The organism is Latilactobacillus sp. VITA-14, assembly GCF_046580785.1.
GTDB lineage: Bacteria > Bacillota > Bacilli > Lactobacillales > Lactobacillaceae > Latilactobacillus > Latilactobacillus curvatus.
Window position 1 is genome coordinate 1,124 of the sequence record NZ_JBJKTM010000012.1, and the last position, 57,671, is coordinate 58,794.

At 42.1% G+C, this 57,671-nt stretch carries 56 protein-coding genes and 1 riboswitch (1 of these 57 cut by a window edge); of the genes, 6 read left to right on the top strand and 50 right to left on the bottom strand.

Going from position 1 to position 57,671, the window contains the following annotated elements; genetic code table 11:
* Nucleotides 1-608 precede the first annotated feature (608 nt).
* From ACF1X7_RS06240 to ACF1X7_RS06260, 5 genes are all read right to left on the bottom strand, one after another.
* A complete protein-coding gene (locus ACF1X7_RS06240; protein WP_411162573.1) occupies nucleotides 609-1,352 on the bottom strand; it encodes an IS3 family transposase in 744 nt (247 codons plus the stop codon).
* Nucleotides 1,353-1,357: 5 nt separating this feature from the next.
* Entirely contained in the window at nucleotides 1,358-1,609 is a 252-nt protein-coding gene (locus tag ACF1X7_RS06245) for an IS3 family transposase (RefSeq protein WP_046041207.1), read from the bottom strand.
* A 177-nt stretch (nucleotides 1,610-1,786) separates the two neighbouring features.
* Nucleotides 1,787-3,565 carry an excinuclease ABC subunit UvrC gene (gene uvrC / locus ACF1X7_RS06250; protein ID WP_254671257.1) on the bottom strand — a complete coding sequence of 593 codons (1,779 nt, stop codon included), beginning with the start codon at nucleotides 3,563-3,565 and terminating at the stop codon, nucleotides 1,787-1,789.
* A 69-nt stretch (nucleotides 3,566-3,634) separates the two neighbouring features.
* On the bottom strand, nucleotides 3,635-4,366 hold the full coding sequence (locus tag ACF1X7_RS06255; protein ID WP_004271219.1) for an amino acid ABC transporter ATP-binding protein: 732 nt from the start codon (nucleotides 4,364-4,366) through the stop codon (nucleotides 3,635-3,637).
* Entirely contained in the window at nucleotides 4,359-5,780 is a 1,422-nt protein-coding gene (locus ACF1X7_RS06260) for an ABC transporter substrate-binding protein/permease (protein ID WP_371857630.1), read from the bottom strand. Before ACF1X7_RS06260 ends, ACF1X7_RS06255 begins: the two co-directional genes overlap by 8 nt.
* A gap of 177 nt (nucleotides 5,781-5,957) precedes the next feature.
* Between ACF1X7_RS06260 and ACF1X7_RS06265 the strand changes: the two genes are divergently transcribed.
* Nucleotides 5,958-6,110, top strand: a complete 153-nt coding sequence (locus ACF1X7_RS06265; protein WP_004271218.1) for an SPJ_0845 family protein — start codon at nucleotides 5,958-5,960, stop codon at nucleotides 6,108-6,110.
* 112 nt (nucleotides 6,111-6,222) lie between these two features.
* Here the strand turns inward: ACF1X7_RS06265 and ACF1X7_RS06270 are convergent, their stop codons facing one another.
* From ACF1X7_RS06270 to rpsO, 8 genes are all read right to left on the bottom strand, one after another.
* A complete protein-coding gene (locus ACF1X7_RS06270) occupies nucleotides 6,223-6,516 on the bottom strand; it encodes a nucleoside triphosphate pyrophosphohydrolase family protein (RefSeq protein ID WP_004271114.1) in 294 nt (97 codons plus the stop codon).
* Nucleotides 6,516-7,115 (bottom strand): ribosome biogenesis GTP-binding protein YihA/YsxC, encoded by a 600-nt coding sequence (gene yihA, locus ACF1X7_RS06275; protein ID WP_004271111.1) that lies wholly within the window; start codon nucleotides 7,113-7,115, stop codon nucleotides 6,516-6,518. Before yihA ends, ACF1X7_RS06270 begins: the two co-directional genes overlap by 1 nt.
* A gap of 197 nt (nucleotides 7,116-7,312) precedes the next feature.
* Complete coding sequence (gene clpX, locus ACF1X7_RS06280) at nucleotides 7,313-8,566, bottom strand: ATP-dependent Clp protease ATP-binding subunit ClpX (protein ID WP_039099649.1); 1,254 nt, start codon at nucleotides 8,564-8,566, stop codon at nucleotides 7,313-7,315.
* Nucleotides 8,567-8,773: 207 nt separating this feature from the next.
* Nucleotides 8,774-10,069 (bottom strand): trigger factor, encoded by a 1,296-nt coding sequence (gene tig / locus ACF1X7_RS06285; RefSeq protein ID WP_004271115.1) that lies wholly within the window; start codon nucleotides 10,067-10,069, stop codon nucleotides 8,774-8,776.
* Nucleotides 10,070-10,277: 208 nt separating this feature from the next.
* Nucleotides 10,278-11,468: an elongation factor Tu gene (tuf, locus tag ACF1X7_RS06290; RefSeq protein ID WP_039099648.1), complete on the bottom strand. Its 1,191-nt coding sequence runs from the start codon at nucleotides 11,466-11,468 to the stop codon at nucleotides 10,278-10,280.
* Nucleotides 11,469-11,687: 219 nt separating this feature from the next.
* Complete coding sequence (locus ACF1X7_RS06295; protein ID WP_136904126.1) at nucleotides 11,688-12,632, bottom strand: hypothetical protein; 945 nt, start codon at nucleotides 12,630-12,632, stop codon at nucleotides 11,688-11,690.
* 82 nt (nucleotides 12,633-12,714) lie between these two features.
* Nucleotides 12,715-14,433, bottom strand: a complete 1,719-nt coding sequence (locus tag ACF1X7_RS06300; protein ID WP_056966011.1) for a ribonuclease J — start codon at nucleotides 14,431-14,433, stop codon at nucleotides 12,715-12,717.
* Nucleotides 14,434-14,635: 202 nt separating this feature from the next.
* Nucleotides 14,636-14,905: a 30S ribosomal protein S15 gene (gene rpsO, locus ACF1X7_RS06305; protein ID WP_004271112.1), complete on the bottom strand. Its 270-nt coding sequence runs from the start codon at nucleotides 14,903-14,905 to the stop codon at nucleotides 14,636-14,638.
* A gap of 276 nt (nucleotides 14,906-15,181) precedes the next feature.
* Here rpsO and rpsT point away from each other — a divergent pair, with 276 nt between their 5' ends.
* On the top strand, nucleotides 15,182-15,436 hold the full coding sequence (gene rpsT / locus ACF1X7_RS06310; RefSeq protein ID WP_004271117.1) for a 30S ribosomal protein S20: 255 nt from the start codon (nucleotides 15,182-15,184) through the stop codon (nucleotides 15,434-15,436).
* A gap of 55 nt (nucleotides 15,437-15,491) precedes the next feature.
* Here rpsT and holA read toward each other — a convergent pair whose 3' ends face one another.
* The 19 genes from holA to ACF1X7_RS06405 form a co-directional block, all read right to left on the bottom strand.
* Nucleotides 15,492-16,520 carry a DNA polymerase III subunit delta gene (gene holA, locus ACF1X7_RS06315; RefSeq protein WP_064777102.1) on the bottom strand — a complete coding sequence of 343 codons (1,029 nt, stop codon included), beginning with the start codon at nucleotides 16,518-16,520 and terminating at the stop codon, nucleotides 15,492-15,494.
* On the bottom strand, nucleotides 16,521-18,635 hold the full coding sequence (locus ACF1X7_RS06320; RefSeq protein ID WP_231118784.1) for a DNA internalization-related competence protein ComEC/Rec2: 2,115 nt from the start codon (nucleotides 18,633-18,635) through the stop codon (nucleotides 16,521-16,523). It lies immediately after the preceding gene.
* Between the two features lie 140 nt (nucleotides 18,636-18,775).
* Entirely contained in the window at nucleotides 18,776-19,264 is a 489-nt protein-coding gene (locus ACF1X7_RS06325; RefSeq protein WP_004270740.1) for a ComE operon protein 2, read from the bottom strand.
* A gap of 58 nt (nucleotides 19,265-19,322) precedes the next feature.
* Nucleotides 19,323-19,994 carry a helix-hairpin-helix domain-containing protein gene (locus tag ACF1X7_RS06330; protein ID WP_004270751.1) on the bottom strand — a complete coding sequence of 224 codons (672 nt, stop codon included), beginning with the start codon at nucleotides 19,992-19,994 and terminating at the stop codon, nucleotides 19,323-19,325.
* Nucleotides 19,995-20,070: 76 nt separating this feature from the next.
* The gene (locus ACF1X7_RS06335; protein WP_080563410.1) at nucleotides 20,071-21,117 is read right to left on the bottom strand and encodes a SepM family pheromone-processing serine protease; all 1,047 of its coding nucleotides are present in this window, start codon (nucleotides 21,115-21,117) and stop codon (nucleotides 20,071-20,073) included.
* 1 nt (nucleotide 21,118) lies between these two features.
* On the bottom strand, nucleotides 21,119-21,613 hold the full coding sequence (gene coaD, locus ACF1X7_RS06340) for a pantetheine-phosphate adenylyltransferase (protein ID WP_039099191.1): 495 nt from the start codon (nucleotides 21,611-21,613) through the stop codon (nucleotides 21,119-21,121).
* A gap of 11 nt (nucleotides 21,614-21,624) precedes the next feature.
* Entirely contained in the window at nucleotides 21,625-22,179 is a 555-nt protein-coding gene (rsmD, locus tag ACF1X7_RS06345; protein WP_039099193.1) for a 16S rRNA (guanine(966)-N(2))-methyltransferase RsmD, read from the bottom strand.
* A 5-nt stretch (nucleotides 22,180-22,184) separates the two neighbouring features.
* Nucleotides 22,185-22,475: a YlbG family protein gene (locus tag ACF1X7_RS06350; RefSeq protein ID WP_064777099.1), complete on the bottom strand. Its 291-nt coding sequence runs from the start codon at nucleotides 22,473-22,475 to the stop codon at nucleotides 22,185-22,187.
* 19 nt (nucleotides 22,476-22,494) lie between these two features.
* Nucleotides 22,495-23,583, bottom strand: a complete 1,089-nt coding sequence (locus ACF1X7_RS06355) for a CAP-associated domain-containing protein (protein WP_411162557.1) — start codon at nucleotides 23,581-23,583, stop codon at nucleotides 22,495-22,497.
* A gap of 12 nt (nucleotides 23,584-23,595) precedes the next feature.
* Complete coding sequence (locus tag ACF1X7_RS06360) at nucleotides 23,596-24,783, bottom strand: FtsW/RodA/SpoVE family cell cycle protein (protein WP_004270744.1); 1,188 nt, start codon at nucleotides 24,781-24,783, stop codon at nucleotides 23,596-23,598.
* 8 nt (nucleotides 24,784-24,791) lie between these two features.
* The gene (locus ACF1X7_RS06365) at nucleotides 24,792-25,085 is read right to left on the bottom strand and encodes a DUF1507 family protein (protein ID WP_004270743.1); all 294 of its coding nucleotides are present in this window, start codon (nucleotides 25,083-25,085) and stop codon (nucleotides 24,792-24,794) included.
* A 109-nt stretch (nucleotides 25,086-25,194) separates the two neighbouring features.
* Complete coding sequence (gene typA, locus ACF1X7_RS06370) at nucleotides 25,195-27,030, bottom strand: translational GTPase TypA (RefSeq protein WP_411162558.1); 1,836 nt, start codon at nucleotides 27,028-27,030, stop codon at nucleotides 25,195-25,197.
* Between the two features lie 151 nt (nucleotides 27,031-27,181).
* Entirely contained in the window at nucleotides 27,182-27,973 is a 792-nt protein-coding gene (locus ACF1X7_RS06375) for an inositol monophosphatase family protein (protein WP_039099196.1), read from the bottom strand.
* Nucleotides 27,974-27,990: 17 nt separating this feature from the next.
* Nucleotides 27,991-28,293, bottom strand: coding sequence for a UPF0223 family protein (locus tag ACF1X7_RS06380; RefSeq protein WP_235601711.1), 303 nt, complete (start codon nucleotides 28,291-28,293; stop codon nucleotides 27,991-27,993).
* A 144-nt stretch (nucleotides 28,294-28,437) separates the two neighbouring features.
* A complete protein-coding gene (gene lpdA / locus ACF1X7_RS06385; RefSeq protein ID WP_411162559.1) occupies nucleotides 28,438-29,844 on the bottom strand; it encodes a dihydrolipoyl dehydrogenase in 1,407 nt (468 codons plus the stop codon).
* 7 nt (nucleotides 29,845-29,851) lie between these two features.
* On the bottom strand, nucleotides 29,852-31,471 hold the full coding sequence (locus tag ACF1X7_RS06390; RefSeq protein ID WP_411162560.1) for a dihydrolipoyllysine-residue acetyltransferase: 1,620 nt from the start codon (nucleotides 31,469-31,471) through the stop codon (nucleotides 29,852-29,854).
* A 29-nt stretch (nucleotides 31,472-31,500) separates the two neighbouring features.
* The gene (locus ACF1X7_RS06395) at nucleotides 31,501-32,478 is read right to left on the bottom strand and encodes an alpha-ketoacid dehydrogenase subunit beta (RefSeq protein WP_411162561.1); all 978 of its coding nucleotides are present in this window, start codon (nucleotides 32,476-32,478) and stop codon (nucleotides 31,501-31,503) included.
* Nucleotide 32,479: 1 nt separating this feature from the next.
* Nucleotides 32,480-33,589 carry a pyruvate dehydrogenase (acetyl-transferring) E1 component subunit alpha gene (pdhA, locus tag ACF1X7_RS06400; RefSeq protein ID WP_411162562.1) on the bottom strand — a complete coding sequence of 370 codons (1,110 nt, stop codon included), beginning with the start codon at nucleotides 33,587-33,589 and terminating at the stop codon, nucleotides 32,480-32,482.
* A gap of 308 nt (nucleotides 33,590-33,897) precedes the next feature.
* Entirely contained in the window at nucleotides 33,898-34,560 is a 663-nt protein-coding gene (locus ACF1X7_RS06405) for a hypothetical protein (RefSeq protein ID WP_411162563.1), read from the bottom strand.
* 224 nt (nucleotides 34,561-34,784) lie between these two features.
* Nucleotides 34,785-34,950, bottom strand: a riboswitch (M-box (ykoK) riboswitch).
* A gap of 113 nt (nucleotides 34,951-35,063) precedes the next feature.
* Between ACF1X7_RS06405 and def the strand changes: the two genes are divergently transcribed.
* Nucleotides 35,064-35,615 (top strand): peptide deformylase, encoded by a 552-nt coding sequence (def, locus tag ACF1X7_RS06410; RefSeq protein ID WP_004270742.1) that lies wholly within the window; start codon nucleotides 35,064-35,066, stop codon nucleotides 35,613-35,615.
* A 236-nt stretch (nucleotides 35,616-35,851) separates the two neighbouring features.
* Here the strand turns inward: def and ACF1X7_RS06415 are convergent, their stop codons facing one another.
* From ACF1X7_RS06415 to ACF1X7_RS06425, 3 genes are read right to left on the bottom strand one after another with little or no spacing between them, the layout of a single operon-like run.
* On the bottom strand, nucleotides 35,852-37,621 hold the full coding sequence (locus ACF1X7_RS06415; RefSeq protein ID WP_411162564.1) for an ABC transporter ATP-binding protein: 1,770 nt from the start codon (nucleotides 37,619-37,621) through the stop codon (nucleotides 35,852-35,854).
* Nucleotides 37,608-39,347 (bottom strand): ABC transporter ATP-binding protein, encoded by a 1,740-nt coding sequence (locus tag ACF1X7_RS06420; protein ID WP_039098719.1) that lies wholly within the window; start codon nucleotides 39,345-39,347, stop codon nucleotides 37,608-37,610. Before ACF1X7_RS06420 ends, ACF1X7_RS06415 begins: the two co-directional genes overlap by 14 nt.
* Before the next feature lie 28 nt (nucleotides 39,348-39,375).
* Nucleotides 39,376-39,861: a hypothetical protein gene (locus ACF1X7_RS06425; protein ID WP_039098717.1), complete on the bottom strand. Its 486-nt coding sequence runs from the start codon at nucleotides 39,859-39,861 to the stop codon at nucleotides 39,376-39,378.
* 196 nt (nucleotides 39,862-40,057) lie between these two features.
* Between ACF1X7_RS06425 and ACF1X7_RS06430 the strand changes: the two genes are divergently transcribed.
* From ACF1X7_RS06430 to ACF1X7_RS06440, 3 genes are all read left to right on the top strand, one after another.
* Nucleotides 40,058-40,270 (top strand): DNA-directed RNA polymerase subunit epsilon, encoded by a 213-nt coding sequence (locus ACF1X7_RS06430; RefSeq protein ID WP_004270493.1) that lies wholly within the window; start codon nucleotides 40,058-40,060, stop codon nucleotides 40,268-40,270.
* A gap of 4 nt (nucleotides 40,271-40,274) precedes the next feature.
* A complete protein-coding gene (rnjA, locus tag ACF1X7_RS06435) occupies nucleotides 40,275-41,963 on the top strand; it encodes a ribonuclease J1 (RefSeq protein WP_004270489.1) in 1,689 nt (562 codons plus the stop codon).
* A 130-nt stretch (nucleotides 41,964-42,093) separates the two neighbouring features.
* Entirely contained in the window at nucleotides 42,094-43,044 is a 951-nt protein-coding gene (locus ACF1X7_RS06440; RefSeq protein ID WP_221276673.1) for a diacylglycerol/lipid kinase family protein, read from the top strand.
* A 161-nt stretch (nucleotides 43,045-43,205) separates the two neighbouring features.
* Here ACF1X7_RS06440 and eis read toward each other — a convergent pair whose 3' ends face one another.
* The 15 genes from eis to larA all read right to left on the bottom strand — a co-directional run.
* The gene (eis, locus tag ACF1X7_RS06445; RefSeq protein WP_039098715.1) at nucleotides 43,206-44,417 is read right to left on the bottom strand and encodes an enhanced intracellular survival protein Eis; all 1,212 of its coding nucleotides are present in this window, start codon (nucleotides 44,415-44,417) and stop codon (nucleotides 43,206-43,208) included.
* Nucleotides 44,418-44,459: 42 nt separating this feature from the next.
* A complete protein-coding gene (locus ACF1X7_RS06450) occupies nucleotides 44,460-46,991 on the bottom strand; it encodes an ATP-dependent RecD-like DNA helicase (protein WP_411162565.1) in 2,532 nt (843 codons plus the stop codon).
* 3 nt (nucleotides 46,992-46,994) lie between these two features.
* Nucleotides 46,995-47,654 carry a tetratricopeptide repeat protein gene (locus tag ACF1X7_RS06455; RefSeq protein WP_064777090.1) on the bottom strand — a complete coding sequence of 220 codons (660 nt, stop codon included), beginning with the start codon at nucleotides 47,652-47,654 and terminating at the stop codon, nucleotides 46,995-46,997.
* 11 nt (nucleotides 47,655-47,665) lie between these two features.
* Nucleotides 47,666-48,325 carry a histidine phosphatase family protein gene (locus ACF1X7_RS06460; RefSeq protein WP_069468262.1) on the bottom strand — a complete coding sequence of 220 codons (660 nt, stop codon included), beginning with the start codon at nucleotides 48,323-48,325 and terminating at the stop codon, nucleotides 47,666-47,668.
* Between the two features lie 255 nt (nucleotides 48,326-48,580).
* Nucleotides 48,581-49,915, bottom strand: coding sequence for an FAD-dependent oxidoreductase (locus tag ACF1X7_RS06465; protein WP_411162566.1), 1,335 nt, complete (start codon nucleotides 49,913-49,915; stop codon nucleotides 48,581-48,583).
* Between the two features lie 280 nt (nucleotides 49,916-50,195).
* Nucleotides 50,196-51,335: a tRNA 2-thiouridine(34) synthase MnmA gene (gene mnmA / locus ACF1X7_RS06470; RefSeq protein ID WP_107504406.1), complete on the bottom strand. Its 1,140-nt coding sequence runs from the start codon at nucleotides 51,333-51,335 to the stop codon at nucleotides 50,196-50,198.
* Between the two features lie 181 nt (nucleotides 51,336-51,516).
* Nucleotides 51,517-51,864 (bottom strand): DUF1831 domain-containing protein, encoded by a 348-nt coding sequence (locus ACF1X7_RS06475; protein ID WP_004270492.1) that lies wholly within the window; start codon nucleotides 51,862-51,864, stop codon nucleotides 51,517-51,519.
* Nucleotides 51,865-51,921: 57 nt separating this feature from the next.
* The gene (locus tag ACF1X7_RS06480) at nucleotides 51,922-53,085 is read right to left on the bottom strand and encodes a cysteine desulfurase family protein (protein ID WP_411162567.1); all 1,164 of its coding nucleotides are present in this window, start codon (nucleotides 53,083-53,085) and stop codon (nucleotides 51,922-51,924) included.
* Between the two features lie 139 nt (nucleotides 53,086-53,224).
* Nucleotides 53,225-54,061, bottom strand: a complete 837-nt coding sequence (gene larE / locus ACF1X7_RS06485; RefSeq protein ID WP_221276675.1) for an ATP-dependent sacrificial sulfur transferase LarE — start codon at nucleotides 54,059-54,061, stop codon at nucleotides 53,225-53,227.
* Between the two features lie 24 nt (nucleotides 54,062-54,085).
* Nucleotides 54,086-54,391, bottom strand: a complete 306-nt coding sequence (locus ACF1X7_RS06490) for a hypothetical protein (protein ID WP_004270481.1) — start codon at nucleotides 54,389-54,391, stop codon at nucleotides 54,086-54,088.
* Between the two features lie 20 nt (nucleotides 54,392-54,411).
* Nucleotides 54,412-55,125, bottom strand: coding sequence for a D/L-lactic acid transporter LarD (gene larD / locus ACF1X7_RS06495; protein WP_004270477.1), 714 nt, complete (start codon nucleotides 55,123-55,125; stop codon nucleotides 54,412-54,414).
* Between the two features lie 63 nt (nucleotides 55,126-55,188).
* Nucleotides 55,189-55,674, bottom strand: a complete 486-nt coding sequence (gene larC, locus ACF1X7_RS06500) for a nickel insertion protein (protein WP_052202713.1) — start codon at nucleotides 55,672-55,674, stop codon at nucleotides 55,189-55,191.
* Nucleotides 55,656-56,507 (bottom strand): LarC family nickel insertion protein, encoded by an 852-nt coding sequence (locus ACF1X7_RS06505; protein WP_411162568.1) that lies wholly within the window; start codon nucleotides 56,505-56,507, stop codon nucleotides 55,656-55,658. The genes larC and ACF1X7_RS06505 overlap by 19 nt, the downstream gene beginning before the upstream one ends.
* The gene (larB, locus tag ACF1X7_RS06510; RefSeq protein ID WP_064777085.1) at nucleotides 56,504-57,286 is read right to left on the bottom strand and encodes a nickel pincer cofactor biosynthesis protein LarB; all 783 of its coding nucleotides are present in this window, start codon (nucleotides 57,284-57,286) and stop codon (nucleotides 56,504-56,506) included. Before larB ends, ACF1X7_RS06505 begins: the two co-directional genes overlap by 4 nt.
* An 11-nt stretch (nucleotides 57,287-57,297) precedes the next feature.
* Nucleotides 57,298-57,671: the 3' portion of a nickel-dependent lactate racemase gene (gene larA, locus ACF1X7_RS06515; protein WP_039099459.1), read on the bottom strand. It continues 901 nt past the right edge of the window; only the last 374 of its 1,275 coding nucleotides appear in the window; its start codon lies off the right edge, out of view — the gene reads right to left on this strand; its stop codon occupies nucleotides 57,298-57,300.

Sequence of the window (57,671 nt, forward strand, 5' to 3'; positions counted from 1 at the left end):
TTTAGCTTGGTAATGACCCCTGGACTAATAGGTATGCCTAAATCCTAGTGTCATATGGTCGCTACTAATGTCCGAGGATACAGTTCTTAGGCCTGTATTTTCATGCTTGTTTAAACTGAAAGTTAAATTTAATGAATTAAATTAAAAGCCTCCGGCTTCAAAATCAGGGCAAGTCTAAAATTTTTGCGAAATCTCATATAATTTATTCGGGGTTGTAATAACTTAAATTATCGGACATCGATGCGATGTTCACTTTATGCTAGTGACAATATGGTTGCTTATATCAATAGTTAAGGCCGCTAACGAAGTACTTAACAGAATTTTAGAACCTTTAATTGCATAAGTGCAAAGTTTTAACTTACTTTTGAAAGTTAAGCGCGCAATAGCGGCCCGACTGGGAAAGCCCTCATTCTTACGAACTATGGTATGAAGCTATTTCACAAAAGTTTATTCAGTGAACACATAACCGAAGGGTATAGTGATACTTATTAAACACCAAATTGACGAACGCGGTACTGAACCCATTATTGCAATCAGCGATCAAGAAATCAGTAGACGCATAATTCAACCATTCGTTATTGGGCATGTTGGGGCTTATTTAATATACTCTAAAGCGTTTTTAAAATCTGAACGGGACTAAAACTTCGGCCTCCGAAAATTAAATTAAGTAATTTAAATTGAAAGTCAAATTTGTTCGTACTTTTATGTCCGGATTCTTGACATAGGAGCCTGTAATCATCGCTGGTATACTGTGATCCTAAATCCGTATGGATAATCAGGTCCCCAGTAATGGTTCGATTTTTAACCGCGCTTTCAAGGGTCTTTAAGACTAAATCAGTAGCCATCTTTTTTGAGAACGAATAGCCGATAATCCGTCGTGAGTGCAGGTCCATGATGGTTGATAAGTAACACCAGCCATTACCCTTCGTTTGAATATAGGTCATATCAGCGGTCCATTTTTGATTTAAACCAGTGGTCGAGAAATCCTGCTTAAGCAAGTTGGGACGCTGTTCAACCTTGGTTTTGGAAGCCGAAGCCGTTTTCCACTTATTGACGGTAACGGAGTGGCTATCCAGTTCCTTCATGAGCCGGGAAATCCGTCGTGGACTGCACCGAAGCTGCAGTGGTTGAAGTTCCAGATTCAATTCATGGTGGATCCTCATAACACCGTATCGCTGCTTAAATTCCGCAAAGATCCGCAGAATCCGTTGTTTCAAGCCCGCATCTTCGGCCCGGCGTTTTGAAGGTTTGGGGGATCGATAACGATAATACTGAGCTCTGGAAACACCGAGGATTCGGCACATCTTGGTTACCTGGTGGTGATGGCTTTCTTGGTGAATGTAATCAAAGATATTGGTTACTTCTGCGCAAGGAAGCCCATGGCTTTTTTTAGGATTTCGTTCTCCTCAGACAGCGAAGCCAGTCGCTTTTCCATCGCTTTGATTTCGTCTGGCGATTTACCGGATTGAGTTTTGGCCTGGCCCTGGATCCACTTATGAACTGTTGAATAGCCAATGCCATATTCTCTGGCCAGTTGGGCAGCTGATTCGCCTTGCTTATATAGGTTGATAATGTTTTGTTTGAATTCTTTGTCGTAACGAGTTGGCATGTAAAAATTCCTTCCTTTTGAGAGATGGTTTATTCATTATACCCTCTCTTAAAAGTTGTCTCAGGAATCAGCTTACATCCAATTGGCTACTAAGTGGGTAAAAAAAACCATTAACCAACCATTAGCACCCTAAAAAAAACCTAGGTCAGACAAATAATAGTTGTCTGACCTAGGCTTTTAAAGTGATAATTTAATCGTTTGCGCCACAGTCTTAGAAATCCCGAGTGCTTCGAGTTCCGCCACTGAAGCTTCTTTGATATGTTTCATCGAACCAAAATTCTTCAAGAGTTTTGTCCGCGTCTTAGGACCAACGCCCTTAATATCATCGAGTTTAGAACTCAAGGAGTTCTTTCCCCGCAATTGGCGATGGAAACTGATGGCAAAACGATGGACTTCCTCTTGAATCCGCGTTAGTAAGTAGAACCCTTGGCTCTTTGGATCCAACTGAATGGTTTGATCAACTTCCCCATATAACAACGAGGCGGTTTTGTGATGATTATCCTTGACCATCCCTGCAACGGGAATTGATAGCCCTAATTCGTTCTCTAAGACGTCTTTAGCCGCATTGAGCTCCACAATTCCACCGTCCATTAAAATCAAATCAGGCAGTGGTTTATCCTCTTTGAGCAATCGCGAATACCGCCGGAAAATGACTTCCCGCGTATTGGCATCTTCGTTGGCGCCTGCGCGATCTGTCGTTTGCGTTAACTTATACTTGCGATAGAGTGTCTTCTCCGCACGGCCATCAACAAACGTGACCATCGCCGAGACAGGATCAGTCCCTTGAATATGTGAATGGTCAAACGCTTCAATCACGTGTCCATGTGGTAAGCCAAGCGCGTCCATAATCTCATCTTGCGCCCCAACGGTCTTGCGGTTGTCGAGTTCCAATAAACGGAACTTCTCTTCCAACACAAGCCGACTATTTTTCTGCGCCATTTCCATCAACGCTTTTTTCTCACCACGTTGCGGCGTGCGAATCGGCACATTCAAAATTTCGGTGAGGACTTTCTTTTCGACCCCTTCTGGAACCAGAATTTCGCGGGGTAACACATTATTCTTGCGGTTGTACCATTGTAAAATAAAGGTTGCCAATTCTTCTTCAGGTGTACTGACACACGGGAAGAGCCGCTTTTCACGCCGAATCAACCGTGCTTGGCGGATGAAGAAGATTTGAATCGATAACCAGCCCTTATCCAAATAAAAGGCAAATAAATCGCGCGGGGTATTATCGTTAGAAATAATTTTCTGCTTTTCAACGGTGGCTTCAATGTAGTGGAGTTGATCGCGCAATTCTGCGGCGCGTTCAAACTGCATCTCTTCAGCAGCCGTAGTCATCTTGGCCGTCAGTTCTTTTTTAACCGGATCAACTTGCCCATTCAAGAAACGTTTAATCTCCTTGATTTGGGCCGCATAGACACTCTCAGGCACTTCTTTGAAACACGCGCCCAAACATTGACCCATATGATAATACAAGCAGGGCCGCCCTTGATGTCCCTGACAGCGTCGTAAAGGATAAACCCGTTGTAAGAATCGCAATGTTTCTTGGGCGGCATACACGTCCGGATAAGGGCCAAAATAAAAGCCGCCATCTTTTTTGACATCCCCCGTGATCAGTAGGCGCGGATCGCGTTCATTCGTAATTTTAATGTAGGGGTAGCCTGTGCCCCGCTTAAGTTTAATATTAAAGTAAGGTTGGTGTTTCTGGATTAACGTAATTTCCAACAAAAAGGCCTCTTTATTTGTCGATGTGATGATTGTTTCAAAATCGACAATTTCAGAGACCAATTTGGCCGTTTTTCCTTCGTGACTACTCTTGAAATACGAGCGCACGCGGTTTTTAAGATTTTTTGCTTTACCCACATAGATAATCTTGGCATTGATATCCTTCATGATATAACAACCAGGTAATGCGGGTAAGAGTGCTAATTTATGTTCAATGTGTTCGCTTGCCAAAAACACCACTCCTTTAATTCAAAACAAGTGTTCGTCTTTCTATTTTACGTGTTTTTGACTAAATTGCAACTATTGTGCTAGGACCTTAGCTAAAAATTGTTGCGTCCGTTCTTCTTGCGGATGGTCAAAAATGGCTTCGGGGGTCCCTTTTTCGACAATTTGACTATCTGCCATAAACCAGACTTCATCCGCCACTTCGCGCGCAAACCCCATTTCGTGGGTGACAACAACCATTGTCATCCCTTCTTGTGCTAAGTCTTGCATGACCTTGAGGACTTCGCCGACCATTTCTGGATCGAGCGCAGATGTCGGTTCATCAAATAACAATACGTCGGGTGACATCGCTAATGCCCGCGCAATTGCAATCCGTTGTTTCTGCCCACCAGAGAGTTGATCACTATAAGCATCCGCCTTATCCGCTAAACCAACGCGTTCAAGCAACGCTTTTGCTTTAGCCGTTGTTTCGGCCGCTGATTCTTTCTTCACTTTTTGTGGCGCCAACGTTAAGTTATCGAGGACAGTTAAATTGGGGAAAAGGTTAAAGTTTTGGAAAACCATCCCCATCTTTGTCCGAATCTGATCAAGCTGTTTTTCAGATAACGTCATCAAATCGGTGCCTTCAAACAGAATTTGGCCACTCGTTGGGTCCTCTAAACGGTTCAAGCACCGCAATAACGTACTCTTACCCCCACCGGAAGGGCCGATGACAACAATCACTTGACCAGCTTGGACTTCACCACTAACACCATTTAACACGAGGTTGTCCCCATATTTTTTAACCAATTGATTAATCTTAAGCATGTTGCATCTTCCTTTCCACATAGTTCAAAAGTTTCGAGAGACTAAAGGTCATGATAAAGTAGATCACCATCGCAACAAAAATCGGTGCAACGCCTTTATAAGTTGCTGATTGAACCACTTTGAGTTGATAAATTAAATCAGTGACCCCGATAATGGAAACGATTGAACTTTCCTTGATTAAAGAAATGAATTCGTTCCCTAAAGCAGGCCAGATATTCTTCAGGGCTTGTGGTAAAACAATGTAACGCATTGTATCGCGTTGTGACAAGCCTAAACTTCTTGAAGCTTCAGTTTGCCCAGCATCGATCGCATTGATCCCTGAACGGATAATTTCAGCAACATACGCCGCACTATTTAAGGAAACGGCAATTACCCCTGCCAAAAGTGCTGGAATGTTGACCCATAAGCCAATCCCGAAGTAGACAAACATGATTTGAATCATCAACGGTGTGCCCCGAACAAATTCGATATACATGACTGCCAGCGCACGCACCAACTTATTTTTGGCCAAACGCCCAAAGGCTAGGAGGACCCCAATTAAAATCCCAATTGCAATTGAAACAATCGTAATGAATAATGTGTAGCCAATCCCTTTAGCGAAGTATGACCAATAGTGCCACATGCTAGTGTTGTGCGTATTGACCTTCATGAGTTGGCCCGCGTTCTTTAAGTATTGCGGAATTAATTTTTGCTTTTTAATTTGCCCGATACTCTTATTAGCAGCAGCGACTAAGGTTGGCGAATCCTTTGGAAAGGCAATCGCTGATCCTTGCATGTCTGCGCCTAAATCAAATTTCCCATTAATCTGAACGAGTTCTGGATCATTACTTGCATAGGCGGTTGCGACTGGTTCTTCCGCCACAATCCCGTCGATTTTATGACTCTTTAATGCAAGGACGAGATCTGGGACTTTGGCCAAGCCCGTAATCTGCGCATCTTTAATTTGCTTTTTAGCGAGTGTTTGTTGGAGACTCCCCGTTTGGACCCCCACTTTTTTCCCGTTAAAACTATTTTTGGAGTGGTAAATCTTCGCATCAGCTTTATTGACTAAGATTGATTGACCACCGAGATAATAAACATCAGAAAAATCAACACTCTTGCTTCGTTCATCCGTTGGTGACATCGCCGAAATAACCATATCGACTTTACCGGTTTCCAAACCAACCAATAACGCATCAAAGTCCATCGACTTCACCACTAACTTAACGCCTAAATCATCAGCTAGCTTCTGTGCGACTTGAATATCCATACCGACAATCTTGTTCTTACCGTTTTTATTCACTAAAAATTCATAAGGTGCATAATCGGGGCTGGTCCCCAAAACCAACGTTTTTTTAGCTTGCACTTGGCTAACCGTCTGTCCAGCTGCCAAAACGGGCTGCTGCTGAATCATGAAAAACGTTAACATTACCATGAATGGTAACCCAACAAAAGTGAGTAATTTTTTAATCGCCATATTATCTCCTCCTCTGATTAGGACTATCATACAACCAATTAAATAATTATGCAATATTTATTTATAAAAAGTGAATCATTGGCGAAACCGTTATTATCTGGTATGATAGATGCAAATTAGAAAAGAGGGATTACGATGGGCTTAAAAGTCACTAACAAGACCGATTTAACCGGTTTATTCGATAAATTCGCATCACTACCAGAAGAACGCCAAAAAGTTGAAGCACAAGTTGAAGAAACAGCTGATAAATTAAAAAAGGTAGATGCAGAACAAAAAGAAAAGCATTAAACAAAGACAGCAAAAAAGGCGGTAAGACAAATTCATTTTTGTCTTACCGCCTTTTTGCTGGTTTAAACGTGCGTCATTTGCAATCGCCTTTCGGTTAACGCGATTGTACGCTTTATTCTGCGTGTCTTTCTGGGTAGCGTTGTTTTAATTGTTCAATGTTTTCGCGCGCGACTTTATCAAAGTCGAGGTTATTCCATTCCGCAATTTGTGATAAATACCAAAGCACATCGCCGATTTTCTTAGACATCATTTTTTCATCTAGTTCGTGGCCTTGGAACGCATATTTTTTAACGATATCAACCACTTCACCACTTTCACTTGCTAAGCCCAAAGCTAAGTTAGTTAACACTTGTTCGTTACCATATAACGTTCGGTTGGCTAACTTTTGATAGTCATTAAATTCCATTATGCTTGTCCCCCTATTGCACATTGCTTTTCAATCCATTCCCAAACTGTCTCTTTACCAGCACCAGTCAGTGCGCTAAAGCAGACAAATTGATCGACTGGATTAAAATCAAGCGCTTCTTTGATGATTTTTTCTTGACGATTCCATTTCCCCGTTGAGATCTTATCCATCTTAGTAGCAACCACTAAAACAGGGATATCATAATACTTCGCAAAAACGTACATCGCGATATCATCATCGGTTGGTTCGTGACGGCCGTCAATTAATGAAATAAGCCCCTTTAGATTTGAGCGGCTGGTTAAATAAGCCTCGATAATTTGCCCAAACTTCTCACGTTGCTTCTTTGAAACTTTGGCATACCCATAGCCAGGGACATCGACAAAGTAAAGTTCGTTTTCAACGCGGTAAAAGTTTAAAGTCTGTGTCTTACCTGGCTTGCTAGATGTCCGGGCATAACTCTTACGATTGATTAATTTATTAATCAATGAAGACTTACCGACATTCGAGCGACCAGATAACGCAATTTCAGGTAATTGATCAGTTGGGTACTGCGAAGCAGCTACCGCACTCATCACCATTTCAACATCATGTACTTCCATAATAACCTCCGATTATTTCCTTCGAATGTTAGTTTAGCATAAATAAATAATTATTGCGCCGTTGACATCTCTCTAGTTTCATGGTTAACACATCTTCTTAACCCCGTTAAATCGCGTCATTGTACCGTTTCAAAAGTCCCTTAATGCAAAAAAACTGCCGCGACAAAATCTAATTTGTCCCGGCAGTCTTTTAATTTTTATGACGCTTCTTGTCCGTCAGCTAAAAAGAGTTGTGGGTTGGCTGTGCCATCCACCGCTTCTTTCGTTACAACAACTTTAGCCACGTCTTCACGACTTGGAATATCAAACATCATATCCATCATGACTTCTTCAATGATCGAACGTAAACCACGGGCCCCCGTGTTTCGTTCAATCGCTAGATGTGCAATCGCATGGAGTGCTTCTGGTGTAAATTCTAATTCAACATTATCCAAGGCCATCAACTTGCTGTATTGCTTAACGAGCGCGTTCTTAGGTTCAGTTAAAATATGCACCAAATCATCTTCAGTCAGTTTTTCCAATGCAGCGGTAATCGGAATCCGACCAATGAATTCAGGAATAATCCCAAATTTCATTAAATCTTCCGTTACAATTTGTTGCATTAAGCTTTGATCTTCATTGGTAGTTTGACCATTCTTGCTTCCAAAACCAATTGTCTTTTCACCTAAGCGGTTTTTAACAATCGTTTCGATGCCGTCAAAGGCGCCACCAATGATGAATAAAATATTGGTCGTATCAATTTGGATTAACTCTTGTTGTGGATGCTTGCGACCGCCTTGAGGTGGCACACTAGCAATCGTTCCTTCAAGAATCTTCAAGAGGGCTTGTTGGACCCCTTCACCAGAAACATCACGCGTGATCGAGACGTTTTCACTCTTCTTGGCAATCTTGTCGATTTCATCGATGTAAATGATCCCGCGTTCAGCACGATCAACATCGAAGTCTGCATTTTGCAACAGCTTCAAGAGGATATTTTCAACATCTTCACCCACGTAACCCGCTTCAGTTAAAGTCGTGGCATCTGCAATCGCAAATGGCACATTTAAAATCCGCGCTAAGGTTTGCGCAAGGAATGTCTTCCCGGAACCAGTTGGTCCAATTAACGCAATATTACTCTTTTGTAATTCAGTATCGCCTTCTTCGGCCACTGACATTTGGTTGACCCGCTTGTAATGGTTGTAGACTGCGACAGATAAAGCTTTTTTCGCTTCTGTTTGACCAATCACATAATCATTTAAAATGGCTAAAATTTCTTTTGGCTTTGGCACTTCTAGTAAATCACTGAAGGCCTCATCTTTAAACTCTTCATCAATAATCTCTTTGCAAAGGTCGATACATTCGTTACAGATATAAACACCAGGGCCAGCCACGATCTTTTTCACTTGATCTTGCGACTTCCCACAAAACGAACACGTTACGGGTCCGTTAGTTGTTTCTGTATCATCTAGCATACTGGGATTCTCCCCTTTCTCGATATACGCTTACCGCTGTGAGTCGTTAAAATACACCCCTACAACGTAATTCAGACTATAGCATAACTATGGTCTAGAATAAAGTAAAGTTACTCGCACACCGTCAATGACACAAAAGCGGGTCCAAAGTAAACACCTTGAACCCGCTTTTTAGCATCATTTAAAGCTTGGATTGATCAGACGACCTTATTTAGCGTCTTTCACTTCTACAGCTGAATCAGCAATGATTTCGATTGCTTTCTTAACACCGATATCATGTTTTAACATGTCATCTGATAAGACGCTACGAACAGCAGCTTCTTCCATATTGTATTGTTCAGCTAAACTCTTAAGTTCTGCAGCAACTTCTTCGTCTGTTGCTTCGATGTTTTCAGCTTCCACAACGGCTTCAAGTACAAGACTTGTCTTAACGCGTTTGTCAGCATCACCAGCGAATTGTTTCTTCAAATCATCTTCAGTTGTACCAGTGATTTGATAGTACATTTCCGGGTTGATACCTTGTTGTTGCATGTTACCTAAGTATTGTTGTAATTGACTGTTGATTTCTTCGTCAATCATTGCTTGAGGTAATTCAGCGATTGTTGCATTTTCAGTTGCTTTAGCAACGGCTGTATCTTGGATAGCAGCATCTGCAGCATCATTTTTTTGTTGTTTTAATTCTTCACGAATTTTTTCTTTTAATTCGTCTAATGTATCAACACTTTCGTCGATATCTTTAGCAAATTCGTCATCTAATTCAGGTAATTCCTTAGCTTTCACTTCATGGATTGTTACCTTGAAGATGGCTTCTTTACCAGCTAATTCTTCTGCTTGGTAATCTTCAGGGAAGGTTACTTTAACATCAACGTTGTCGTCTGCTTTGTGACCGACTAATTGATCTTCGAAACCTGGAATGAATGAATTTGAGCCAAGTTCTAATGAATAGTTGTCTGCTTGACCACCATCAAAAGGTACGCCATCTACAGAACCAGCATAATCGATGACAACAGTATCACCCTTTTCAGCAGCTGCGTCTTCTTTTAATACCAATTCAGCTTGACGTTCGCGACGGTTTTCAATTTCTTGATCAACGTCTTTGATTGTAATGCGACGGCTTTGTTTTGGTACTTCTAAGCCTTTATAGTCGCCTAAAGTTACTTCTGGTTTAACGGTGACTTGAGCAGTAATCACCCAAGGTTCGCCTTTTTCCATTTTTTCAACATTAATTTGTGGTTGATCAACTGGTTGAATAGCAGCTTCTTTAACAGCAGCATCATAAGCTTCTGGTAAGATTGCATTTAAAGCATCTTCATAAAGGGCTTCTTCACCATACATCTTGTTAAAGATTTGGCGAGGCATTTTACCTTTACGGAAACCTGGTGTGTTGATATTTTTACGTACACGTTTGAACGCAACGTCCAAACCTTCACTAATTTTATTTAAATCAATTTCAAAGGTTAGTTCACCATCATTGGTGCCCTTTTTTTCCCATTTTGCTGACATAATTTCCCTCCGACAGTTATATTCACAATCTATCAATTGCATACTTAATCAGCATAAACTATTTGACCTAAATTGTAAATATTTATTGGTCTAAAAAGCGATAAAATCCGATATTTTAGTCGTTTCAGGCCAACTTTTATCGAATTTAATGCACAAAAAAACTCGCAGTTTTTACACTACGAGTTTTTCGATTCAACTAGGTTGAATATTAGTCGATAATTTCACTAACGACACCGGCACCAACAGTACGGCCACCTTCACGAACAGTGAACTTAAGACCTTTTTCAATAGCAACTGGTGAGATTAATTCAACAGTAAATGTTACGTTATCACCAGGCATAACCATTTCTACACCTTCTGGTAATTCGATAACACCTGTAACATCAGTTGTATGGAAGAAGAATTGAGGACGATAGTTTGAGAAGAATGGTGTATGACGACCACCTTCATCCTTGCTCAAGATATAAACTTCACCCTTGAAGTTCTTGTGAGTTTGGATTGAACCTGGTTTAGCTAAAACTTGGCCACGTTCGATGCTATCGCGGTCGATACCACGTAATAAAGCACCAACGTTATCGCCGGCTTGACCTTGATCCAATGTCTTACGGAACATTTCCAAACCAGTAACAGTTGTCTTAGCAACTTCGTCTTTCAAACCAACGATTTCAACTTCGTCACCGACAGTAACTTGGCCACGATCGATACGACCTGAAGCAACAGTACCACGACCAGTGATCGTAAATACGTCTTCAACAGGCATCAAGAATGGTTTGTCTGTGTCACGTTCTGGAGTTGGGATATATTCGTCAACAGTAGCCATTAATTCTTCAACAGCTTTAACGTCGTCAGCATTGCCGTTCAATGCACCAAGTGCTGAACCGCGGATAACTGGAATATCGTCACCAGGGAAATCGTATTCTGATAATAATTCACGAACTTCCATTTCAACTAAGTCCGTTAATTCGTCATCATCAACTAAATCAGTCTTGTTTAAGAAGACGATGATGTAGTCAACACCAACTTGGTGAGCAAGTAAGATATGTTCACGTGTTTGTGGCATAGGGCCATCAGTTGCGGCAACAACTAAGATAGCACCGTCCATTTGAGCAGCACCAGTGATCATGTTCTTAACGTAATCAGCATGTCCTGGGGCGTCAATATGTGCATAGTGACGGTTTTCTGTTTCGTATTCAACGTGGGCTGTATTGATAGTGATACCACGTTCTCTTTCTTCTGGAGCAGCATCGATGTTTGCATAGTCTTGAGCTTCAGCCAAGCCTTTGTCTGCCAACATCTTTGTGATTGCTGCTGTTAAAGTTGTTTTCCCATGATCAACATGTCCGATAGTACCGATGTTAACGTGGGGTTTTGTTCTTTCGTAATGTGCTTTTTCTGCCATTAAAACGAACCTCCTGTATTTTCGCAAGAAAAAATCAGTGTTTAGATTTACTAAACTGATAATCCTTTACATAATATTATAATACTTCAAGCGCTAAAATCAAAGTGTTTTTTTACACTTGAAGAATTCAAAAATGATTATATCTGCTATGAGCGCGTTTGTAAACACTTAATGCTCAAAAAAAGTCAGTTTTGAAACGATATTTAGGTGTTTTCTACTCTAAAAATCAAGTTTCCCTGTCATTTCTTGCAACTTTTTCACCCAGTCCTGTATCTTTTCTGAAATAACCACTGACGCGGTATAATCCGGACCCAGTAACTGTTTGAGCCATGCTTGCGCCCACTCCGTAGGATTATACATGATTTCAGCTTCAAAAGGATATAAATATGCAAATCCCATCTCAACATCCGCCATCACTTGTGCTAACAAAGTCGGATCTTCAGTGGCTAACTGCTCATTTAACGCCGCTAACACCGCATTAAACGTCGGACTCTCCTCCATCAATTGGATATCGGCAGGTACAAAAGTTTTTGTCTGTTCAAACCATTGCATCGTGACTAATTGTTCAATATTCAGCTGGACGAGCGTTTCAATGACAGTCGTCTTCACGAAAGCATGACTGTAAGGATTCGTTAAAATGGGCGCAATACTGGTGACATAAACATTACGTGGTAATTGTTCAGCTTGCGTCAACATTGCTAGCTGTTCAGCTAATGGGTGCGCAGTGAGGTTATAGAGGCCCTCTGCTTGCTTTTGAATCGCTGCTTGGTGATTCGCTTGGTATTCTAATTCCGCAGCCGTAATCATCATTCTAAGCGTCTTAATGACTTGCGGGGCAATCGTCGCATGGCGTAATGCCTCCCACACTTGATTTGCCGTAATAAAACGGTGGTTATTCAGTAATAATGCAAGATAAAACCGCACTAAATCTGTTTGTTGTAAGTAGTCCGCTTGTTGTTCTTCGACGATTGTCAATGCTGTTTGCGGATCACCAGCTTCAATCAGCGCACTGGCCCACAATAAATTCGCCGACAACGTCTGTTCTAGTTGATACGCAGCTTCAAAATGGTCGCATGCTTGCTGCCAATTTTGTTGATTTAACGCTACTTTCCCCATCCGTATCAGCCGATCATACTGATCTGGAAATTGCGTAATGTCACCCATTCAATCACTTCCTTTTGACAATTAATAAAACAATAGCGCCTAGAATCAACCGACCTGATCCAGACGCTATTGTTTCTAAATGTTATTCAGCGGCTTTTTCAGCCTTTGGTTTATTATCTTTTCTTTGACGACGATGATTTTGATTAATTTCCATAATCACTGGTAGAATCACTGGCCGACGTTTCGTTTGTTCATACAAGTAATGACTTAAGTTTTCCCGGACATCTTGTTTCAAATGACTCCAGTCAAATTCTTTGTTGTCCAGATTATTTTGCACCGCATTTTTGATAATTTCGGCACTCTCAGCCATTAAATCTTTGCTGGTCTTCACGTAAACAAAACCACGTGCGGTGACTTTCGGTTCCGCGATAATCTTCTTATTCTTGCGGTCAATCGTAACAACAGCGATAAAAATCCCGTCTTCTGATAATAATTTCCGATCGCGTAAAACGATATTCCCGATATCGCCGACACCGCTACCGTCAATCATGACGTCAGTTGCGTCAACTTGTCCGCCAACATGCATCTTCCCTTTTTCGTAAGCGACAATATCGCCTTTACCAACGATGAAAATATCTTTGTAATCCATTCCTGTTTCATGAGCAATATCAGCGTGTGCTGCTAGTTGCCGGTATTCGCCTTGAACAGGCATTAAGAATTTTGGTTGCATTAAATTCAACATTAATTGCAAGTCATTCTTATTGGCATGGCCTGAAGCATGTAAATCATCGCCAACCGCCTTAACTTCGCCACCCGCACGATAAATCATATCTTTGGTCTTCGCTAAAATCGTTTCCATCGCGTGTGAAGGAGATGTCGTTAAATAAACCAAGTCGCCTTCTTCGATGTGAATTAAACGATGATGACTAGTTGCCATCTTTTGAAGCGCCTTGATTGGTTCGCCCATCCGACCTGTTTCTAAGATCACTGTTTGTTCTGGTGCAAGTGTGCTTAAATCTTTAGGTTGGACCAAGATATCGTCATCTGGCAAAATAATCATCGATAATTTCATTGCTGTCCGGACGATTTTTTCTAAATCACGACCCGTTAAAACCACTTTACGGCCTGTTTTATAAGCCGCATCAATGACTTGTTGAATCCGCATAATATTTGAAGCCACTGAAGCCACAATGATCCGACCCGTTTGATACTTGAACGTTTCTAAGATGGATTCAGCAATATCGCGTTCGTTAGCCGTTGCAAATGGTGATTCCGCATTAGCAGAATCACTCAAAAGTGCTAAAACACCTTGTTTGCCAATTTCAGCTAAGCGTGCATAATCCGTTTGATACATTGGCATTGCTGATTGATCAAACTTAAAGTCCCCAGTATAAACGACTTGTCCTTCATCCGTCTTAACGACAATCCCTAATGAACCTGGAATTGTATGCGTTGTCTTGAAGAATGAAACGGTTGCGCGTTCAAAATCGATTGCTGTATTCGCATCGATGACGTGGAAGTTTTGGAACTTACGTAATTTTGGTTCGCTGCTAACCGTAATTTTAGCTAAAGCAATCGTTAATTCAGACCCAAAGACTGGTACATCATGTTCCTTTAAGAAATAAGGAAGCGCTCCAATCGCATCAGCATGACCATGTGTTAGGAAAATCCCAGCAACACGGTCTGCATTTTCTTCTAAATAGGTCATATCAGGAATAACGATATCGATCCCCAATAATTCAGTTTCTGGATATTTCAACCCACAATCTAATACATAAATTTCGTCGTCCACTTCAACAATGTTCAAATTCTTACCGTTTTCACGAACACCGCCAAGTGGCATAATCTTAATGTTACTCATTCTTTCACCTCTAGCACTTGAGGAATTTATTCCCCAAACTATTTTGTTTGTTTTAGTCGTTCATTCGTTTAAAACTCATCCGCCTTAAAGTCTAACTCATATTTTATCACAATTTAAACAAACTAACAGCTTTTGATTACTAAAAGCCTTTTGAGCACAAAAAAAGCGGGTCCGCATAACGGACCCGCTTTTTGAAAATGAATTAACGACGTAAGCCAAGGCTCTTGATTAATTCACGGTAACGTTGAACATCGCTTTCACGTAGGTAACGTAATAAGTTACGACGGTGACCGATCTTCTTCATTTGACCAACATATGAATGGTGATCTTTCTTGTGAACAGATAAATGTTCGTTTAATGAGTTGATTTCTGCAGTCAATACAGCGATTTGTACTTCTGCTGAACCTGTGTCGCCTTCGTGACGAGCAAATTGGTTAATGATTTCGTTCTTTTTTTCTTGTGAAATAGCCATGCTAATTTCCACCCTTCTGGTATAATAGCCTAGAACAACGTAAAGCGTCGGGTGAACGTCGCTAAACAGAGTAGTAGGCCTGTGCAATAAGCACTTTTCAAGTTTACTAAATATTAGCGTCAAAAGCAAGGCACAGTTTCAAACTATTTAAGCAGTCAAGTTGAAATACTTTACAAGTTTTTATTGCAATCACTCTCACTATTTTGGTATAATAACGACTGTTGAAATTAAAAATCTTTTTTATAAAGATAGTGAAACCCATCGGAGGTGAACAACATGCCACAAATTAAATCTGCTATGAAACGTGTGAAAACAATTGAAAAAGCTAACCAACGTAACGCTTCTCAATTAAGCACAATGCGTTCAGCAATCAAAAAGTTCAAAGCTGCTAAAACAGCAGGCAACGAAGAAGCTGCAGACCTATTGAAAGCTGCTACACGCGCAATCGATATGGCCTCAACAAAAGGCTTAATCCATGCCAACAAAGCTGGCCGTGACAAGTCACGCTTAAACAAAATGATGGCTAAATAATTTAACCACAAAAAAAGCCCCCACAACTATTTGGTTTGTGGGGGCTTTTTTTGCTTTAAGCAACATCATCTGTCGCAAATTGTAACATAAACAGTTCAAACAATAAGGTTGCTTCACCTTGCCCAGTCTTTATTTTTTCTTCAATGCCCTCTAAACCTAGATAGGCTTGGGCAAGCGTCGCCTTAGAAAAGTGCCGAATTTGTTGCAATGCTAATTTGATGCGGTATGGGTGAATTTTTAAGACGCTCGCCAAATTACCTTGGCTATACCCTTTTTCAAAAAGAATTTTCACTTGGAGTAACAAGCGAAATTGGCCCAACAAGATGGCGTTAATTTTCAGCGGTTCTTCTTTTTGTAGCAATAAATCGTGATACATCTCTAAAACCGGACCGACCTTTTTTTGTAAAACTAACGGCACCAATTCAAAAACATTATCTTCAATACTACTTGCCACTAATGCACTAACGGCCGTTTCAGTAATCACCCGGCCTTGTTGCGCGTAAAGCAGTAATTTGGGTAACTCAGCCATAATCTGACTGTAATCACTATTAGTCTTGCTTAACAATAACGTCATTGCCGCTGGTTCAATCGTGACTTGTTCACTTTGCAGTTGCGCTGTCACTAACTGCTGGACCTGGCGCTCATTAATCTTTTGAACGTCAATGACAGTTGCCATCTTCTTCAGTTGTTTAACAATCTTCTTGCGTTCATCCAACTTCGCGTATGGCGCGAAGATAACGAGTGCCGTTGTCGGTTGTGGCTGTTCTAAATAAGCTTGGAATCCTTTTAAATCATGATCAAGTTTAGTTTTAACTTTTTCACCTGTTAAGAAGAATGGATTCTGCATAAAAACAATTCGTCGCTCACCGAAAAAGGGGGCCGATTCCGCATCTTCTAATGCCCGCGCCACCTCCGTCTGGGCGAGATCATAACTCGCAAAGTTCATCGTCATTTCTTCTGTCGAAAGCGTTGCTTTAAATAACGCTCTAACCTCTTCAATCAGCGCTGACTCTTGTCCTAATACGAGATATACCGGTGCAAACGTTCCTCGATTCAGTGCTGTTTTTAGTTGTTCTGTCTTCATTTAGTCACAATCCTTTAGTGTTGTTTTAATCATTGGCACTTGGCCAAAACCATAGCGCCATTCCAGCATCCCACAGTCAGCCGTATTCCAAAATGGGACGTTCGCACGTTTTAAAGTCTGCAACGTTGCGGCATGTGGATGACCATAACGATTATGGCGTCCCGCAGAAATCAACGCCCCTTTTACCTGCCACGTCGCAATTGACTGGGGATCACTCGCCGTTTGACTGCCATGGTGACCCACCTTTAGGTAATCAACGCGTAATTGTGGGTAGCGATCAACGATTGCCACTTCACCCGCTTTTTCTAAATCACCAGTAAATAACCAACTCGCACCACCAATTTGCGTTTGCAAAACGAGTGAGTCAGCATTCCCGCCTGGTCCGGCCACCACTGGCGCTAACACATTGATTTGTTGGTGACCAATCATAAAATGTTGGTCCGCCAAATAAGGCTCAATTGCAACTTTTGTAAGATGCGGCCGCACTTGCCGTTGAAACTGCCGGTTTTGCGGTAAGCCCGCAGCACAAATCAACCGTTTAACTCGGATATGTTGCATAATTTCATTTAAGTCCCCTATATGATCAGCATCCTGATGCGATAATGCGATTGCCTCTAAATGATCAATGCCACAGCTGTAGAGGTAATTAACTGTTACTTTTTCCGCCCGACTCACAATTTGCCGCCGTTGCCACTTTTCTTGCGGTAAAGCTAGTCGGCCGCCGGTGTCAATTAACAGGTTATGTCGATTGAAGGGTTGTTGAATCAACAGGCTATCGCCTTGCCCGATATCAAACATAATCACGCGGCCAACCGGATTAAAGTGGATACCAATAAAACTAATGACATACAGGCTGATAACAGCCCCCCAGCCCCACTTTGCTCGCCGACCAGTACTTGCCATCAACCATAGTGTGCCTATCACAATTAAAAAGAGTGGTATTAGCTGGATTTTACCGAAAGTAATTGTCGCATATGGGAACGTTGCAATCCAAGCTAATCCTTTATACAGCGTCGTTAGCAGGCCTTCTTCTAACCAAACTATCATATGACTAACAGGCCATAAGCAAATCGCTACCATAATCAAACCCAACATGACTGGTAAGAAAATCGGCGCGACAATCCCATTAATCAAAATCGTCAAGATATGCCAACGATAATTAAACCGCAAGCACACCGGTAAACTTAACAAGCCTAGCCAAAATGCCGTTGTAAAAGTACCATGGCGCCGCTGATAAATCAACCCAAAAGCCATCAGATAGCTCAGCAATCCCCCCATACTGATTAATAAATACGGCTGCCATAAAAGATTGACCAGCAATACCCAACTCCAACTATCTAAACGCGATTGCTGAAAATGACTTACTTCGCAGATTAATCGTAGTAAGATCAGCCCGATAGCGCGTGTAATACTCGTGCCTCCCCCCACAAACAACGCATAAAGGGGTAGCAAACAAAACAAGCTAACATTCACCCATTCACGCGGGACTCGACACAGCGTTGCCAATCGACGAATGATTGTCACAAAGTAGAATACATGCAATCCGGATAAACTCAATAAATGAATAATCCCCAATTGACCTAACACATTCTGGTAGGCCAGGCCATCTGACTCTCGAACACCACATAACAACGCCTCTGCATGAAAACTCAACGCTGGTGGCAATTGTCGGAGATAAATCAGCCCCTGTTGGCGCCGTTGGTGGAACCAATCTAGCCAACCTTGTGGTGGAATGCGTCTAAAGACCGTTCCGTCAATTATATTTGCTTGATAGAAACAATGCTTTTGCTGCCCCATAAAGCGCGCATAGTCGAACTCATTCCGGTTAGTAGCACCTTGGATACGCTCTAATTCAATATCACCCGCTAATAATAACGGCTGATTCGTCGTTTGCCAACGGCGTTTTTCCGCTGAACTCTGGCAGCGATAGTAGCAAACAACACGTTGGTCATCATTCTGCCCCTGCGCCATTAATTGAATCTGATCGCCAGCCACTTTGATCGTATCGGGTTGAATCTTATATACTTGATTATTTGGTCTAACCGGCTGTTCGTAGGTGCGCCGTGCCAGCCAAAAACGGCAACCGCCTAAACACAGTACCAGTCCACTGACCATTAACACAGCTGGTTGGCGTAAGCACCACAGTCGCAGTAGACACACTATCAAAAGACAGCTAAAAAAAAGTGGTGCTTGTCCTAGTAATAACGCATTTAAACTTGCTAAACAAATAACTGGATAAACCCAGTTATTCTTAATCACTCAGCAGTTTGTTCATTCTCCAAAAAGTTAACGAGGGTGTTGGCGTCATTCGCCGTTAAATCGACTTGGTCCAATTCAATACCAGATTTTTCAATCAATTCATACGCATATTCGTCGTTATGATAATCCTTTTGATAATGGATTTTACTGATCCCAGCTTGAATAATTAATTTAGTACACTGAAGACATGGAAAATGTGTGACATAAATTTCGGCCCCTTCCGTCTGCACACCAAACTTAGCGCATTGAGTCAAGGCGTTCATCTCGGCATGGATTGTTCGTAAACAATGCCCGTCCCGTAATAAACAGCCAACATCGATACAGTGACTTTCATGTGCTACCGAACCGTTGTAGCCTCCCGCAATAATTCGCCGATTACGAACCACTAACGCACCCACAAACAATCTTGGACAGGTGCTACGCATCGACAACAAGACCGATTGAAGCATAAAATATTGATTCCACGGCATTCTCTTTTCTGACACACGAATTCCCCCTTTAAAGTTAATAGTTTTAGTATAGCAAAAAAATACCATTCACAAACTAATTAACACAAATTTGTGGCCGTAATTGTTCAAACGTTTTCGGCCCAATTCCCCCAACTTTTTGAAGATCTTCGATTTGTTTAAACTGCCCTTGCTCATCCCGATATGCAATTATTTGTTCAGCTTTTTTAGGACCGATGCCATTTAGCGTTTGCAATTGTGTCGCATCCGCTTGGTTTAGGTTGATTTTAGCATCAGTTGATATCGGACTGGCTCCCGCTTGATTGTCAGTCGCAGCCTGTGGCTCGTCTGCCGCTTTCACTAATTCTTCGGCTTGCACCGCTTCTCCCTTAGTTGGCACATAGATAATAAGTTGGTCACTCAATGTTTGCGCTAAGTTCAACTGACTCGTATCCGCTGCTTCGGTCACATCCCCCGCTTGTTTCAGCACCTCAAATAAACGCGTCTTTGCAACACAAATCGGATAAATCCCTGGATGTGCCACAGCGCCTTTAATATCGACAAACCCACCTTTTGAGACGCTTTTCTTCTGTTTGACGGGTTTTGCCTTCACTTTTCGCTTAGTTGATTGCGCCATCAATTGTTGATTGGTTGATAGAAAACGTTGTTGCCGACTATGCTGCCAAAACACACCACCACCAAGTAAAATTATCACCAAACAAGGTACCCACCAGAATCGACGATACCGTTGCCAATAGTCGCGCCACATTTTTCGCCACCTCCTTATTCCTAATTACCCCAAAACGCAAAAAAAATTTGCCGATTCTTTCGAACCGACAAATTTTTTAATGTTTGGCTAAATAATCCAATGCGTCGTCCAAGTTTTTGACAGGAACGATTTTCATCTTAGTACCAATTTTTTTAGCGGCTGCTTTGGCAATCGCATAATTATTTTGATAATGGGGTTCTACCTTTAGTATGGCTTTTGTCACAGGATCATCAGGTGCGAAAAAGACTTTGGCGCCTTCTTGACTCGCAATCAGTACCTTCTTATCAATTCCGCCGATTGGTCCCACTGTCCCATCAGGATCCATGGTCCCCGTTCCGGAAATCTTGCGACCACCCGTTAAGTTTTGTTTCGTTAATTGGTTATAAATCTGTAACGTAAACATCAAGCCAGCAGAAGGACCACCAATTTCACCCGCATCAATCTTAACCGGCACTTTTGTCACAATTTTTGAGTGATCTGTCAGCGTAATTCCCAAACCAGCGTAGCGCGATTTAGGTAATTTAATCAATTTACGGGTCGCAGTCTTACGCTGGCCATTATGTTCATAGCTAATCGTGACTTTTTGATTCACTTTAAGCCCTTGAACATACTTGACGAACTTATTTGCACTCTTAAATTGATGCTGATCAATTGCCGTAATTGTGTCACCAATAGCCAGATCTTTTTTAAAAGCTGAATTATCTAAAATTGACATCACATAGACACCCAGATATTGAGTGTGGTATTCCTGATGTGCCTTTTGATAAGCCGCCTCAATCGCAAAATTAATCGAGCTTTCCATGTAGTATTTTTGAATCTGATCATACGCTTCAGTATCATCGTCACCCATTAGTTCATCACGACTAATAATCTCCGTAAAAGGTTGTGTTTTAGACAGTAATAGCTGTAACCCCGTCACTGGTCCTTGAATCCCGACGGTTGTTAACATAAAGTGGCCCTTATGTTGATCTCGTTGACCGTTAACTTTAACAAACTGGTTGGTATTTTCGGCCGAACCGACCCCTTCGACGTAATAATGCGTTGGGATAAAGCAAAAAGCAAACACGACGATCAAGCCAACAATCCATAGGAGATGCTTCAATAGACGTTTATTCTTATTCATATTAATCACTTTCAGGTCCTAATTTTTGTGCAAGCGCAGACGCGACAACCGGCGGTACCAATTGTTCAACCTGGCCACCAAACGTTGCAATTTCCTTCACCATACTTGATGAGATAAAAGCAAATTCTTGCTTTGCTAATAATAACACCGTTTCTAAATCAGCATCTTGTGTCTGATTCAACGCCGCAATATCACGTTCATACTCAAAATCATTGGCATTCCGAATACCACGAATCAAATATCGCGCACCGACTTCTTTAGCAAAGGTTGCCGTCAACGTCTTCGATTGTGCGATTACCTTAACGTTATCCAAGTGTTGCGTCGCCGCTTCAATCAGTTCAACCTTAGTGGTTGCGTCAAATAACGGTTGTTTAGCAGCGTTAGTCATCACCGTGATAATCACTTGGTCAAACAAGTGACTTGCCCGTTCAACAGTATCGAGATGCCCATTTGTAAACGGGTCAAAACTTCCCGGAAATAATGCAATTTTCGGCATATAGCTGCCTCCTAACCAATAAATTTAAAGATTGCTACTTCTGTAATCCCATAATTCTGTTGCCGTTTCAGTATGTAATGCGGAATGTCAGTTGGATAATCAACCGTCGTATCGGTTTCGCAAAGAATCGTCGCGTCTGGTGCTAATAACCCCATTTCGACGAATTGTTGTAACTGAAGCAACATCTGTTGTTCCTTGTAGGGTGGATCTAATAAAATTAAATCGAATTGAACACCAGCATCCGCTAGTTTCACCAACGCTTTTTCAGCTGGCATCTTCCAGATTGTAAAGCATTCTGGCATTTTAGTAACCGCAACGTTTTCTTCAATCGTTTGAATCGCTGCATATTGGCGATCAACTAAATAAGCATGATCCATACCGCGTGAAACGGATTCAATTGCGAGACCACCGCTACCGGCATATAAATCAAGCGCCTGCCCACCGTCAAAAAATTGCCCCAACATACTAAACATTGCTTCTTTAACCTTGTCCGTTGTTGGCCGTGTTTTCATCCCAGGGACAGCTTTTAACTTGCGACCCCCAAATTCTCCTGCAATAATCCGCATCTCTATTACTCCTCTAATTCTGCCGCATCGGCAATTTCTTGATCTGAGCGTCCTACTCGATTACTGAAATCCATATCAATAGCTGGTCTTTCAGAAGGGGTCACTCGTTTGACGTAGTTTAATTTTTTTAACCGTTGCATAACAGTTTCGGCATCTGCCATATCTACGTATAGATAAACATATTTCATTCGTTTCGAGGTGTAATACACAAGTCCGTAACGGCGTAATTGCTTTACTTGTCGTAATGAATAGAGCCAGACGACAATTCCTTGGCGTTGTGTGATTTCCAATGTCATTTAATCAGTCCTTTTACATTTAGTCAAAAATCATCATTGTTTGTTCATCGGTACACAGAAGCGTTAAGTGCTGATAGCTTGGATTATTAATCGCAAGTTGCAACGCTAGATTCTGTTGTTGCGCAAGCACCAGCCCTTGGGAATTGAGCCCTTGTGGCCAATAAAAAAGTTGCTCGCGCTGCGGAAAACCCGCTGCTCTTAACGGAGCCTGTTTAAAGTCGGTTGCTGTTAAACAGGCGTCCGTCTCTTGTGTCGCTTGTTTGCGCACTTGGTGCAGCTTTTGCAGTCCCTTTTTAGTCAACCACTGCGTTGGTGTACTTGTTAATTCACTCACCAAATTCTGTGTGTTTTGCAATGGTAGTTGATTTATCGTGAGCGCAGGTTGGTCATTATTTTGGCGTAATGTCTGCAACGTTTGCACCAAAGCGAGTTGTCGTTGACTATCTGTTTGCGGTTGTTGCGACTTTGCTAGCTCATCCACTGGGACTGGTGTTTTTGAAACAACTCGATATAAATCAGTTTGTAGCAGTCGGTTCGCATTTAAATACATCACAGCTGTCAATCGTTCTTGCTGCATCACTAAAGTTGCAAACGTCTGGTTTTTAAACATCACTAACGGCGTTTGTTGGTGTTGCTCCGGCGTTAACCGCAACTTAAATTGTTGCTCGTGTAACGTCACTAAGAGCGAAGTTGGTAACGCCGTCTTCTTAGTTAATGTAGCCCGCTTTTGAAAAAAATGAAATGGCGCCACATCGTTGTCCGCACCAACAACCATGATTTGTTGTGTTTGATTGGATTGGTTATCAATCAGCGCTTCGACATACTGTCGGCTATCTAAGTGAAATAACCACCGTCGTTGATTTTCATCAGTCAGCTGTTGCTCGACCGGTTGCCCATAGGTTGCAATTAATTGTTCAGCTGGTTGATTAATCAGTTTCGCCGGCCCTTGTGTTTTCGTCAGTGGCGTTTGTTTTATTGACCGTTCAGTCGACGGGGCTTGTGCAACCTTAGGCTGATTAACCGCTGGTGTTTGGATAATCGGCCAACCATAAAGGATGACCAACCAGACAATCAATGCAACGATTAATCGGCGTGCCCCTTTTATCATGCTTTCACCTCACTAATTCGCTGCCGCAGCTTTTTTCTCTTGTGCGCTGATGTTCAACACGATTCCCAGTGCAATCGCTAGAACCATCATACTTGATCCCCCATAACTGATGAACGGTAACGTCACCCCAGTAATCGGTAAGATTCCTAGCAACCCACCAACATTGAATAGGGTTTGCACGAAAATGATAGTGCCAATTCCGTAACATAATAAAGTGTGATACATCTTAGTCGCATGAATCCCTAGGTAAAAAATCCGTGCTAGTAGCGCAAATAGTAACGCGATAATCACGAGGGTCCCAATCACACCTAATTCTTCAGTGGTAATCGATAAAATAAAATCGGTATACGGTTCTGGTAAGTAACCGCGCTTTTGGATACTATTGCCAAGCCCCAAGCCAAACCAACCACCATTATTAATCGCATAGTAGGAATTCACTAACTGACTCCCACCCATATTTTCCAATTCAAATGGATGTAAAAACGATAAAATCCGGTTGAACTTATAAGAATTAACGTTCGTTGAAAAGTTAAAGTGCCGTAAAATACTAAATAAAATCATAACCGTTGTTGTGACCGCTGTAATCAGCGAAAAACCATACCAATATGACATACCGGTGCCAAAAAACATGACTACCATCACAGCAGCCAAGATACTAGCGCCCCCTAAATCAGGTTGAATAAACACCAGTAGGATGATTCCAGCGACTAATACAACCGGACTAAAGAATAATTTTAAATTATCAACAAATCCGTCGGCCAGTTCATTTTCCTTACGCGAGAGCATATTAGCAAGGTAAATAACAATCAATAACTTCGCAAATTCTGACGGTTGAATGGTCAGTGGTCCCAATTGAATCCACGCGGTAGCCCCATTAATCGCTGCGCTTGGTCTGAAACGACTTAACAGCAATAAATAAATGAGCGCCAAGAAAACCACAATCGTCATTGCTTTTAGAAAAGTGCGATTTTTTAAAACGGATAACTTAAGAAAATATGTGATCATCATCAAGATAAAGCCTAATGCGATAAACACTAATTGCTTGGTAAAATACGCATCTGGTTTCATTCCGCGAATTGACATTAAATCCGAACTCGCCGAATAGACCATTAAAGCACCAAATGCACATAAGATAACATATGGTAGCAATAACCAATAGTCTAAATACTGAATTTTACTTTTTTGAAACTTTTTCCACACAGTTACACCTAATTTCTATTTCGTTCGTATTCAGCCTGTCCTTGCCCAACTTGCATGCCAATTTGATTGACCCGTTCTTCTAACTCACGCATCAAAGTTGCACCCTGTGGCGCACTAATAAGTTGCATCCGTTTTGCAAAATCAACCTCGCGCGAAAAACCAAATAATTGGGTATCAATTACCTCTTCAATAATTGGACATTGACTCATACAAAGCGCATCAATTTGAGCACGCAATAGTTGCTCAATGCGTAGCGCATCCGCTTCTAAAGTGAGATAAGCTGTTGTTTTTTGTTCAATCATAATTTACGCCTACCTATTCGTTATTAAAAAGCATACTCTGTTCGTTATTATACCATATTTATGCACAAAAAAAGGTAGCCAAGCGGCTACCTCTAATGGTTTTTAATGATTAACCTTTTTTACGTTTCTTATCAGCTTTTTGACGCATACTTGTGTCAAGAATCTTCTTACGTAAACGAACAGAAGTAGGTGTTACTTCACAGTATTCGTCATCGTTTAAGAATTCAATTGATTCTTCAAGTGACATTTCTTTAGGTGTCTTGATGGCAGCTGAGTGATCTTTACCAGAAGCACGTGTATTCGTTAAGTTTTTACCCTTAGTAACGTTTACGGCGATATCTGTATCACGGCTATTTTGACCAACAATCATGCCTTCATAAACATCAACGCCAGCGCCGATGAATAATTGGCCACGATCTTCAACTGATTGTAAACTATAAGTTGTTGATGAACCCGCATTGATTGAAACTAATGCACCGTTACGACGGCCTGGTTCCCAGTTCTTAATCACTGGCATGTATTTTTCGAAGGTATGGTTCATAATTCCGTATCCACCAGTCATCGTTAAGAATTCTGTTGAATAACCGATTAAACCACGTGAAGGTGCTAAGAAAGTCATCCGTGTTTGGTTATTAGCATCACTTTCCATGTTTTGCATTTCACCCTTACGTTGGGCCATTGAGTCGATTACTGAGCCTGTATATTGGTCAGGTGTGTCGATTTGAACCATTTCGAAAGGTTCGCATGTAACGCCATCAATATCGCGATAGATAACTTCTGGACGTGACAATTGTAATTCGAAACCTTCACGACGCATTTCTTCAACTAAGATTGAAAGATGCAATTCCCCACGACCTGAAACAATCCAAGCGCCGGCTTTGTCGGTATCTTCAACACGAAGTGAAACGTCAGTGTGTAATTGGTGACGTAAACGTTCTTCGATCTTACGCCCAGTAACGAAATCACCTTCACGGCCAACAAATGGTGAATCATTAGCAGCAAATGTCATTTGTAAGGTTGGTTCATCAATCCGTAAGATTGGTAAAGCTTCTTGATGGTCAACTGGTGTAACAGTTTCCCCAACATAGATATCTTCCATCCCAGAAACAGCGATTAAATCGCCTGCTTTGGCTTCTTGGATTTCAACACGGTCTAAACCGATGAAACCAAAAATCTTAGTTACGCGGAAGTTCTTAGCAGAACCGTCAAGTTTAAGAACAGAAACTTGATCACCAATCTTGATTGTCCCACGAGAAACGCGGCCAATCCCGATACGGCCAACATAGTCGTTATAGTCTAACATTGCCACTTGGAATTGAAGTGGTTCGTCACTATTATCAACTGGTGCTGAGATTGTATCTAAGATTGTGTCAAAGATAGGGTTCATTGTATGGGCTTGTGTATCTAAATCTGATTCAAGACTTGATGTCCCGTTGATGGCACTTGCGTACACAACTGGGAATTCAAGTTGATCTTCATCAGCACCAAGTTCGATGAATAATTCAAGCACTTCATCAACGACTTCTTCAGGACGAGCGCCTGGGCGGTCAATTTTGTTAATCACCACGATTGGTGTTAAATGTTGATCTAAAGCCTTCTTCAAAACAAAACGTGTTTGTGGCATTGTGCCTTCAAAAGCATCAACGACTAATAACACACCATCAACCATCTTCATGATCCGTTCCACTTCACCACCGAAATCGGCATGTCCTGGTGTATCTAAGATGTTGATTTGTTTGCCGTTATATTTAACAGCAGTATTCTTTGAAAGAATTGTGATCCCACGTTCTTTTTCGATATCATTTGTATCCATTGCACGGTCAGAAATTTCTGCGTGACCATCCAATGTATCTGATTGTTTTAACATTTCGTTAACTAAAGTTGTTTTACCGTGGTCAACGTGGGCGATAATTGCGATATTGCGAATGTCTTCTCTTTTTTTCAAGTGTTTCAGCTTCCTCTCGCTAGTGACTTGACTAGTGTTGTTTGTCTCATGTATACAAGCTATTATTTTACCATAAAAAAATGGGCTGTGCTTCATATATTAGCGTTTTTTTGAAAATACGCAAGTTTTTTTCATGAAAATTTAATTATCTTTAATCATTTGAACCATTCATAATCGTGACAATTTCTTGTATTGCTTGCTTTGGCGCGATAATCATCCCTTCTTTTCGCATCATGGAAATCGATTGACCATCAAATTGTAAAACTTGAAAACCTAACGTCTCAGCTAAAACCCGACCTGCAGCAATGTCCCATGGCGCTAATTTGGAGATGTAAGCTTGCACTTGCCCCTTCAACAAATGGGCGAAAGTGATGCCGGCGCTACCGTAAATCCGCACACCCGAGCATTGATACAACACCTCTTGCAAATGTGCTTCATTGGTGACCACCATCCGTGTATTGACACAGATTAACCCTTCTTGCAACGGCTCGTCGACAGCATTTTTGAGGGCAGCTTCGTTTTCGAATATCCCCAACTGCGGACCGCCCCAGAACAATTGATCGGCCATCACATCATAAATAATTCCGAATAGCGGCTGACCGTCTTCATAAACGCCGATCATAATGGCGAAATTTGCCCGTTGCTTCACGAAATTCATCGTGCCATCAATGGGATCAATAAAAAAAGTTAGTCCCTGTTGCCAATCATCAGGCACCTCACCGGCACCTTCTTCCCCCACTAATTGCGCGTTCGGATAAGCCGTCTTAATCTTTTCAGCTAAGAAAGCTTGATTAGCACAATCGACATTAGTCACTAAATCATTAGGTCCAGACTTAGTACTAACCGTTAATGGTTGTTTAATTTGTGTGCGGGTATAGGCAGCTGCTTCAAGGATCCACTTTTGCAGCGAACGACTTAACCGATACAGTGCTTCTTGTTCCATTTTTTCATCCACTTTCACTAATTAAGCGTCATTTTGATTTGGGTTCGACTACTCCTCTTTGCAGCCTGCATACACCGATATATTGAATAGCCTGACGCTTCTGAAAAGGCCTTATCAATTTTTTTTTCTTGCATCTTACTTTGAACAACCACTTTGAAGTCACGATAAGCAGCTTGTAAATCCGCAACTTTCGCACCAAATTCATAAGCTTGTTCAACAAGATTATATAATTTCATGACTTGGACAACTTCAGCTGGCGTCCAGTCTGGTTCTAAAGGATAACTATAGTTCGTTTGCATAAAGGCTCCTAAAATTTGCATAAATTTGCGCCAGTTTCAATTCAACTGATGCCATTAATCTCTCATATTATAACGCATTTTTTTAGAAGCTGTCGAATCCTTTTAGAAATAGCGGAATCAAAAAACGACGCACTCAACTGGTGCGTCGTCATTCTAAACTATTTATTAAATATGAATTGGCAATCCTAATGCTAATTCGGCATCACCCATAATCGCTTCACTTAACGTTGGATGTGGATGAATGGTTAGAGCAAGGTCTTCTGCATTCATGCCTGATTCAACGGCTAACGTCAATTCAGAAATTAAATCACTCGCGCCAACGCCAGCAACTTGAGCGCCCAGAACTGTGTTATCATCCGTATTCGTCACTAACCGCACGAAACCTTCTGTATCTGCTAATGATAAAGCACGGCCATTAGCTGCAAATGGGAACTTAAATCCTTTAGCGTTCATTCCTTTTGACTTGGCTTCTGCAACCGTTAAACCGGTCGTTGCCAATTCAGGATCTGTATAACAAACAGCTGGCATTGCGTGGTAATCAACCGTTAATTTCTTACCGGCAATGGCTTCTGCAGCCACTTTAGCTTCATAACTTGCTTTATGCGCCAAAGCTGCTCCAGCAACGATATCGCCAATCGCATAGATGCCCTTAACGTTAGTTTGGCCTTGTTGATCAACTTCAATCAAACCACGATCAGCCATCTTAATACCGGCTTGTTCGAGTCCCATTTCGTCGGTATTTGGCCGCCGACCAACAGTCACCATCACGTAATCGGCAACAAATTGTTCTTCTTTGCCGCCGACTTCATATTTAACCGTCACATTTTGATCAGTTTCAACAGCTTCTTTTGCCATTGCGCCAGTAATCACATCGACCCCTTTAGCCTTGAAGTTCTTTGTCACCAATTGCACCATATCTTTTTCGAAGTTAGGTAAAATCGAGTCTGTCCCTTCGAGAATCGTCACATGTGCACCTAAGTTGGCATAGGCCCCTGCTAATTCAGAGCCGATATAGCCACCACCAATGACCACTAATTCTTTTGGTACTTCCGTTAAGCTTAAACCACCAGTTGAATCAATAACCCGTTTATTAAATTTGAAGCCTTTAATTTCAATTGGACGACTACCAGTAGCAATGATTAAATTTTTAAAACTGTACGTTTGTGCACTCTCTTCTTTAATCACGCGTAAGCTATGTTCGTCCACTAAAAAGGCTGAACCGTCTAACACATCAATCTTGTGTTTTTTGAACAACATTGAAATGCCACCAGTTAGTTTTTCAACAACCTCATGTTGTTTCCAGTCTTGCGTTTTCGCAAAATCCAATGTTGATCCAGTAGTCGTCACACCAAAGACAGATGAATCTTTCGCCTCTTGTAGTCGATGACCAGCTGAAATCAAAGCCTTGGAAGGAATACAGCCGACGTTTAAACAAACACCGCCAATTGTTTCACGTTCAATCACAGTTACTTTTTGACCCATTTCGGCCGCGCGAATTGCCGCAACATAGCCCCCAGGACCTGAACCGATGACTACTGTGTCTAATTCAATTGCGAAATCACCTACAACCATTTTAAAATCATCCTTCCATCAATAATAGCTCTGGATCAGCTAATAATTCTTTTAATTCGTTCATCGCACGTTGCGCAGTTCCACCATCAATTAAACGATGATCAAATGATAGTGATAATTTCAAGACTTTGCCAACAGCCAACTCACCATCAGCGTTGACGATTGGTTCTGTCCCAATTCGGCCAACCCCTAAGATTGCGACTTCAGGGTAGTTAACAACCGGTGTAAACCAACCGCCACCAATTGATCCGATATTACTGATTGTCATTGAACCACCACTCATTTCAGCTGGTTTCAATTTGTTATCCAATGCTTTTTGCGTATTTTCGCCAATTTCTTTAGCGATGGCAAAAATACTCTTGCTGTCGGCATCCTTGATATTTGGGACATAGAGCCCGTGATCAGTATCCGTTGCAATTCCGACATTAATGTAGTGCTTATAAACAATTTCGTTAGTTGCATCATCAATTGACGCGTTCAAAGTTGGGAAGTCACGTAAGACCGTTACCAAAGCTTTAACGATGTATGGTAAGAAGGTTAACTTAATGTCCTTCTCAGCCGCTACATCCTTGAATTTCTTACGATGGGTCATCAATTTAGAAACTTCCACTTCATCGAATAAAGTAACGTGTGGTGCCGTATGCTTACTTGTCACCATTGCTTTAGCAATTGCTTTCCGCGTTGGTGACATTTTTTCACGTGTTTCCCGTTCTGGTGTCGCAGAGGTGTATGGTGTCGCAGCAACTGGTTGTGCAGCTGGTGTTGCTGGCGACGTTGGTTGTTCTGCTGTCTCTACAGCAGGTGCTGTCGTTGTTGCAGCGCCATTTTGCATGAAGATTTGCACGTCTTCTTTAGTAATCCGACCATGTTTACCGGTGGCTGGCACTTGACTGATATCAACATCGTTTTCACGTGCGAATTGTCGAACAGATGGCATAGCTAAAATCGTCCGATTTTGGTCACTAATCGCAACTACTGCTTGACTGCTTGGCGCCGTTGTTTTAGCTGGTGTTGATTCTGACGCCGTAGCTGGTGCTTGTTCAGCAGATGTTGCCGTTGCCGAATTGTGGCCTGGAGCATCAATTTCGACCAATACTTGACCGACAGTCGCCACTTCGCCTTCACCGACTAAAATTTTAACGACTTTCCCACTAACAGGTGATGGGATTTCTTCAACTGATTTATCATTTTGAACTTCTAATAAAGTGTCATCTTCTTGAATAGTATCGCCTTCTGCGACCGCCCATTTTTGAATTTCACCTTCGGCAATCCCTTCACCAATATCTGGTAACTTAAATTGGTAAACACCACCTGCATCGGTTGCAGTCGGTGTTGCTTCGGGTGTAGCAGCTGGTGTTGCCGTACTTGGTGTATCGTTACCTTCAACACCTGGTGCGTCAATTTCAACCAGTACTTGGCCAACTGTTGCCACTTCACCTTCACCGACTAAAATTTTAACGACTTTCCCACTAACGGGTGATGGGATTTCTTCAACTGATTTATCATTTTGAACTTCAAGTAAGACATCATCTTCTTGAATCGTGTCACCTTCTGCGACTGCCCATTTTTGAATTTCGCCTTCTGCAATCCCTTCACCAATATCCGGTAATTTAAATTGATATGCCATACGTCTAACGTCCCTTCTTTCGTTATCGACTAAAAGTTAATAACTTCTTTAACCTTATTTTCAATATCAGTTGCATTTGGTAACCAAGTTGCTTCAGCTTGTCCAAATGGGAATGGCGTATCAGGAGCTGAAACACGTGCAATTGGAGCTTCCAATGAAAGAACAGCACGTTCTGAAATTTCAGAAGCAACTTGTGCCCCAACGCCTGCTTGTTTTTGTGCTTCTTGAACAATAACGACCCGCCCTGTTTTTTCGACAGAGGCGATAATTGTTGCAACATCTAATGGTGCAATTGTTCGTAAATCAATTACTTCAGCTTTAACATTCTCTTTAGCTAGGTTTTCGGCCGCTTTAATCGCTTCTCTCACCATTGCACCGTAAGTGATGATTGAAACATCTGTCCCTTCAGTAACCACAGCTGCTTTATCAAGCGGCACTGTATAAGATTCATCAGGTACTTCTTCGCGGAACGACCGGTATAATTTCATGTGTTCAAGATACAAAACAGGATCGTTTGAACGAATCGCAGAAATCAATAAGCCTTTGGCATCATATGGATTACTTGGCACAACCACGCGAATCCCTGGAATTTGCGTGATCATTCCTTCAAAGTTATCTGAATGTAATTCTGGGGTATGCACGCCACCACCAAATGGTGCACGAATCGTGATTGGCATGTTGCGTGTGCCACCCATCCGATAACGTGTTCGTGACATCTGGCCAGCAATCGAATCCATTGTTTCGAAAACAAAACCAAAGAATTGAATTTCAGGTACAGGGCGGAAGCCTTCTAGTGCTAAACCGATTGATAAACCACCAATCCCAGATTCAGCTAACGGTGTATCAAAAACGCGGTCTTCACCATGTTTAGCTTGCAACCCTTCAGTTGCTCGGAAAACCCCACCGTTCTTCCCAACATCTTCCCCGAAAATCAAGACGTTCTTATCATCTGCAAGTTCTAAATCCAGCGCATTTGTAATTGCTTGAATCATCGTTTTTTGTGCCATCTTAATTCGACTCCTTTGCACTGTATTCTGCAATTTGTTCTTTAATATTTTGTGGTTGGTCTTCAAATGTAACATTCAAGAAATCTGTGACTTTTTGTTTTGGCGCAGCATCCGCTTCGTTGATGGCTGCTTTAATGTCTGTTTTAACTTGTTCGATCAATTGGTCTTCTTGATCTTGTGACCAAAGTCCCTTATCAGTTAAGAAACGACGCATTCTAACGAGTGGATCACGTTTCAACCAAATATCGTCTGTTTCTTTGGTCCGATAACGAGTGGGATCATCCCCTGATAATGTATGTGGTCCATAACGATAGGTTAATGTTTCAATTAAGACCGGTCCGTTGCCAGCAGTTGTAAATTCACGCGCTTCTTTCATCACTTCATAAACTGCTAGTGGATCCATCCCATCGACTTGAATGGCAGGAATCCCAGCTGCGACCCCTTTTTGAGCCAACGTTACAGCAGCTGTTTGTTTTTCACGTGGGACCGAAATCGCAAAGCCGTTATTTTGAACAACGAAAATGGTTGGTGCTTTAAAAGCACCCGCAAAGTTCAAGCCTTCATAGAAATCCCCCTGTGAAGTCCCACCGTCACCGGTATAAACGTAAACAGCATTTTCTGATTGGCGCTTCTTCATCCCAACCGCAACACCCATTGCTTGAATGTATTGCGCGCCGATAATGATTTGTGGTGGCATCGCCTTCAAAGATTCTGGATACTTGTTACCGTCAATATGGCCTCGTGACCATAGGAATGCTTGTGATAAAGGTAGCCCATGTTGCACTAATTGTGGCACATCCCGGTAACCAGGGAATAAAAAGTCGTCTTTAGTCATCGCAAAGTTACTTGCTAATTGGCTGGCTTCTTGCCCAGCAGTTGGTGCATAAAATCCTAACCGGCCTTGACGGTTCAAAGCAGTTGCTCGTTGATCAAGCACACGCGACCAAACCATTTGTTTCATCAGTTCAACCAATTGGTCATCACTGAGATCCGGCATCAATTCCGGATTAACAACCTGGCCAGTCTCATCTAAAATTTGAACGGTCTTAAAATCTTGGCTCTCATCGCTCAATAACTTCTCAAAATTAACTGCAGCTTTATTATTGACCATAGTATCCATATCTCCTCTTTAAAAAACTGTTTTAATGACTGCTTATATCTGTATTACTTAAGCATCTTTACAAGACTAATTTAGCATTTCACATCACTAAATGCAAGCGTTTTATAAGCTATATTAGTCAGTTTACGCTTTCATTAGTTTTTATTACATGTGAATCTAATCACTAGTTAGCTAATTTTCACGTCTGTTCTATATCTGTTATAATTTAATTCCGTTTTCTGTTATATAATAGCAAATAATAGGCACAAAAAAAGAGTCCGCCGTAGCAGACTCATCGTTAAATTTAAGTTGGGGTAGTTCTATGCCAAGACCGGTTGGGGTATCTCAGCGTTGCCAGCATGCACTAAGAGCTCTTGAAACACTCTGACTACTGGTTTAATTTGTTGACTGACTTGCACGCACCGTTCACTTACCCGCAAATCATTTAAATCAATCGCAACCTTAATTTGACCAAGGTTGACTAACTTAATCATTGTTAGCAGGATTGCCCCGACAACCAACGTTGCCAAACCCATGAAAGCAAATTGATTAACCATTAATACTGCACAAAACGAAACCAATGCAGCTACCGCCATCATAAAAGTGCTTCCCACTCTAACTTTAGGTGTTTGTGCTTTAGCACCAATCGTTGCATCTAGCACAACGCCGTGCACCATTTCAGTCACTACTTCGCCCGCTTCAATAACGTTAACATCTTTGTTAACTGTTGCGATTGTAACGGGTGTCTTTTCGCTAGCAGCCAATACCAAAATATCACCGGGCACAATTTGATCTGCACCGATTAAGCGTAAAAAACCATCACGCATAACGCTAACCCGTGCTTGTGAATTTTCTAATACTGCTTCTCTTTTAGCAGCTTCGACAGTTGTTAAGCCACTTGGGCGAGTTGCCAATAAACGCATTAACATCCCACTGCTTGTAATGCCAGTGAGGTTAACGTCTTTTTTTAATTTCTTGTGCATCGCGTTCGACACTCCTTCCCTTTTGAGGAAGTCGTCGTAAACCGCTAGCCTAATGCTGGCAGTAAAATGACAGACCACCTCGAATGATCACCATCGCTACTACTTACAGGTCCTTCAGCTGTTTTCATCATTTTACTCACCAGACTTTCTCTACTTTAAATTTAGTCATACCGCTTTATCCGACAAAAAAAGACGCACAACAATTGAGCGTCATCCATTTATCATGGCGTTCCCAATCGTTCAGTTTTAGCACTATATGACGTAGAAACCATGTTCAGCTACGTTAGAAAAAGCCTTCATTGGCAGTTTCAGTTGACTCAATTGGCATCTCTCGATGTTTCTGAGTAGCAGCGTTTGTTCATATAGGAGCCTCACCTAACGGAAAAGCAATATATCTATACTCTTATACTACCCGTTTCACTTTAGCAGGTCAAGCAATTCATTCCGTTTTAACTTGAATTGTGCTAGAATAATGAATGACGAATTAATCGGAGGTCTTAACTGTGATATTAATGAAAGATATTATCCGCGAGGGTAACCCAACACTTAGAAAAATAGCTGAACCTGTTACTTTTCCACTATCAGATGAAGATCGGCAACTTGCTGCTGACATGATGGCATTTTTAGAAAATAGCCAGGATCCTGAACTTGCTGAAAAGTACCACTTGCGCGCTGGCGTCGGTTTAGCTGCACCCCAAGTAGATGTTTCAAAACAAATGTCTGCTGTCTTGGTCCCTGGACCAGACGAACCCATCTTCAAAGATGTGATTATCAACCCTAAAATTATCAGCCACTCTGTTCAAAACGCAGCACTTGCTGAAGGTGAAGGTTGCTTATCAGTTGACCGCGAAGTGCCCGGCTTTGTGCCCCGCCCTGACCGTATTACACTACGTTACCAAGATTTAGACGGTGAAAGCCACAAGATTCGCTTAAAAAACTACCCAGCTATTGTGTGCCAACACGAAATCGATCATCTAAATGGCATCTTGTTCTTCGATCACATCAACAAGCAAGACCCATTCGCAGCACCAGATGACATGATTATTATTGAATAGAAGTACGATTGGTTGTGCTTAGCAACTGAGCATTAATACAGAATTGGCAGTTATCCCGAATTGTGGGATAACTGCCAATTTTAGATTAAACGGGAGTTGTTGCACCCAAGCGCACGTTAAAGAAGAAGTGCTGATTCGAGTTGGTCAGGCTTTGAGGCTTAACGGTAAAGGCTACTCGAGAAGCACATAAAAAAGCGTGATTGAAATCTCATTAGAAGATTTCGATCATGCTTTTTTTATGCTTTCACCGCTTCAGGCGTATCGGCAAATTGACTGTTATATAAATTAGCGTACACACCGCCGGCAGCTAATAGCGAATCGTGCGTCCCTTGTTCAACAATTTGACCATGGTCCATCACTAAAATCAAATCCGCGTCGCGAATCGTTGAGAGTCGATGGGCAATGACGAAACTCGTTCGCCCTTGCATGACTTTTTCCATGGCTTTTTGCAATAAACCTTCCAATCGGGTATCCACCGAACTAGTTGCTTCGTCCAAGATTAAAATCTTAGGATCCGCAATCACGGCTCGGGCAATCGTCAATAGTTGTTTTTGCCCAAGCGAAACGTTGCTTGCTTCTTCATCAATCGTCATTTGATAGCCGTTTGGCAACGTATGGATAAAATGATCGACATTAGCGGTTTTAGCCGCATCAACGACTTCATACTCTGTCGCATCGAGTTTCCCGAAACGAATATTATCGGTGATTGAAGCATGATATAACCAAGCATCTTGAAGTACCATCCCAAATTGGGAACGGACTTGTTGCTTGCTTAATTGCTTCGTGTCAACCCCATCAATCCGAATCGTTCCAGATGTCACATCATAAAAACGCATCAACAAGTTAATCATCGTTGTCTTCCCAGCACCGGTTGGCCCGACAATCGCCACTTTATCACCTGGGTTAGCAGTAAAGCTCAAATGGCGAATCAATGGTTTGTCTGGGTTATAGCTGAAACTGACATCATCAAATTCAACTTTACCTTGAACGATTGCTGGCAACGATGCTGTTTCATTATCGGTTGCTTCAACTGGCTCATCTAAGATTTCAAATACACGACCAGTTGCAGCAGCAGCTGATTGAATCACACCAGACAACTGTGTAATCTGTGAGATTGGTTGGTTCACTTGCCAAATATATTGAATGAAGGCTTGTAAATTACCAACTGAAATCACACCGTGCAAGACATAATAACCACCTAACGTTGCCATCCCGGCATACGTCATGTTTGTCGTTAAACCAACTAACGGCATCATCAAGCCAGAAACAAAGGCTGCCTTAAAGCCATAGTCAGTTAACCGATCCGTAATTTCTGCAAAATCAGCAATTGCGCGTTCTTCTTGTCCGTAAAGTTTCAAGACACTGAAGCCGCCATAATTTTCCTGTACAAAGCCGTTCATTTCGCCCAACGTATCTTGTTGGCCTCTAAAGTACGGCTGCGATTTCTGAATGACCCGTCTTGAAATCAATAACGATGCTGGAATCATTATTAATGATAAGAGCGCCATCCAAATATTAATCGTAATCATCATGATCACGGCCGTGATGATCCCTAAGATCGATGTCACAACTTGAATTAAACTCTGTTGTAAAGCGTTCGTAATCGCGTCCACATCGTTGGTTACCCGTGACAAGATATTCCCTTGTTGTTGTGAATCAAAAAAACGAACGGGTAGCGCATTGATTTGCAAATCAATGTCGCGCCGTAAATCACGCATCGCCCGTTGAACAGCCCGCGTCATCCAAAACGAGCCTAAAAACATCGTCACTTGATATAGCAACGCAAAGCTCAAAATCATCGCAATCACCTTCGCGATATAACTAAAATTAATCGCAACGTGTTGTGCTAAATTCCGACTGATTTCAGTAATGGCTAGTCCCATGATCACTGGCCACAGTGCATTAGCGAGCACCGAAATAACAGTTGCGGTAATCGCAAGCCAAAATGTCACTTGATACGGCCCAATGTAGCGCATTAGCCGTTTAAGTTCTCTAATATTCTTCATTGAGTTCCTCCTGTGATAACTGTGATGCCGCAATCGCACGATAAATCTCGTTATCTTTTAATAAGTCGCGGTGAGTCCCAATACCAACCACTTGACCTTCGTTTAAGACGACAATCCGATCAGCATTCATGATAGTCCCAACTCGTTGTGCCACAATCAGCACTGTTGCCTCTTTGGTGATTGACTTCAATGCACCTCGTAACGCCGCATCCGTTTTATAATCCAATGCTGAAAAACTATCATCAAAGATATAAAGCGCGGGGCGGCGGACAATCGCTCTGGCAATCGCCAAACGTTGCTTTTGACCACCAGATAAATTGCTCCCACCTTCGGCTAAATAAGTTTGTAAGCCGTCTGGTTTTTCAGCGACAAAGGTATCTGATTGTGCAATTTTCAAAGCTGTCCATAATTCTTCATCAGTCGCATTCGGATTACCATAACGCAAGTTTTCCGCGATTGTTCCGGTAAATAACACCGCTTTTTGTGGAATAAAACCGATCTTTTGGCGCAACGCCTTAAGTTGATAGTCGCGCACATCATGACCGTCAAGCTTAATCGATCCACGTGTTACGTCAAAAAAGCGTGGAATCAATTGAATCAACGTTGACTTACCACTCCCGGTACTCCCAATAAAGGCAACCGTTTCACCCGGATGCGCTTGGAACGTGACATCCCGAACGACTGGACTTTCAGTCGGACCTGGATAAGCAAAGGAGACATTATCAAACACCAATTCACCTTGTGTGTCGGTTGTTGTTACCCCGTCTTCTTTTTCGGTAATATTAATTGGCGCATTCAAAATTTTTTCAATTCGTTCTGCTGAAACAGCGGCCCGTGGATACATCATGAAGACACTGGCAAATAACATAAATGAAAACAGTACGTGGAAAATATATTCAATAAACGCAATCAACGTCCCAACCGCTAAGTGACCACCATCAATCTGAACAGCCCCTTGCCAAATGATTAGAACGAATACGATATTAAAGATGAACGAAAAGCCCGGTTGTGCTAAAGCCACCAACGTAAACAGCCGGATAGAACTATGACTGTAGTCATCATTCACTTTTCTAAAGCGTAATTTCTGGAATTGTTCCCGCACAAAAGCACGGACAACACGAATCCCAGTCAAGTTCTCACGCAGATTCAGATTAATCGCATCCAGATTTTTTTGTTGTTCCGTCGACATCGGTTCAGAAACGCGACCAATCAAGACAACCCCCGCTAGCAGGATTGGAATTGCCGCAAATACAATCCATGAGAGCGATTGACTTGTCCGTACAATCATGAAAGCACTCGCGACGATCATCATCGGGGTCATAAACCCTGTCCGCAACACTTGGGTCATAAATTGCATCACCTGGAAAGCATCATTAGTGGTCCGAGTAATCAAAGAAGACACACCAAATTCGCCATACTCACTATGGGAAAACTGCATGGTTTGTTTAAAAATATCGTTACGAATGTCACGGACGATATTGGTGGTTAATTTGCTACCAGTATAAGCCAAGCCAATTAAGCCAATTAGTCCGATTAAACAGATTCCAACCATCAACAACCCAAATTGCCACACAGGACCAAAGGTATGTTGATTAATTCCTTTATCAATAATTTGTCCTAATAACGTTGGTAACCCCAATTCGATTAGAATAAATCCAAATACGCAAATAAAGTTCCAAAATAGTAATTTCTTATATCGGATCGTATAGCGCCACATTAATTTCATCGGTGCAAACTCCTTCTAAACTTCAAATTTAATCTTCTACCTGTGCCATATCTTTAACATACTCGATTGTTTCGCGATTGACAATAAAAGCAACGTCAAAATGCAATTGTTCTTCCAAAAACCACACATCAGTGACTAGCAAAGCCGGATAACGCGGACTGACGGAGGCAATCCGCCGTTCGTAAGCCACTTCATTGAGTTGTTCCTCAATTGCGGCTGCCACATCCTTTAATGCAGATGATGTTTGTCGGATGGGCACTTGGTATTCGAAGACCATCACATTATTGCCCCAAATTTCAGTGGGCAGGTTCGAAACCAGTTTGGCTTGCGGTGCATAAAAATCCGGCTGACTCGCTTGCATTTTTTGATAAGCCACCGTTGCAATTTCATCCGCAATTTCTTGACTACTGTGTTGTAAAATCCGCGTCGCTCTTTGTCGGCGTAACCGTTTAATCAACCAGGTTAAAAAAAGCGCTAACGCGACAATGATAACGACTGACAACCAAATTAACATAACAATCCCCCACTTCTATTGCTCACTAATATGATAATTATAACCGAATCGAGGCAAACACGCTATTTAGAGCACGTCGCTCAATGTATACTTTACCGAAAAGATATGCTAAAATATTCTTAAATGTTGAGTAATCAACCCCTGGACGGTTAATCTTTCGTTTAAAACTATGATGAATAATAAAGGAGTTTTACAATTGATTTATAAAGTACTTTTCCAAGCAGACAAAACCCAAAGCCCTCTACGCGAGGCAACTAAATCGATTTATTTAGAAGCAGACAGTGCCGTTGAAGCACGCCAACTTGTTGAAGACAATACTCCCTACAATATTGAATTTGTACAAGAATTATCTGGTAAGCACCTTGCTTTTGAACAAGAATCAGAAGATTTTAAATTAACGGAGTTTTAATTAAATGAAACTCGATATTAAGAATAACGAAACCGCCGTTTTCGCCGTAGGGGGACTTGGTGAAATCGGTAAAAATATGTATGGTGTTCAATTCCAAGACGAAATTATTGTGATTGATGCCGGCATTAAATTCCCCGAAGATGAACTCTTAGGGATCGATTATGTTATTTCAGACTATCAATACCTTCAAAAGAATCAACAAAAGATCAAAGCCCTCGTCATTACCCATGGGCATGAAGATCACATTGGTGGTTTACCTTACTTCTTGCAACAAGTCCCTAATGTACCCGTCTACGCTGGTCCATTGGCACTTGCCTTGATTCGCGGTAAGTTAGAAGAGCACGGCCTTTTGCGGTCAACAGAATTACACGAACTAAACGAAGATACCGTCCTTAAATTCCGCAAAACAAGTGTTGATTTCTTCCGGACTACCCATTCAATTCCTGATACTTTAGGGGTTGCGATTCATACACCTCAAGGGGTAATCGTTGAAACTGGGGATTTCAAGTTTGACTTGACCCCGGTTGGTAATCAACCTTCCCCTAATCTTCAAAAAATGGCACGTTTAGGTGAAGAAGGCGTTTTATGTTTAATGTCTGATAGTACCAATGCCGAAGTACCAAACTTTACAAAGTCAGAACGTTTCGTCGGCACTTCAATCCGCCATATTGTGGAACGAATTGAAGGTCGCATTATTTTCGCAACGTTTGCTTCTAATATTTCACGGGTCTCACAAGCCACTGATGCTGCGATTGCTAACGGTCGTAAAATTGCCGTCTTTGGTCGCAGTATGGAAGCAGCGGTTGTCAACGGTCGTGAACTCGGTTATTTAAATATTCCCGATGAAGCTTTAGTTGATGCCAATGAATTAAATTCGTTGCCCGCCGACAAAGTGATGATTCTATGTACAGGATCTCAAGGTGAACCAATGGCTGCTCTAAGCCGGATCGCCAATGGGACTCACCGTCAAATTTCAATTCAACCTGGCGACACCGTTGTTTTCTCAAGTAATCCAATTCCTGGGAATACAATGAGCGTTAACCACGTGATTAATAAGCTTTCAGAAGCTGGTGCTGAAGTTATTCACGGTAAAGTGAATAACATTCATACGTCAGGTCACGGTGGTCAAGAAGAACAAAAATTAATGCTCCGGTTAATCAAACCGAAGTACTTCATGCCTTGCCATGGTGAATACCGGATGCAAAAAATCCATACGGAACTCGCTCAACAATGTGGTGTGGAACCTGATAACTGCTTCATCCTTGAAAACGGTGACGTCTTAGCACTCACTTCTGACTCAGCGCGGGTTGCTGGTCACTTTAGCGCCGAAGACGTTTACGTTGATGGCAACGGAATTGGCGATATTGGCAATGTCGTGCTCCGCGATCGTAAAATGCTCTCAGAAGAAGGTTTGGTTGTTGTTGTGGCAACTATCAATCTTGGTGAAAAGAACATTCTCGCTGGTCCAGATATCCTCTCCCGTGGTTTCGTCTACATGCGTGAATCAGGTGAATTGATTAGCGAAGCCCAACGCCGAGTTTTCCGAATGATCGTCAATACGTTTAACGCTAACGACAAGGTCACTGAAAACCAAGTCCGCGAAGCAATCATTGATGGCTTACAAGACTTCTTGTTTGAAAAAACAGAACGCCGCCCAATGATTTTACCAATGATCATTCAAAGTACAGAATAATAAGTTTTGCGCCAGGTCAATATATGACCTGGCGCTTTTTTTATTGTTTAATGCAAGTTTTTATTGTCAACATTTGGTAAAAACCGCTATAATATACAACAGATTACTTTTTCTGAAAGGCGGCTTGTTCATGCCCTCCAATCCCCATTTTTACATCATTTTAAACCAAGTTGCCGGTACCGGTCAGGCAGCGAGTATCTGGCCTAAAATTGAAACTCAATTAAAACAAAAACAAATTCACTATGACCTTCAACTCTCCCACTACGCAGGTCACACGACCCAATTGGCCTTCCAATTTGCAAAGTTTAAGTACACGGATCAAATTTTATTAATTATTGGTGGAGACGGCACGCTCAATCAAGCCATTAATGGTCTCCAGAATGCTCAGCGCGGCGATATTCCGATTGCTTACATTCCTTGTGGATCGGGTAATGACTTCGCCCGTGGTGTCGGGATTAGTCGTGATCCATTGACCGTACTCGAACAAATCTTGTCGGCCACAATGCCAACTGCCATCGATTTAGGTTATTATCATGACACAACGAAGAACGACCATGGCTACTTCGTTAACAATGTGGGGATTGGTTTTGATGCCAACGTGGTCAGCACCACCAATCATTCAAATCATAAACGACTTTTAAATCGATTGCACTTAGGCTCATTAGCTTACATCAGCTCATTGGTTAAAGTTTTTATGCACCAAGATGCATTTGAAGTCACCGTCACGGCTGATCACCAAAATCATTATTTTAAACGTGGCTTTTTAGTGACCACCACTAACCATCCCTACTTTGGCGGAGGGGTCCCCATCATGCCTAGCGCAACGGTCGACAACCATCAACTTGATTTAATTGTGATTGAAAAATTGAATCCCTTTTTCTTTTGCTATCTTTTTGTGATGATGTTGTTTGGTCGGCACACACGCTATCAAGCGGTGCATCACTTTGAAGGAACCAACTTAGCGATTCAAACAAAAACATTAGAATTCGGGCAAATGGACGGTGAAGAACTTGGTAGCCGGACATTTGATATTCACTACAGTCTTAAAAGCCAGGCATTTTGGCTAAAGAAGCAAGCATAAATAAAAGGCGCTGCCTCCAAGTTGGGGGCAGCGCCTTTTAACGTGCTCTTCAAATCATGTTCCTGTGCCTAGCAACACAAGTCAACCGATTGCTTTCAGCAATCATTCGCATTGTTAAGCTAGTGCTCAAAAGTTGACCAAACTTGAATGCACTCATTTCTTTAGAAGTAATCCGAGAAGTATGGTTGGTCCATTGGAATAATATTCTCGAGATTTTTTAGTGCTTGTCGGTTGGCTTGGAGTCTTTCAATCTTTGCCAAGTATGATGGGCGTCGATAGCTCATCAGCATTGTTGTTAGTGTCTGGATGTCGCATTGAATTCGTTCACCGACTGGGCGACTTGTGACCTGCACTTTTCCTTGTTCATCCCAATAAACGCCAAACGTACCGTTATTCCATTCAGCTAATGGATCGGTCAATTCAATGTGGAATGCTTGCCCGTCCGTTTCAAACGGATAAGCCAACAAGAATTCACGCACATCAACAATCCGCGCCATAAAATATGGCTTAATCGTCTGGTCAATATCACCATCTTCTAATAAGAATGAAATCGGTTCATCCTGATATTGATTACCCTTGACATGTTCAATCATTGAATAATGCGCGCCAATGAAGTTCCACAGACCAATCCGTGCTTCTTGATTAAGATAAATCATTTCTTTAATATGGAAGACTTCGTTGGCAATCCAGTATAAAACATAGCCGGTGGGTTGTTCATTTTCATCATAATAAACACCAGCAATCCGTTCTTCTTCATTTTCCCAACGCCAATATTCATCCCAGTTCAGTTCGTTACGAATCATTGCACCGTGATTTTTTAGTGCAAACCGTTGATACGTTTTAATCACGTCTTCATCGTCAATATCAAGGCGTTCAACGTGCCCATTTACCGGCCGTTGCTTAGGTAATTGGCTATCACGAATATCATAAGTTAGGTGATCAGACATGATCTCCCACCCTTTCTTACGATAAAACGGAATGCTGTATGGATATAAATACGATATCCACTGCTTATTCTCACGCATCTTGTTCAAGCCGACTTTAACCAAGTCATGCATCAAACCATGACCGGCATATTCCGGGTAAGTCCCGACACCAGTCAAACCACCCATGTTAAATACCTGGCCATGAATGTTCACGCGGCAATGATAGATGGCTAATTGTGAAATCAGTTCGTCCCCATTGAACCATCCGATTACGTCAGATTTTTCTAATACGGGACGTTTGGCGCGTTCTAATTCGCCCTCTTCGTAGCCACTATCAGAAACTTCCTGATCGGTGACTTGAAAAACATACCGTAATAAGTCATTAAATTGTTCTAAATGTTCAATTGTCACGGGTCTAATCTCTAAATTAGATCGCTGGTCAACCATTGTTTCGCCTCATTTTTCGTTAGTTGTTTACCCTATTATACACTATTTTGATTTCGGCATAAAATCGTACGGTGTCACCCCGGTCATCCCAATCATTGGATCCACTTGCTGTTGCGTTAGAACAGTCGGTGTTAAGACATAACTGATTGGCGTTTCTTGTATTGCGTCGTCGTCTTCTGGCACTAAGTTCAGTTGTTCATCAACAGCCGTTTCTGGCGCACTTGGTGGTGCCGGCTGGTCAACAATTGTTTTGGCTTCTGTCTGCCCCACACTGGCCGCCTTAATGGCGGTGCTGAGTTGTTCACCGTTAAAGACACTTTGAATCCGTTCTTTTAACGTCGTTTGCCGATTGGCCGAAAGTTCCTGAGCTGCTTTTTGGAAAGCACTCGGTTCACCAATCAGAATCAACAATGATTTAGCCCGCGTGACTGCTGTGTACAGTAAGTTTCGCTTGAGCATTCGTTGGTATTGATTGACCAATGGTAGAATCACCATTTCAAATTCAGAACCTTGCGCCTTATGAATCGACGTACAGTAAGCCAATGTAATCTTGTGCCACTCACTCCGCTTATAGGTCACTTCTGCACTATCAAAAGCAATGGTGATCTCGTCAACCTTGTCCGCACTCTTTTTAGCATAGGTAATCCCCGTAATCTGCCCGATTTCACCATTAAACACATTTTGTTCCGGACTATTGACCAGATGGAGTACTTTATCGCCAATACGGTAGTGAACGTTACCAATACTAACTTGTTTTTTGCGGTCATCTAGCTTTGGATTCATGATATTTTGAATCATCGGGTTTAACTGATCAATTCCGGCTGCTCCTTTGTACATCGGCGCTAGCACTTGAATGTCCTTAGTTTCAAAACCACGCACTTTGGCCTTAGTAACGACTTGTTCAATCACCGATTCAATTTGATACGGATTACATTGAATGAAACTGCGGTCTTTTTGCGGCTTCAACAAATCCGCTGGCAGTTGGCCTTGATTAATTTCATGCGCCAACGGAATAATCGTTGACTGGTCATCTTGCCGATAAATACGTTGTAATTCAACCGCTGGAATAACCTTACTCTGCAATAAATCAAAGAAAACTTGCCCTGCCCCGACGGATGGTAATTGATCCTTATCCCCAACCAATACAACCTGCATATGACTGGGCACCGCCCGTAGTAATGAGCGAAACAAGTAAGTATCGACCATCGACATTTCATCAATAATCAATAGGCCGCCTTCCAATTCTTTGTTACCGGAAACATCTGGATTATTTTCGCGGCCAGTGATTCCGAGTAAGCGATGAATTGTACTAGCAGGCAAACCCGTTGTTTCACTCATTCGTTTTGCGGCCCGACCTGTTGGAGCGGCCAATAAAATCGGAAACGGCGTGTCTTTGTACTCATTAATATCTAATGACAGCCCGTTTAATTCAGCGTATAACGTCACGATTCCGTTAATAATCGTCGTTTTCCCAGTACCAGGTCCTCCGGTTAATAAGAACGCCCGGTGAGTCATCGCAAGCTTAATCGCCTCTTTTTGTACGTCATCGTATGTCATCTTAAACCGTTTTTCGAGGTGGCGAATTTCTTGATCTAGATCATGTTTAGGATAGCTAAGTTGATCGCGTTCATTTTCAATTCGCATTAAATGGTTCGCAATTTGCCACTCCGCATTAAATAACCCATTCGGATAAATCCGATTCTCATCACCAACGACTTTCCCATCATGTGCAAGTGCCATCAGTTGTTCAGCCACCAAGTTCGGATCAATGGCAACATTGCGTGCTTTTTCCATCAACTCAATACTAGCTGCCAATAACGGCTTGGCCTGGGTATAGGTATCCCCAGCTTGATTGGTCAACTCATTTAACGCTTGCATTAAAGCCCCTTGCACCCGCACGGCTGAATCAGCGGCAAACCCGAGGGTCTCCGCTAAATTATCTGCACGTTTAAAGCCAATCCCAGCAATGTCAGCCACGAGTTGGTACGGATTTTCTTGGATAATCTTCAGCGTATCTTCATGGTAGGTCTGATAGATGTTATAGGCCATCGAGCTCCCAAAACCATAGTTGTTTAAACCAATAATAATCTGTTCCATCCCATTATTAATCGTCAGCGTTTCAACGAGTTGTGCTTGTTTCTTCGCATTTAGCCCCAATGGTTCTAACGCCGTCGGATCCTCTAATATTTTATCAATCGCGTCAATTCCAAGAGTATCCACGATTTTTTCGGCCGTTTTCTGCCCAATGCCTGTGAATTTTTCGCCAGACAAATAAGCGACTAAGCCGGCCTTAGTCGTTGGTTGGTCCACTTGGTAATTATCGGCTTGAAACTGTTTGCCATATTTAGGATGAGTGACCACTTTGCCATAGAAGGTATATCGTTCATCTTCTTTAATGTCGCCAAAACTCCCGGTCACCACAATTTCTGTTTCGTGCCAGTCAATCGTCTTATATGCTACTTTAACGAGTAGAATTTTAAAAAAATTATCCGGGCTCTCATAGAAAATACTCTGGACGGTTCCGGTGACTGTTGGTTTGGTTTCGTCTGTTTTTGCTATATCCACAATCGCCATCCCTTATTCTTTTTGCTTTTTAGCCTGCGTGAAGCCTTCAATATCAATTAACTGTTGTTTATTCTTTTTAAAATAATCCGGTGCATAGTGCTTGGCTTGTTCGAAATAAGGCTCACTATCAGCGCCTAAGACCAGTTGCGTCAAGCCATACTTAAATAATACTTCACCATTTTGAGGTGCAATGGTCAATGCCTTTTTAAGGTAGGTCTGCGCTTGGTCAAAATCACCCAAGCTCGTTAAAATATCGCCCACTAAAAGATTGGCGTCTAGTTGGTCTGGTTCTTGTTCTTGAACGGTCAACGCGAACGCCAATGCCCGTGGATTCTGTTCGAGTTGATGATATGTCTGCGCAAGCATATACTGCGCATCTGTTGATTGTGAGTCTTGCACCAACTGCATGAACAAGGGCACCGCTTGTTGATAAGCTTCCGCTTGATAATAGAGTGTTCCTAATGCGTAAGTCAATGCAGCTTCATTAGGAAATTGCGTCAACGCTTTTTGCAAAAGTGCTTCAGCTTGTTCAAAATCTTTAAGCGTCGTTAAAAATGTCGCAAGGGTAACGTAAGCTTCAATGTCTTCTGAGTGATCTTGTAAATATTGTACGAGATCTTTAACAGCGGCTTCGTGGTCGCCAGCGGCCCATTTTGCTAGAATTGCTTGCACGTGATCATCTCCTATATCGTATCTGTTGCGGATAATTGCTTGCTGAGGAAGTGTGTATCATTCCACTTAATTAGTTTGAAAGATGCTCCTTGATCGTCAGTTGTCATCGTGGTCACAGATGAATTTGTCACACCGCCGTCTTTGCGGACCTGAGCCAATGGCGTCTTGAGTAAGGACTGCATCATCGCCACCATCGCTGCCCCATGGCTGACAATAATAATATGATCAGTCGGTTTAGCGGCCTTCACAATTGCGTCAATTGCCTGCGTCGTCCGTTCAATCACTTGTTCAAAGGTTTCCCCTTTAATCTCAGTTGGATCATACTCCGCTGGTGCTTCACGAAAGGCTTTCACGATTGTCGGATATTGTTTTTCGACTTCCGTAAAGCGCATTCCTTCCATTAGACCGAGATTAAATTCGTGGAGTGCATCAACAACCGTAATCGGAAAATCCTGCCCTAGGTCTCGTTTTAGCGCAGTAGACGTTACCTGTGTGCGTTTTAACGGACTCGTATATAAATGATCAAAATGAATGGGCTTTAAAAATGTGGCTAATTCTTCAATTTCAACGTAACTACTGTCTAATAATGGTGAATCACCGCGTGCACCTTGATAGCGGCCCTCCAAATTCCATTCAGTCTTACCGTGGCGGATAAAATATAAGGTTGTCATGCGTTCTCTCCTTAAAATAACTTACTTTTCATTATGAAAGAGTTACGCCCTAAATTCAAGTCAATCGACTAATAAAGCAAGCATTTTTCCTGTAAAACGCCATCAAAAAAACCGCTAGGATAAAAATACTTTTTATCCTAGCGGTTTCATCTATTAGTTGCTCTAAACGTGTTTCAGTAGGCATATTTCTGCGGTTAACCCTATTTGCCAAATCCAGTTAATCCTCAAAATATGAACGCTTACTTACACACTCTTTTATTTACTTTCTGCGACAGCTTGCATTGCAATTGCGTTGACGTAGTTGACTGGTTGATCGTAGTTTGGTTGGAAGAACATGTCAACCATTGCTAATTGATCAATCGTCATCTTCGTTTGAATGGCCATTGAAATGACGTTCGCTGCTTGAGCAATATCATACATACTTGTGAATGAACCACCCAATACTTGACGCGTCTTAGGATCCCACATTAAGTTCATCAAAACCGGTGTCGTGGATGGCATGAAATCAGGGCGGTAATCTTGTTCTAACGTTGTTGTAGCGACTTCAATCCCACGCACTTTCGCGCCTTCAACTGTTAGGCCACTCCCTGAATAGGTGCGACCAAATAATTCAACGGCAGAGGTTGCTTGCGTGCCCATGTATTTTTCAGTTGGTGTTTCGATGTTGCGGCCGATTAAAAGGCCTTGACGAACAGCGTTGGTTGCCAATGGAATGTAATCTGCTTTTTGCGTTGGATTGTAATGAACAGCTGCTGAATCGCCGGCTGCATAAACATCCTTAACAGACGTTTGCATGTATTCATCCGTCAAAATCGCACCGTTACCTAACATATCAACTTGCCCTTTGAAAAGGCCAGTATTTGGGCGGAAGCCAACACATAAAATTGCAATGTCGGCTGTGTATTCGTTCTTATCAGTTTTAACAGTGACTTGATCCGTCCCTGAGAAACTGACCACTTTTTCGCTAAGCGCGAGGGTTACACCGTGGTCACGGTAATCTTGTTCCACGATTTCTGAGATATTAGGATCGAAATTCTTGCCGAGTGCGTGTGGTAATGCATCGATTAATGTCACTTGCTTATCAGTTGTTGCATAGGCTTCTGCCAATTCGGCACCGATGTAACCTGAACCAATCACGATAACACTCTTCACATCTGGGGCGCTCTTCTTCAATTCATTGGCATGCGCCCAGTTCTTGCAGAGCTTAACGTTCGGATTGTCAATGCCTTCAATTGGTGGAATCACAGGTGATGAGCCTGTTGTGACGATGATTTTATCAAATTTTTTGGTTGTTTCTTCTTCCGTTACTAGGTTCTTAACGCGTAATATTTTTTGATCTAAGTCAGCTTCTAAAACAGTGTGTTGCATCTTCATGTGAGCGCCCGCTTGCGCTAACATTTCTGGATTTGAATAGAACATTTTCTGAGGATCGGCTACATGGCCGCCCACCCAAAGGGCAATCCCGCATGATAAGAATGATAAATTATCGTGTGTTTCATAAACCGTTACATCCCAATCAGGATGTTCTGCCAATGTTGCTTGTGTTGCAAATGTCCCTGCGTGTGTACAACCAATAACTGCTACTTTCATCATGTTACCTCCTAGAAATATCCAAAAAACGACGGTTAATCGTTGAGAATTTGTGAAATATTACGCAACTAGCGCGTAACTATATTGTACGCCACTTAGTTTCGAAAAGTCAACCGCCTCCAGCTATTAAATTAATTTCACAATCTAAAACGAATAACCACTTATGTTTTAAACGTTATATTGTGATTTTATTCTAAAAAAGGTCGTTGACCACTTATTGAACAAACCCACAAAAAAAGTGCTGATAAACATAAGTTTATCAGCACTTTTAACGATTAAATTAGATATATTGTAATACTTTCATGTCAGCATCATCGTTCGCAGCCTTATAAGCCACGTCAATTGTGCCGCCACCTAAACATTCTGCGCCGTCATAGAAGACAACCGCTTGACCAGGAGTAATCGCACGCACTGGATCATCAAAGACAACCGTTGCAGTTGTGTCAGATGTCATGTGGACGGTTACGCCGACGTCTTGTTGACGGTAACGGAACTTAGCCGTCACGTGGAAATCTGTCCCATGATCAACTGGTGTGATCCAAGAAATATTACTTGCATCTAATTGATCAGCATAGAGTAATTCATTATGGTAGCCTTGACCAACATATAAAATGTTTTTGTCTAAATCTTTACCAACAACGAACCATGGATCATTGGATTCGCCACCGCCACCGATTCCAAGACCGGAGCGTTGACCAATCGTGTAGTACATTAGACCGTCATGGGTGCCTTTTTCAAGACCGTCGACCGTCATCATCTTACCGGGTTGTGCTGGTAAGTATTCGCCTAAGAATTGCTTGAAGTTCCGTTCACCGATGAAACAAATCCCGGTTGAGTCCTTCTTCTTAGCAGTTGCTAAGCCAGCCTCTTCAGCTAACCGACGCACTTCTGCTTTTTGCATGTGACCGATTGGGAACATTGATTTTTGTAATTGATCTTGAGAAAGAGCGCTCAAGAAATAAGTTTGATCTTTATTGCTATCACCGCCACGCAACATGTGCGCGATGCCGTTATCATCGCGTTCAATCTGAGCATAGTGGCCCATTGCGATGAAGTCAGCGTCTAATTCCATTGCGTAATCTAAGAAAGCCTTGAATTTCACTTCTTTGTTACACATGACGTCTGGATTAGGCGTTCTGCCGTGTTTGTATTCGTCTAAGAAATATTCGAACACGCGGTCCCAATATTCTTTTTCGAAGTTGACGGAATAATAAGGAATGCCAATTTTAGAAGCAACCTTGGCAACATCCTCATAATCTTCCGTTGCGGTACAGACACCATTTTCATCTGTATCGTCCCAATTTTTCATGAAAACACCAATCACATCGTATCCTTGTTGCTTTAACAACAATGCTGTGACAGATGAATCCACCCCGCCGCTCATACCAACGACGACTCGTGTATTACTGTGGTCAACCACAATATCACCATCATTTCAAATAGATTCTAGTTTTCTACGATTTGAAGGTCGTGAATTCCAGTACTTACCATTATAGCAATCTTGGTTAATATTTCAAACTAAAACACTCACTTTTCATAAGTTAAACGTAAAAAAGCAGTTTACCTATCAAACTCCTGGTAAACCGCTCTTAAAACGTTATTTAGCCTTCTTTAATTAACACTTCACGTGCCACTAAGTTAGCAATAATAAAATTAAATTGTTCGACGTTTTCAGCATTCTTTTCACTCTTGAAAATATCGACTGGATGTAAGCCATCTGGAGAGGTGACAGACATCTTCAACGTCTGTAACTCTTTACCAATTGTCATCTTCAACTTAATCGCACTGTTAAATGGTGAATTAGGATCTAATGGCCGTTCCATCTGGAAGTTACCATTGTTTGTGGGCACAAAGCCAACATCTCTTAATGTGTATTTTTTAACGGCGGGATTGAGTCGATATTGCACCGTACTCCCCAAAACCGTTGCTGTTGTTTTTAATAAAGCCATCTGCCTAACCTCCATACACTGAATAAGTCTATTTTAGCACAAGCACGTAAACGCTGCCTACCCCTTAGCGGCTTGCTTTGCTAAATTGCGTTTCACAATCTTCGTGAGCGCTTCGGCAAAAGCAGCGACGTCTTCGCTCGATGTTTCGTGACCAAAACTAATCCGGATGCTTTCGGCAACGCGCGGGCTATCCTCACCATACATCGCGATCAACACGTGTGAGGGTTCCAAATCGCCAGCAGTACATGCCGAACCACCTGAAATTGCAAAGCCTGCTAAATCAAGATTCATCTGCAAGACATAGGTTGAAACACCTTTAATCCAGAGGTTCACAACATGCCCGACTTGATCAGCTTCTTCTGCGTTCAGCGCAAAATCAATGTCGTTGGCTTTTAAATCAGCTAGTAATTGCTGTTTGAATCCAGCATACCGTGCTTGTAGGTCTGCTTTAACCGCTGGGGTCAATAATTCAACTGCTTTCGCAAAACCAGCTACAGCGGGCACATTTTCAGTCCCTGCGCGGCGCTTCTTTTCTTGTTCGCCACCTAGGACAAATGATGGTAAATGAATCGCGTCGTTGACATAGAGGAAGCCGATTTGCTTAGGTCCATTGATCTTGTGGGCTGAAACTGCCAGTAAATCGATATTGTCAGCTTGCACATCGATATCTAATAAGCCATACGTTTGCGTAGCATCTGTGTGGAACCAGGCGTTTGAGTCGCGGACAAGTTCACCAATTTCGTGAATTGGCATATGACTGCCGACTTCGTTATTGCCCATCATAATCGATACTAGAATCGTTTCGGGCGTTAAAGCCGCCTTCAAATCTGCGAGATCAATCACCCCTTGTTCGTTGACGGGTAAGTAAATCACATCAAACCCTTGCGTTTCTAAATAGGCCATCGGTTTTAAAACGGAATGATGTTCAATTGCCGTTGTAATAATCCGCTTGCCTTCTTTAGCACGCAGTTTGGCTGTCTGAAGGATTGCCGTGTTATTACTTTCGGTTGCCCCACTCGTTAAGATAAGCTCGTTATCTTTCGCATGAATGCTCTGTGCCAAAGTATGGCGGCTGGTATCCAACACCGTGTGGGCTTGGCGCCCAAAATAATGGGTGCTCGATGCATTCCCGAAATCGGCCTGCATCTGTTCGGTCATCGTCGCAATGACTTCTGGGGCCATGGGTGTCGTTGCCGCGTTATCTAAATAAATATGTTTCACAATTTTTCGCCTCATTTTAAAAAGTATCTATAATAGTTTAACATAGTTCGCTTTTAAAGCACGGATAAACACTTTTCGCTACCAAAAAAGGCTGGGACAAAGATACCTTGTCCCAGCCTTTAAAACACTTAATCTCAGATTAAGCAGTCATTAAAGCTGCTTTTTGATCTGCTGTTAATGATTCATTCATCCGGCCACTCTTGAAACCAGCTAAATCAACCGTTACAAATTCAAAACCAGCTTGTTGTAATGCTTGGTTGATTTGTTCGCTGTGGGTTAAGAAGTCAGCAATTTGTGCTTCTGGGACTTCAACCCGGGCGATTGATTCGTGGTAACGAACACGAACCGTTGCAAAACCTAAATCACGCAAGAATTTTTCAGATTGCATCACTTGAGCAATTTTGGCTTCAGTTAAGGCTGTGTTATATGGAAAGCGTGAAGAAACTGAACAGCTCGCTACTTTATTCCAGTTATTTAAGTTTAATGTCTTTGCTAATTGACGGACATCAATCTTATAAAAACCAGCTGTTTGAAGGACACTTTCTGCGCCAGCTTCGTCACGGGCCCGTAAACCTGGACGGAAGTCGCTGTTATCATCCATGATCATACCATCTAAAACGTGGTCAAAGCCTTTTTCAGCAGCAATTTGGTTCAATTGTGTATAGAACATCTTCTTGCTGTAATACCATGTTTCTGGTGTGTTGTTGGCAATGTGTTCGTCAGATAAGTAGTTCAATGTTGTTGTTTCGACATTCGCGCCCATATCATGTGCCAAGTCGATGGCTTTGTTAAATTCTTCGTCTGTGAATAATTCTGAGTTAGCAACGACTGCTAAGACGTTTTCTTTGCCGAGTGTTTCTAAAGCCATTTTTAAAACTAATGTGCTATCAATCCCACCAGAAAAGGCAACAATCACTTTTTCCATTTGTTGTAAACTGACAGTTAACATTGCTTTTTTTTCAGATAATGTATTCATTGTTAAAGACTTCTTTCTATATCATTAGATTAATTGTTTTAAAGCTGTTAATTCATTTTGAATCCGATCGGCATACACCAAATCGTTATTATCTAAACTCTTGACGATCATCAAGTTTAAATGCGCGGCACTATCAACAAAGTTTTTGAAAGTTGATTGACTAGCGGTTTGTTGCGCGTCATCAAGGCTACCATAAAGTTGTTCTGCTGTTAAAAGCGCTTGTTGCGCTTCAATTAAACTGGTTGAGATTGTCCCCGGTTGTGAGGCATGAGCAGCGACTTCGAATAAGTCGACCATCATGTTTTGCGTTTGTTTAATTTGTTCACGCATGGTTGATTCCTCCGATTAAATTAGATGCCAAAGAAACTCCGCATAAAGAGTGCGGCACATAGACCACCAACAAATGGTGCAATTCCGGGCACGATAATCCCGTATTGCCAATCTGAGTTGGCTTTATTTTTAATTGGTAAAAGCGCGTGAGCAATTCTAGGACCCATATCACGCGCAAGGTTCATTGCAAATCCGGTAGGACCGCCCATCCCCATCCCAATTGCCCAAACAAGTAACCCAACTGCGATTGGTGCAATCCCAGGTGTCTTGATTTGTGTAATGGCGATAATTGATGAAATGAAAACAAATGTTGCGAAAAATTCAACGAAGAAGTTCCGTGGTAAATTCCGGATACCAGGTGCTGTTGAGAAGATGTTACGAACCGCAACAGGATCGACATTGCCTTCTGATGCTTTAAATTCATCAGCGTACATGATATAGACGATAACTGCACCGACAACCCCGCCCAAGACTTCAGCAACTGAGTAAGGGATAAACATTGCCCATGAAACGTTGCCTAAGATACATTGTGCTAACACCATGGCTGGGTTAATTGAAACATCTCCGAAAATGAATAATGAAACTGTAATCCCAAACCCCCATGTTGTAATGGCAAATAAATGACCTGAGCCACGATACTTTGAACCTTTGAGGACTTCATCACTGTGAACCCCAACCCCGAAAATGATCATGAGCGCTGTGCCCATGAATTCTGCTAATAACTGATGAATCATGAATAAATTCCTCCAAATAATAACGATTTAATATCTAAATTTTGATAGCTTTAACGCGTTACATCAGGATAGACCCGACTCGGGCATACTCTGATAAACAGCAAGATAAACTTGATTAAGTGCCACGTCATGCGCCTTGGCGGCAGCTAGACAATCGTCGAACTCTGGACTATATTTTTCGAGATCGTCATAGTTCACGATTTTGACCCGAATATCGCCGAAGCGCGTGGCTACAGTGATAAAATGACGTGGCATAATGGTGCGCCCCATCGTCTGGTAACGCACACCAACAGTTGCTGTGTGTTTTAAGATCAGATAAGTCATGGCTTGTTGATCGGCTGGATGAATCATGACCGTTAGCTTAATTGCGGGCCGATTTTTCTTCATTTGAATTGGACTGAAAAAGGCATCGAGCGCCCCATTGTCCATCAATAAATCCAAAACCGGCGCTAAACTTTCTGCTGACTGGTCATCAATGTTGGCCTCCAACACTAAAATCTGATCGGCATCGGTTTTAACAACCTGTTGGCTTAGTTTTTTTTTTCGCACAACATCACGCGTAATGCATTGAGTTGCGGTGTTTCCCGATTACCAAAACCATAGCCGACTTTAATGATCGTTTGATCGTCTGGGATTGGACAGAATTGGTCGACAATCGTTTTGACAATCCCCATCCCAGTTGGCGTGATCAATTCGGTCTGCAAGTCTGGGTTTTGTTTAATTGGAATCGCACTACCGACGCGCATTTGCATCACAGCGGGGACTGGTACGGGCATCATGCCATGCGCGACTTTGATAAAGCCACTCCCATCCGTTAATTCGGATGAATAGACTTGATTAACTGCCAATAATTCGAGGGCGACAAACGCTCCAACAATATCGACGATTGAATCAAGCGCCCCAACTTCATGAAAATGAACATCACTTAATGGTAGGTCATGAACGACCGCTTCTGATTGCGCAATTTCTGTAAAAACTTGTTTGGCGTTCGTTTTAACATAATCGCTTAAATCACTGTGATCGATGATGGCTTCAATGTCTTTTAAATGTCGGACGTCATCACCATGGCTGTGCGTGTGTCCATTTGCGTGTTGATGCGTGTGTGCATGGCTAGCTGCGTGTGTATGCGGATGTTGATGCTGTGCCGGTGTTGTTTCAATAAAACCTTCATCCTTGTGCATGGCTTCTGGCAAATGGACGTCAAAATCGGTGCCATAAATACTACTTTTAGCAATCCGTTCTGCATGGAGGTGGTAGCCAGGGACATTCAACTTAGCCAATTCTGTTTCAAACTGTTTGAAATCAACCCCTAAATCGAGCAAAGCGCCGATGAACATGTCCCCACTAATTCCTGAAAATGCGTCTAAATAAAGAGTTCTCATTTGTCATCCTCCGTGTCACTTAAATGATTGATCATACTTGCTGAGTAGCCCGCACCAAAGCCGTTATCGACATTGACGACGGTAATCCCGGACGCACAACTATTGAGCATGGTCATCAGCGCTGTTAGTCCGCCAAAGTTAGTGCCATAGCCAATACTGGTTGGCACGGCAATCAAAGGTTTTTCGATCAACCCACCAACCACACTGGCTAAGGCCCCTTCCATACCGGCGACCACGATGACAACTTGGGCTTGGCGAATTTCATCCAAATGTTCAAACAAGCGATGAATGCCCGCCACACCAACATCATAGATTCGTTTAACTTGATTACCGTATACTTCTGCAGTGACCGCCGCTTCTTCGGCCACTGCCATGTCGGAAGTCCCCGCTGTGACAACGGCGATATAGTGATCCGTGGTTGGTAGTGGGTCAACCATCAGCACTACACATTGCGCCATTTCACAGTACATTGCTGTCGGTTCCGCTTCTTGAATCGCAGCGTACTTTTCTGGGGAAACTCGCGTACATAAAATATTTTCGGCATGTCGTTTTAACGAACCAATGATGCCAATGATTTGGTCCGCCGTTTTACCGGCGCCATAAATCACTTCCGGATAGCCATTGCGCTTTTGCCGACTTAAATCAACCTTGGCAAAGCCTAAATCATCAATGGTCTGCGCATGTGCCAGTTGCTTTGTTGCTTCTGTCACACTGACTTTTTGGTTTGCAACAGCTTCTAAAAGCTGTTGTAGCTCATTTGTTGTGTCCAAACTACTCATTCTTTCTATTGTTATTTCACAATAACCCCTAAACCATCAGGGATCACTGTCACTTTGGCATCTGCCCCTTCAATCTCGTAGGCCCGTTCTAACGCTGCATCTAAACTGGTTGCCAATTCCATATGCATGTCTGTAATTAATTGTGGATCAACCAAATCTGACACGAAAATCACATGATGTTGGACCAGAATCCGAGCCAAGATTTGTGATGTCCATTGATCAGGGACCGTTTCAAGCCGTGGTGTATTGATTGCTTGGTCTAAGAATTCTTTAGGATCCTTAACGTCAGCAATATTGTGATAGAACCCATCACCACCATGCCCGTCACGTGCACCAGCGACCATGATAATCACGCCACCTTGTTTGTTCGTCGCTTCAGCAGCAG

Coding starts and splice junctions, on each gene's coding strand:
- rpsT (WP_004271117.1), top strand. CDS start 15,182: ATGCCACAAATTAAATCTGCTATGAAACGTGTGAAAACAATTGAAAAA.
- ACF1X7_RS06365 (WP_004270743.1), bottom strand. CDS start 25,085: ATGATTGAACAAAAAACAACAGCTTATCTCACTTTAGAAGCGGATGCG.
- larD (WP_004270477.1), bottom strand. CDS start 55,125: ATGATTCATCAGTTATTAGCAGAATTCATGGGCACAGCGCTCATGATC.
- rsmD (WP_039099193.1), bottom strand. CDS start 22,179: ATGCGGATTATTGCAGGAGAATTTGGGGGTCGCAAGTTAAAAGCTGTC.
- ACF1X7_RS06405 (WP_411162563.1), bottom strand. CDS start 34,560: ATGCACAAGAAATTAAAAAAAGACGTTAACCTCACTGGCATTACAAGC.
- ACF1X7_RS06330 (WP_004270751.1), bottom strand. CDS start 19,994: ATGTGGCGCGACTATTGGCAACGGTATCGTCGATTCTGGTGGGTACCT.
- ACF1X7_RS06300 (WP_056966011.1), bottom strand. CDS start 14,433: ATGAGTAACATTAAGATTATGCCACTTGGCGGTGTTCGTGAAAACGGT.
- eis (WP_039098715.1), bottom strand. CDS start 44,417: ATGGTTGACCAGCGATCTAATTTAGAGATTAGACCCGTGACAATTGAA.
- ACF1X7_RS06270 (WP_004271114.1), bottom strand. CDS start 6,516: ATGGAATTTAATGACTATCAAAAGTTAGCCAACCGAACGTTATATGGT.
- tig (WP_004271115.1), bottom strand. CDS start 10,069: ATGTCAGCAAAATGGGAAAAAAAGGGCACCAATGATGGTGAACTAACC.
- ACF1X7_RS06245 (WP_046041207.1), bottom strand. CDS start 1,609: ATGCCAACTCGTTACGACAAAGAATTCAAACAAAACATTATCAACCTA.
- ACF1X7_RS06350 (WP_064777099.1), bottom strand. CDS start 22,475: ATGACATTGGAAATCACACAACGCCAAGGAATTGTCGTCTGGCTCTAT.
- tuf (WP_039099648.1), bottom strand. CDS start 11,468: ATGGCAGAAAAAGCACATTACGAAAGAACAAAACCCCACGTTAACATC.
- ACF1X7_RS06265 (WP_004271218.1), top strand. CDS start 5,958: ATGGGCTTAAAAGTCACTAACAAGACCGATTTAACCGGTTTATTCGAT.
- ACF1X7_RS06415 (WP_411162564.1), bottom strand. CDS start 37,621: ATGAAGAATATTAGAGAACTTAAACGGCTAATGCGCTACATTGGGCCG.
- larE (WP_221276675.1), bottom strand. CDS start 54,061: ATGAATACATTATCTGAAAAAAAAGCAATGTTAACTGTCAGTTTACAA.
- yihA (WP_004271111.1), bottom strand. CDS start 7,115: ATGGAAGTACATGATGTTGAAATGGTGATGAGTGCGGTAGCTGCTTCG.
- ACF1X7_RS06380 (WP_235601711.1), bottom strand. CDS start 28,293: ATGCAAATTTTAGGAGCCTTTATGCAAACGAACTATAGTTATCCTTTA.
- ACF1X7_RS06355 (WP_411162557.1), bottom strand. CDS start 23,583: ATGATAAAAGGGGCACGCCGATTAATCGTTGCATTGATTGTCTGGTTG.
- ACF1X7_RS06450 (WP_411162565.1), bottom strand. CDS start 46,991: ATGGCGATTGTGGATATAGCAAAAACAGACGAAACCAAACCAACAGTC.
- ACF1X7_RS06505 (WP_411162568.1), bottom strand. CDS start 56,507: ATGAGAACTCTTTATTTAGACGCATTTTCAGGAATTAGTGGGGACATG.
- ACF1X7_RS06320 (WP_231118784.1), bottom strand. CDS start 18,635: ATGGTCAGTGGACTGGTACTGTGTTTAGGCGGTTGCCGTTTTTGGCTG.
- ACF1X7_RS06295 (WP_136904126.1), bottom strand. CDS start 12,632: ATGGGTGACATTACGCAATTTCCAGATCAGTATGATCGGCTGATACGG.
- coaD (WP_039099191.1), bottom strand. CDS start 21,613: ATGCCGAAAATTGCATTATTTCCGGGAAGTTTTGACCCGTTTACAAAT.
- ACF1X7_RS06395 (WP_411162561.1), bottom strand. CDS start 32,478: ATGGCACAAAAAACGATGATTCAAGCAATTACAAATGCGCTGGATTTA.
- pdhA (WP_411162562.1), bottom strand. CDS start 33,589: ATGGTCAATAATAAAGCTGCAGTTAATTTTGAGAAGTTATTGAGCGAT.
- larB (WP_064777085.1), bottom strand. CDS start 57,286: ATGAGTAGTTTGGACACAACAAATGAGCTACAACAGCTTTTAGAAGCT.
- ACF1X7_RS06255 (WP_004271219.1), bottom strand. CDS start 4,366: ATGCTTAAGATTAATCAATTGGTTAAAAAATATGGGGACAACCTCGTG.
- ACF1X7_RS06260 (WP_371857630.1), bottom strand. CDS start 5,780: ATGGTAATGTTAACGTTTTTCATGATTCAGCAGCAGCCCGTTTTGGCA.
- ACF1X7_RS06390 (WP_411162560.1), bottom strand. CDS start 31,471: ATGGCATATCAATTTAAATTACCGGATATTGGTGAAGGGATTGCAGAA.
- rnjA (WP_004270489.1), top strand. CDS start 40,275: ATGAAACTCGATATTAAGAATAACGAAACCGCCGTTTTCGCCGTAGGG.
- lpdA (WP_411162559.1), bottom strand. CDS start 29,844: ATGGTTGTAGGTGATTTCGCAATTGAATTAGACACAGTAGTCATCGGT.
- ACF1X7_RS06420 (WP_039098719.1), bottom strand. CDS start 39,347: ATGAAATTAATGTGGCGCTATACGATCCGATATAAGAAATTACTATTT.
- ACF1X7_RS06335 (WP_080563410.1), bottom strand. CDS start 21,117: ATGAATAAGAATAAACGTCTATTGAAGCATCTCCTATGGATTGTTGGC.
- ACF1X7_RS06490 (WP_004270481.1), bottom strand. CDS start 54,391: ATGCGTGAACAAATTAAACAAACGCAAAACATGATGGTCGACTTATTC.
- rpsO (WP_004271112.1), bottom strand. CDS start 14,905: ATGGCTATTTCACAAGAAAAAAAGAACGAAATCATTAACCAATTTGCT.
- ACF1X7_RS06425 (WP_039098717.1), bottom strand. CDS start 39,861: ATGTTAATTTGGTTGTCAGTCGTTATCATTGTCGCGTTAGCGCTTTTT.
- ACF1X7_RS06465 (WP_411162566.1), bottom strand. CDS start 49,915: ATGAAAGTAGCAGTTATTGGTTGTACACACGCAGGGACATTTGCAACA.
- ACF1X7_RS06475 (WP_004270492.1), bottom strand. CDS start 51,864: ATGGCTTTATTAAAAACAACAGCAACGGTTTTGGGGAGTACGGTGCAA.
- holA (WP_064777102.1), bottom strand. CDS start 16,520: ATGAAGACAGAACAACTAAAAACAGCACTGAATCGAGGAACGTTTGCA.
- ACF1X7_RS06440 (WP_221276673.1), top strand. CDS start 42,094: ATGCCCTCCAATCCCCATTTTTACATCATTTTAAACCAAGTTGCCGGT.
- ACF1X7_RS06375 (WP_039099196.1), bottom strand. CDS start 27,973: ATGGAACAAGAAGCACTGTATCGGTTAAGTCGTTCGCTGCAAAAGTGG.
- clpX (WP_039099649.1), bottom strand. CDS start 8,566: ATGCTAGATGATACAGAAACAACTAACGGACCCGTAACGTGTTCGTTT.
- ACF1X7_RS06460 (WP_069468262.1), bottom strand. CDS start 48,325: ATGACAACCTTATATTTTATCCGCCACGGTAAGACTGAATGGAATTTG.